The sequence below is a fragment of the Leifsonia shinshuensis genome, from assembly GCF_013410375.1.
Taxonomy (GTDB): domain Bacteria; phylum Actinomycetota; class Actinomycetes; order Actinomycetales; family Microbacteriaceae; genus Leifsonia; species Leifsonia shinshuensis.
This window is the reverse complement of sequence record NZ_JACCFL010000001.1, coordinates 1176529-1231064: the sequence shown is the minus strand read 5'-3', so window position 1 is coordinate 1231064 and position 54536 is coordinate 1176529. Positions and strand designations below refer to the sequence as shown.

Below are 54536 nucleotides of genomic sequence, written 5' to 3'. Positions count from 1 at the left end.
GTCGCCGACGGCGTCCACGCCCGCATCGACGGCTTCACTTCGCTCGCCGTCGTCATCGGCGCGGTCGGCGTCATGCTCGGCTTCCCGCTCGCCGATCCCATCGTCGGACTGCTGATCTCCGCCGCGATCATCGTGCTGCTGTGGGGCACGGTCCGCAGCATCGGCCGCCGCCTGCTCGACGGCATCGAGCCGGAGCTGGTCGGCCGGCTGGAGCACGCGCTCGAAGACACCCCCGGCGTGACCGCCGTGCCGCGCGTGCAACTCCGGTGGGTCGGCCACCGGCTGCACGGCAGCGCACGCCTGGCCGTCGACGCCGCGACCCTGGCCGACGCGCAGCGGATCACGGCGGCGGCGCGGGCGCACGCGGCGTCGCACCTCCGCAACCTGGACGAGCTGAGCCTCGAGCTCGTCCCCGCGGCCGACGCGGCGCGATGACCGAAGCGCAGCTCGACAGCGTCACCCGCCGCCGGCTGATCCGCTTCGGCATCGGGCTGGAGGCCGTCACGCTCGGCTGGAACGTGGTCGGCGTTGTGGTTCTGGCCGTCCTCGCCTACACGAGCGCGTCGGTCGCCCTGCTCGGCTTCGGCCTGGACAGCCTGATCGAGATCTTCGCGAGCGTCGTCGTCATCTGGGAGCTGACCGGCGCCGGCGAGCGCCGCCAGCGACTGGCGCTGCGCCTCATCGGCGTCGCGTTCGTCCTGCTGGCCGCCTACCTCCTCGTCCAGGCGGTCGTCGCGCTGATCGCCGGCCACCGCGCCGCGCCGACCCCGGGCGGCGCCGGGTGGACGGCCGTGACCGCGCTCGTGATGTTCGCACTCGCCTTCGGCAAGGCCCGCACCGGCCGCCGGCTCGGCAACCCCGTCCTGATCACGGAGGGCCGCGTGACCCTGGTGGACGGCATCCTCGCGACCGCCGTCCTGGTCGGCATCCTGCTCGACGGTCTGTTCGGCTGGTGGTGGGCGGACCCGGCCGCGGGGCTGGTGATCGTGGCGTACGCGGTGCGCGAGGCCGTGGAGATCTTCCGGGGCGGAGAGGACCACCCGGCCGAATAGGACCGCCGCTGGAGCGGCCCCCTCAGCCGGGCGGCCGGTTCAGCGGACGATCTTGAAGTTGAACGCCGCCGTGCCGAGGGTGCCCATCAGGCGCAGCCAGATCGGGAGGAGCATCTCCGTCCCGCGGGCGGCCGTGAGGTCGCCGAGGTCGATGACGTCGGCGTGCCCGAGCTCGCGGAGCAGACCGGTGGTGACGGCCTTGGCGTCGGCGTCGTCCCCGGCGACGAACAGGGTCCCGGGGTCGCTCAGCGCCGACGGGTCGGCCATCAGCCCGGCGTTGAGGGTGTTGAGCGCCTTGACGACGCGGGCGTCCGGGTAGGCGCGCTGGAGCTGCTCGGCCAGCGAGTCGGTGTCCTTGACGAAGAGCGTCGGGGGCATCCCCTTGCTGAAGTCCAGCGGGTTGGCGATGTCGACGATCACCTTCCCGGCCAGGTTCGCGGCGCCGGCGAGGGCGAGGACGTCGAGGGAGGCCCCGCCGTTGGTGGCGTTGAGGATCACGTCGGCCCCGGCGGCCGCGTCGGCGAACGTCGCGACGCCGACGCCCGGGTGGCGCTGCGCCCACGCGGCGAAGGTCTCCCCGCTCATCCGGTCGGGCTCGGTGCGGGCGAGCGTCGCCTCGGGGTCGCGGGTCCCGACCGTGACGGTGTGGCCGAGCTCGCTGAGCCGGGCGGCGAGGGTGCGGCCGACGACTCCGGTTCCGAATGCGGCGATGTTCAAGAGGTCTCCTCGAGTGGTGTGGTGGCGGGCTCGTGGCCGGCGCCAGAATGTGACGGATCGTTCACATACAGCTTGTGACGGATCGTTCCGTCTGTCAAACTGGATGCGGACACTCTCAGACACCGCAGGAAGGGGCCGCCCGTGACGCGCCGCACCGCAGAGGAGAACCGGCAGGCCGTGCTCGGCGTCGCGACGCGCCTCTTCTACGAGCGCGGCATCCGCGCCGTCGGGATGGACACGGTCATCCGCGAGGCCGACATGGGCAACGCCACCGTCTACCGGGCGTTCCCGAGCAAGGACGCCCTGGCCACCGCCTATGTGCAAGGCTGCGCCGACGGGTGGTTCGACCGGATGAACCACGCGATGGAGTCGGCCGCCGACCCGCGGGAGAAGCTCGCCGCGGTCTTCGAGGCGCTCGCACAGGAGACCAGCGGCGCCGGCTACCGGGGCTGCCCGATGCTGAACACGAACACGGAGTTCCCGGAGGGCGACCACCCGGCCCACCTCGTCTCGGTCCGGCACAAGCAGAGCGTCAGGGACTTGTTCCGCGCGCTGGCCGTGGACGCCGGGATCGCCGACCCCGACCAGCTCGCCGACGAGTTGCTGATCGTCCTCAACGGCGCCTACGCGACCGCCGCCGTCCTCGACGGAGCGCGGTTCGGCGCGCGCTCGGCCGCGCTCGCGCGCAGGCTCATCGACGCGGCCTGACTCCGGCCTTCTCCGCCGACCCGCCTCCCGCGGGCCTTTCGGCCCTGCACTGCATCCGCGCCGGCCGCGAGGCTGGGACGCGCGGAGGAGCCCGAGCATCGGAGGAGTCATGCAGCGCTGGATCCGGGTCGCCCTGAGCGTGCTGTGCGCAGCGGTCGGGGTCACCGCCATCGCCGGCGGAGCCGCGCTCGTCGTCGGCGCCACGACTTCGTCGACACTCGGCGGGGCCGTTCCCGACCGTGCCTTCCTCGGCGGCAGCCCCTTCCCGTCCTACCTGGTGCCCGGGCTGCTGCTCGCACTCGTCGTGGGCGGGACGCAACTGGCCGCCGCGTTCCTCGTCTGGCGAGCGTCCCACACCGGGACGGTCGCGGCGGCGGTGGCGGGCTTCGGGCTCCTGATCTGGATCTTCGTGCAGATGGTGTTCATCCCGTTCAGCGCACTGCAGGCGGCGTACTTCGCCGCAGGACTGACGGAGCTGGGACTCGTCCTGCTCGGGCTCGGGCTGGTCGGGCGGCGCGAGCAGGACCGCGGCGGCAGGGCGGCGGCGCTGTGACCGCGACCCTCCGCTTCCTCGGCGCCACCGACACCGTGACCGGGTCGCGCTACCTGGTCGAGTCGCAGGGCCGGCGCGTCCTCGTCGACTGCGGCCTGTTCCAGGGCTACAAGGTGCTGCGCGAGCGCAACTGGCGTCCGTTCCCGGTGGAGCCGTCCAGCATCGACGCCGTCGTCGTGACGCACGCCCACCTCGACCACACCGGCTACCTGCCCGCGCTGGTCCGCGACGGCTTCCGCGGCCGCATCCACGCCACGCACGGGACCGCCGAGCTCAGCCACCTGATCCTGCCGGACAGCGGCCGGCTCCTCGAGGAGCAAGCGGAGTTCGCCGCGCGGCACCACAGCTCCAAGCACGCGACGCCACTCCCGCTCTACACCGAGAAGGACGCCCTGGCCGCGCTGGACCGGTTCGAGCCGCACCCCTTCGACGAGGAGCGCGAGGTCGCCGGCCTCACCGCGCGCTTCGTCCCGGCCGGCCACATCCTCGGCGCCGCGCAGGTGCTGCTGCAGGCCGAGGGCGCCCGGCTGCACTTCACCGGGGACCTGGGCCGCCCGGACGACGCGCTCATGCTGCCGCCGCGGCCCCTGGAGGCGACCGATCTGCTCGTGTGCGAGTCGACCTACGGCGACCGCCTCCACCCGGACACGGACCCGGCGTGGCCGCTCGGCGAGATCGTCCGGAACGTCTGCAGCCGTGGCGGCGTGGTGATCCTGCCCGCGTTCGCGGTCGGCCGCGCCGAGACGCTGCTCCTGCACCTCAGCCGACTGCGCGCGCGGCACGCCATCCCGGACGTCCCGGTCTTCCTCAACAGCCCGATGGCCGTCGACGCCGCCGAGATCTACGCGCGCCACCCGGAGGAGCACCGGATCCGGCCGGCCGAGTTCGAGGCGATGTACCGGCTGGCCACCCTCGTGCGCACGGTCGACGACTCGAAGCTGCTCAACCTGCGCGGCGGCCCGGCGATCATCATCTCCGCGAGCGGGATGCTGGAGGGCGGCCGGGTGCTGCACCACATCGCCGCCTACGGCTCCGACCCGCACAACGCGATCGTCCTGACCGGCTTCCAGGCGGGCGGCACCCGCGGGGACGCGCTGCGCCGCGGCGAGCGCAGCCTGCGGATCTACGGTCGCGACATCCCGATCCGGGCGCAGGTGCACGTGCTGGACATGCTCTCCGCGCACGCGGACGCCGGGCAGATCGTCGACTGGCTGCGCACGGCCCCCGCGCCACCGCGAGCGATGTACCTGACGCACGGGGAGCCGCACGCGGCGGACGCGCTGCGCGTGCGGGTGCGGCGCGAGCTCGGCTGGGAGGCGCGGGTGCCGGAGTTCGGGGAGACGGTCAGCTCGGCCGCGGCGAGCGGGTCGTGAACCGCGCCGCTCGCCGCGCCACGCGGAACGGGTACGCGCGCCGCCGCTCCTCCGGCGCCCGCGGCGCGCTGAGGCGCGCGTAGTACCAGACCTTCGCGAGCTCCACGAGGACCAGGTACACCAGCACCAGACCGACCAGGGCGAGGAAGAAGAGCGCGGGCAGCGGGGTGAAGCCCAGGACGCCGGCCAGCGGCGAGTACGGCAGCCAGGCGCCGATCGCGACGACCGCCAGCACGGAGACCGCCAGCGGCAGGGAGGCCCGGCTGCGGAGGAACGGCACCCGTCTGGTGCGGATGACGAACACGATGAGCGTCTGCGTCGCGATCGACTCGATGAACCAGCCGGAGCGGAATTCGGGCGGGGCCGCGTGGAAGGCGAAGATCATCAGGCCGAAGGTCGCGAAGTCGAACAGGGAGCTGATCGGGCCGAAGAGCAGCATGAAGCGGCGGATCGCGCCGATGTCCCAGTGCGACGGCGCCGCCAGCTGCTCCGCGTCGACGTTGTCGCTCGGGATGGCGAGCTGGCTGGAGTCGTAGAGCAGGTTGTTGAGCAGGATCTGCCCGGGCAGCATCGGCAGGAACGGCAGGATCACCGACGCGATCGACGCGCTGAACATGTTCCCGAAGTTGCTGGAGGTGCCCATCAGGACGTACTTGATGGTGTTCGCGAAGATCCGCCTGCCCTCGGTGACACCGTCCGCCAGCACGTCGAGGTCCTTGTCGAGCAGGAGCACGTCCGCCGCGTCCTTGGCCACGTCGACCGCCGAGTCGACCGAGATGCCGATGTCGGCGCTGTGCAGCGCCAGTGCGTCGTTGACGCCGTCGCCGAGGAAGCCGACCGCGCGGCCCTTCTGCCGCAGCGCGCGGATGATGCGCGCCTTCTGCTCGGGCGAGACCCGGGCGAAGATCGTGGCGGCGCGGGCGGCCTCCGCCAGTTGCGCGTCGTCGAGGGCGTCCACCGCCTCGCCGGTCAGCGTGCCCGCGGCGGGCATGCCGAGCTCGGTGCAGACGCGCTCGGCGACGACCGCGCTGTCGCCCGTCGCGATCTTGACGCCGACGCCGAGGCCGGCGAGCCGTTCCAGCGAGGCGCGCGCGTCGGGCTTCACGCCGTCCACGAACGCCAGGTAGCCGCGCAGCGTGAGACCGGTCTCGTCGTCGGCCGTCAGCGCGGTCAGACCGCCGGCCGGGCGGGTGGCGATCGCGATGACGCGGGAGCCGGCCGCGTAGAGCTGCTGCAGCGCCGCGGTCGCCGACGCGTCCACCTCCGCGCACAGCGGCAGGACGGACTCGGGCGCGCCTTTGACGACGACGATCGGCGCGGAGCCCGTCGCGGCGACCAGGGCGCCGGCCATGCGCCGCTCGTGGTCGAACGGCACGGCGTCCAGTCGGCGGTAGGCGGAGACGGGGGCTGCGGCAGCCTCCTCGCTCTGCCAGAGCGCGGCGTCGAGCGCGTTGAGACCGACGGTCTGCGGCGCGGCCGGGTCGACGTCGGTGGCGAGGAGGCCGAGCAGCAGCACCTCGTCGGCCTCCACGTCGTCCAGCGGCACCGAGCGGTCGAACACGATCCGCCCGGTCGTGAGCGTGCCGGTCTTGTCCGTGACCAGGAGGTCGAGGTCGCCGAGGTCCTCGATGCACACCATCCGCTTCACCAGCACGCGGCGCCGCGCGAGCGCGCGCGAGCCCGCCGCCAGGCTGGTGCTCACCACGGCCGGCAGCAGCTGCGGTGTGATCCCCACGGCGATGGCGAGGGAGAACAGCAGCGACTCGATGAGCGGCCGGCCGAGCAGCAGCGCCGCCACGAAGATCAGCGTCGTCAGGATGATCGCCACCAGCAGCAGGAAGGTGGAGAACTGGCCGAGCCCGCGCTGGAACTCGGTCTGCGGCTGCTGCGCGGTCAGCCCGACGGCGATCCGGCCGAACTCGGTCGAGCCGCCGGTCGCGACCACGACGCCCGTGCCGCCGCCGGCGTGGACGACGGTGCCCATCAGCGCGCAGCAGGAGAGGTCGCCGACGCCGGCGCCCGCCGCGACCGGCGCGACGGACTTCGCCGCGGCGTGCGCCTCGCCCGTGACGATGCTCTCGTCGCACTCCAGGCCATTGGCCTCCACGAGGCGCAGGTCCGCCGGGACGACCGCGCCGACGGACAGGACGACGAGGTCGCCGGGGACGAGCTCGGTGACATCCACGCTGCGGCGCACGCCGCCGCGCAGCACGATCGAGGTGTGCCGCAGCCGGTCGTGGAGCGCGTCGGCGGCCTGCTCCGCCCGGAACTCGTTGACGAACCCCAGCCCGACGCTGACCACCAGGATGACCGCGATGATGAGCGCCTCCGTCCCCTGTCCGACGAACGCGGAGACGATCGCCGTCGCGAACAGCAGGATGAGGATCGGGCTGCGGACCTGCCGCCCCAGCACCCGCCACGGGCGCGCGCGGTGACCGCGGACGGCGTTCGGCCCGAACCGGGCGAGCCGGGCGGCCGCCTCGGCGTCGGACAGGCCGGAGGCCGACGAGGCCTCCTCGGACAGCACGGCCGCTGCGTCGCGCGCGGCCGCGGCCCGGACCGGACTGATCGGCGCGGCGGCGACGACCGCCGTGCCCGGCGCCCCGGTCACTCGGCCTCGTGGTGCGCTCGTGCGATCACGACGGGGACGCGGACGTTCAGCAGCACGTCGTGGCCGACCGAGCCGAGCATGATGCGCTTGGCGCCGTGGCGATCGCGGGTTCCCACGACCAGCATTCTGCTGCCTTCCGCCGCCTCCACCAAGCCCCGGGCGGGCGGCGCCTCGACCGCGTCGGCGCGGACCTCGACCCGCGGCTGAAGCTCCCGCGCGCGAGCCGCGGCCTCGTCGAGGACGCGGCTCCGCCGTTCGTCGAGGGTGACGTCGGGCACGAACCCCGCCAGCAGCGGGTTGGCGGTGTAGCCGACGCAGACGATCCGCAGCGGTTCGCCGAGCGCCGCGGCCTCGTCCGCCGCGAACGCGACCGCGAGCTCGGCGGGCCGCTTGCCGTCCACGCCGGCCACGACCCCGGCTCCGGAGCCGTCCCAGCCGTGCGGGACGACGGCGACCGAACAGGCCGCGGTCGACGCGACGCGCAGATGCAGCGAGCCGGCGAAGCCGCTGTCGCGCTCCGAGCGCGAACGGGCGCCCAGCACCAGGAGGTCGGCGTCGCGGGAGGCCGACGTCAGCTCGGCGCCGACGTGGCCGTACCGGTAGCGCGTGCCCACCTCCAGACCCGGGGGCTGCAGCGGCGCGGGTTCGGGGCCGGTCAGGGCCGGCACCCGGGTCGACGCCGCCTCCGCGATGCGGAGGGCGGCCTCGCGCTCCCTCTCCAGCAGGGACTTCGCCGCGAGGACGAGCAGGTCGCTCGGGCCGTCCGCGTCGTCGCCCCAGGAATGCTCCAGCACGAAGACGAGCTCCAACCGGGAGCCGTCGCGGACCGCGCGTCGCGCCGCCCACTCCAGCGCGGCCCGGTGCTCGGCCCGGCCGTCGACGCCGACCATGATCGTCTCGGCCATCGCATCCTCCAGCCCTCGGTGAACGCGACGAGTCTCGCAAGCCGGGGGGCCGTCCCGCAGTGCCGAAAGTCCCGCTGTGCCGAAAGTCCCACGTGACCTTCGGCCCTGCGCGCCGCGCGCGAGTCGCGCCAGGGTGGCGGCATGAACGACACCGCACCGGCCGCCCGCGCGGCCATCGTCTACGAGTCCATGTTCGGCAGCACCCGCCAGGTGGCGGAAGCCATCGCGGAGGGGCTGCGGCCGTTCGCGGCAGTGACCATCGTGAAAGTCAAGGACGCGCCGGAGGCCTTCCCGGACGCCGACCTCCTGCTCGTCGGGGCGCCCACCCACGTGCACTCGCTGAGCCGCCCCTCCACCCGGGTGGAGGCGGCGAAGTGGGGAGACGACCCACCGGCTGCTCCCCAAGCGGAGCTTCCTGGTCGACAAGGAGAGCGCGCTGGAGGCCGGTCAGCTCGAGGTGGCCAGGGAGTGGGGCCGCACGATCGGCGCGGCCCTGCGCTCCTCGGTCGCCGTCTGACGCGGGCTCAGGACCGACTCGGCACAGGACCGACTCGGCTCAGGACCCGTGGATGACGAGCACCGGGCAGTCCGCGTGCTCCACCACCGACCGCGACACCGACCCCAGCAGCAGGCCGGTGAATCCGCCGAGCCCGCGGCTGCCCACGATCAGCATCTCCGCGTCCTCCGCCTCGGCGATCAGCTGCCGTGCGGCGGAGCCCGAGCGGATGACGGTCGAGTACCAGGGCGGCAGCGTGTCGCCGAAGACCTCGCGGGAGGCGTCCTCCGCGATCGTGTGCGCGTCCCGCTCGGGATCCCAGCCGCCCATGACGTACCCGGGCCACGACGGCGGGAACTCCCACACCGTCACGCCGACCAGGCTGCAGCCCAGCCGCTCGGCCATCCGGGCGCCGCGGCGCAGGGCGGCCAGCGACTCCGCGGACCCGTCGAGTCCGACGACGATGCGGCCGCCGGGGTGGATGCGGTCCTCGGACTCCTCGGTGCGGGGTGCGTCGCTCATCATGCTTCCTTCCGTGCGCGGATCACCAGCGCTCCGGCTCCGGCTCGCGTCGGAAGCGCCGGCCGGACATCGATTCGATGTCGATGCGAACGTAGCGGTACTTGAGGGTCGGGATCCAGGGCCGCAATGGCGCTTTGTCGGCTTCGTCGATCTCCGCCTGGTGGTCGAGCTGCTTGGCTGTGCCGTGGACGATGACGCTCCAGGCCTCGTCGTCGGTCCAGCCGTCGCACTCGAACGCCACGGTGTCGTGCACGGTCAGCTCCAGCAGCTTGGTCCCCGGCGCGGTCCGGATCAGGATGCTCGACCCGTCGGAGTAGAAGTTGACCGGGTAGATGTCCGGCTCGCCACCCACGGCCGTCGCCAGCCTGCCGACGCTCGCGCCCTTCAGGACCTCCCGGCACTCGTCGCGGTCCAGCACCCGGACCGGGTCATCCGATGACATGGCTCTCTCCTTCCGCCTTCTGCTGCCCCGCCCGCGCCCCGGCGGTCGGGGCGTGCACCACGATCGTCGGCGAGGACAGGTTGAGCAGCACGTCGTACGCGACGGCGCCGAGGCTGCCCAGCTGCGCGTGCGCCCGGCGCGAGTCCCCGATCACGAGGAGCTCCGCGCTGCGCGCCAGCTCGTTGAGCGCGGCGCCCGCCGGCCTCCTGACCACGCGGCTGCGGATCACGATGCCGGGCTGCCTCGCCCGCGCCCGCGCGACGGCCGTCGCGAGGAATCCGCGCGCCTCGTCGTCGCGCCGAAGCTGCCAGTCGCGCCGCTCGTCGGGGTCGTCGGAGTCGAACGGGATGTGCGCCTCGGACGAGCGGACGGTCATCAGCTCGCAGTGGTGGTCGCAGGCCAGGTCGGCCGCCAGGTCGACCGCTGCCTCCCCCGCAGGCGTGTCGTCGACGCCGACGATCACTCCGCGCCGCATCCGGGACGCCGCCTCCGGAATGATCGCGACGGGGCCGGTCGCGAGGTTCGCGAGCTGGAGGCTGCGCGAGCCGAACGCGCGACCGTAGTGGAAGCCGGTCTTGTGCGTGCCGACGGCGATCATCGTCCCCTCGTCGCTGTAGGCGGCGAGCTCCGCCATCGGGCTGCCGGTCCGGGCCTCGCCGCTGATCGGCACGTTCACCCCCAGGGAGCGCGCGTAGGCGAGCTCCTCCGCCAGCCGCTTCTCCGCGTCCTGGTCGACCTCGTCGATGAGCAGCGCCCCCACGGCTCCCCACTCGTCGTCGGCGACATGGACCAGCGTCACGCCGACCCCGCGCTCCCGCGCCCCGGCGACCGCCCAGCGGATGGCGGCACGAGCCGGCACCGATCCGTCCACCCCGACGACGTATCCGCGGATCTCCATGGGACACCTCCGCCTGCAGTCTGGTCGGCGGCGCGACCCTCCGAAGGGCCATTGGTCCCGTGGGACCTTCGGCCTGCCCCGGGACCTGACCGCGGCGCTTGACTCGGTCACGGAACGGAAGGCGGGGAGATGGCGGTCATGCGAGCGTGGCGCACCACGGGGACGAGCGGAGGCCTCGAAGCAGTCGACGCCACGGTGCCGGAGCCCGGGCCCGACGAGGTCCTGGTCGAGGTGGAGGTGTGCGGGATCTGCCGCACCGACCTCCACGTGATCGACCACGAGATCCCCGTGCACCGCCCGCGGGTGACGCCGGGCCACCAGGCGATCGGCACGGTGGTCGACACCGGCGAGGCCGTGACGTCGCTGGAGCCCGGAGCCCGTGTCGGGGTCGCCTGGCTGCGGCGCACCTGCGGCGAGTGCGTCTTCTGCCGCCGCGGAGCGGAGAACCTGTGCCCGCGTTCGGAGTACACCGGTTGGGACGCGGACGGCGGCTTCGCCCAGTACCTGGTGGCGCCCGCCGCGTACGTCTACCCGATCGCGGCGGACGCCGACGCGCTGGAGACCGCACCGCTGCTCTGCGCCGGGATCATCGGCTTCCGGGCACTGCGCCGGGCTCAGCTCCCGCCGGGCGGCAACCTGGGCATCTACGGCTTCGGGTCGAGCGCGCACGTCACGGCGCAGCTCGCGATGGCGGAGGGCGCACGCGTTTTCGCGATGACCCGCGGCGTGCAGAACCGCGACCTGGCCCGCGACCTCGGAGTCGACTTCGTCGGCGAGGAGGACGAGGAGCCCCCGGAGCCGCTGGACTCCGCGATCGTGTTCGCGCCGGCGGGCGGGCTGGTCCCGGTGGCGCTGCGGGCGACCGCGAGCGGAGGCACCGTCGTGCTCGCGGGGATCGAGATGTCCGACCTCCCGCCGCTCTCTTACACGGAGTCCCTGTTCCGGGAGCGCGACCTGCGCACGGTCACCGCGAACACCCGCGAGGACGGCGCGCGGTTCCTCGCGCTCGCCCGCAACCTCCGGCTCCGTCCGACGGTGACGGCCGTGCCGTTCGACGGGCTGGCCGGCGCGATCGACGACCTGCGACGCGGCAGGGTCAGCGGCTCGCTGGTCCTCCGGGTCGCCTGAGGGAAGGGGCAGGACGATGACGGAAAGGACAGGACGATGACGGACCGGACGATCGTCTGCTGGAACGGCTCACCGGCGGCGGAGGCGGCGCTCGGCTGGGCGCTCCGCCGTGCGCGCGGGACCGGCTCGACGCTGGAGGTGTACGACGTGGTCGACGACGCCCTCTTCCTGGGCGACCCCGCCGCCCTCGACCGGGCGAAGGAGCAGGAGGAGGACCGGCTCGACTCCCGGGTGGAGGAGCTCGGGGAGTCCGACCCCGGCGTCGTATCCGGGGCCAGGGTGTTGGTCGGGGACCCCCTCGACCTGCTGGCCGCCCAGGCCAGGCCCGACACCCTCGTCGTCGTGGGCACCCGGCACCGGGTCGGGCCGCGGGTCCGCTACGGCTGGTCGCTCGGATCGCGGCTCGCGACGGCCGCGGCCGGTCCCGTCGCGGTCGTCCCGGTGGAGGAGACGGAGGCGGCGGCCGCGCGCAGGGGCGTCGTGGTTGGCGTGGACGGCTCGGAGGTCGGGCGGCTCGCCCTGGAGTTCGCCGCCGGCGAGGCCGAGGCCCTGCGGGAGCCGCTGACGATCGTGCACTGCTGGGTGGCGCCGCTGTCCGAGCAGCCGCTCGTGGTCCCCGACGACGACTTCGTGACCACCCAGGAGACGGAGCGGCAGGCCCTCCTCGACGACCACGTCCGCGCGGTGCGCGGCCGGCACCCCGGCGTCGCCGTGCGGCACGTACTGTTGCGCCAGAACCCGATCTCCGGCCTCCGCGTCGAGTCGGAGCACGCGTCGATGCTGGTGGTGGGGAGCCGGCGTCTGACGGGCTGGAGGCGCACCTGGCTCGGTTCGGTGTCGCACGGGCTCGTGCTCGACCTCGCCGCGCCGACCGTGGTGGTCGGGCAGGAGACGGAGGTGCAGGGCACGGAGTCGCTGGACGCGGAGGGGCACGACACGGAGATGCGCGACACGGCGGTGCAGGACACGGAGGTGCCTGCGACCTCCCCGGGAGCTACACTCGGCGCGTAAGGGCGCGTGCAGCTCACGGCGCCCGCCTCCGTGCCGCCGCCACCGAGAGGAGGCCCGCCATTCCGGGCGATGAGCCGATCACCTTCCCCGACGCGCCTCGCGCCGAACTCGACCACGCTCTCAGCGAGCTCGTCGAGCAGGCCAGGAAGGTGCTGGACACCCAGGGCCGCCTGCGCGCGCTCGTGCGCGCGAACCGGGCGGTGGTGTCGCACCTCGACCTCCCCGTCGTGCTGCGGACGATCATCGAGGCGGCCGTCGAGCTCGTCGGCGCCCGCTACGGCGCGCTCGGGGTGATCGCCGAGGGCGGCGGACTCGAGCAGTTCATCCACGTCGGCATGACCGACGACGTCGTGGACCGGATCGGCCACCTCCCGGAGGGGCACGGCCTGCTCGGCGCCCTCATCGACGATCCCCGGCCGATCCGCCTCGACTCGATCGCCGACGACCCGCGCTCCTCTGGCTTCCCGGAGGGCCACCCGCCGATGACGGCGTTCCTCGGCGTCCCCATCACCGTGCGGGACGCGGTGTACGGGAACCTCTACCTGACCGACCCGGTCGGCGGCGGGTTCACCGAGGACGACGAGCAGCTCGTGAAGGCGCTGGCCGCCAACGCCGGCTTCGCCATCGACAACGCGCGGCTGTTCGCCGAGACGGTCGCGCGGCAGGCCTGGAGCGCGTCCGCCGCGGAGATGACGGCCAGTATCCTCGGCAGCGACACGGCGGAGGCGCAGGAGGAGTTCGCGACCCGTGCCGCCGGGCTGCTGGAGGCGCGCTCTGCGGTCGTGCTCGGCACCGGCGTGCCCGATGATCCCGCAGCGCTGCTCGGGCGGAGCGACCGGCAGGCCGGCGGCGCCGAGGAGTGCGCCCTGGTGCTCGACAACGACCGCGTGCGCAGCGCGATCGAGGGCGCGCAACCGACCCGGCTGGACGAGCTGAGCGGCTACGCGTTCGCGGACGGCTGGGAGCCGGGGCCCGCGGTGGTCGTCCCGTTCGACGGCAAGACGGGTTCGCCGGAGGTGCTGATCGCCGTCCGGGAGAGCGGGGCGCCGCCGTTCACGGCTTTCGAGCTCGAGCGTGCCGTCACGTTCTCCCGCCAGGCCGCCCTGGCGATGGAGCTCGCGGAGGCGCGCGCCGACCGCGAGCGCGTGGTGCTGCTGGAGGACCGCGCCCGCATCGCCCGCGACCTGCACGACCACGTCATCCAGCAGCTGTTCGGCGCCGGGCTCGAACTCCAGAGCGTGCAGTCCGCCCTCGGCCCGGGAGCGCTGGCCGACCGGATCGACGGCACCGTGAAGTCGCTCGACGACGCGATCGCCCAGATCCGCACGGCCATCTTCTCGCTCTCGCGCCAGCAGGGGCCGGCCGACAGCCTCCGCCACCGGCTGCTCGACATCGTGCAGGAGGTCGGCGTGGCGCTCCCCCGGCCGGCGACGGTCTCCTTCGCCGGTCCGGTCGACCTGGTGGCCGACCCCGCGCTCGCGGACGATGTCGCGGCGTTCGTGCGGGAGGGGCTCACCAACGTGGTCCGGCACGCGGGCGCCGAGACGGCCACGGTCGACGTCGTTGCGTCCGCGGACGAGATCACGGTCGACGTCGCGGACGACGGCGCCGGGATCGGCGAGACGAGCAGGCGCAGCGGTCTGGCCAACCTGTCCGAGCGCGCCGAGCGGCGCGCCGGCGTGCTCGACGTCGAGTCCACCCCGAACGGGACGCGCCTGCGGCTGCGGCTGCCGGTCCCCGTCGAGCGGGTCCGATGAGCGCGCCGCCGATCCGCGTCTTCCTCGCGGACGACCACGAAGTCGTCCGCCGTGGTGTGGCCGCGCTGATCGACGGACAGGACGACCTGGAGGTCGTCGGCGAGGCGGCCACCGCGGCGCAGGCGCGGGCCAGGATCCTCGCCGTCCGGCCGGACGTCGCCGTCCTCGACGTGCGGCTGCCCGACGGCAGCGGCATCGACGTCTGCCGGGCCGTGAAGCAGGCGGAGCCGGGCATCCGGTGCCTGATGCTCACCGCGTACGACGACGAGGACGCCCTGCGCAGCGCGATCATCGCCGGCGCCGACGGCTACGTGGTCAAGGACATCCGCGCGAGCACGCTGCTCGACGACATCCGCGCCGCGCACCGGGGCAAGCGCCTCATCGACCCGCGTGTCGCCGAGCGCGTCTCGGCGACCCTGCGCGCGCCCGCCGACGACCCGCGCTTCGCCTCGCTCGGCCTCCGCGAGCGGCAGGTGCTCGCGCTCATCGCAGACGGACGGACCAACCGGCAGATCGCGGAACGGCTGGGCCTGGCCGAGAAGACGGTGAAGAACTACGTGAGCTCGCTGCTGGCCAAGCTGGGCCTGGAGCGGCGCACGCAGGCCGCAGTGCTCCAGCTCGAGCACCGCGGCCGCGCCTGACCGGACTCAAGCTCCGGTCAGCCCCCTCGTCCCCCGCTTCTTCCCCCGGTCTCAGATCACCGACCAGCCCGCATCGGACGGGAGGACGGCGCCGTTCACGTTCGACGAGTCGTCGCTGAGCAGCCAGGTGATCGCCGCCGCCAACTCCTCCGCCGTCGCCGGTTGCGGCACGTTGGTCTGCATGTACGCTGCCATCCGCTCGCCCGCGAACGCCGACCGGAACTCCGCCTGGATGTTCGTCATGGTCGCGCCGGGAGCGACGGCGTTGCAGCGGATGCCCTTGGCCCCGTAGAAGAACGCCGTGCTGCGGGTCAGGCCGTTCACGGCGTGCTTGGACGCGGTGTAGGCGGCCCCCGCGGCCGAACCGCGGAGGGCCGCCTCGGAGGACACGTTCACGATGGTCCCCGTTCCGCGCTCCAGCATCCCGGGCAGCACGGCCCGCGTGAGCCGCATCACCGCGGTCAGATTGACCCGCAGCACCCGGTCCCAGACGGCGTCCTCCACCTCGGCGGGCGGGAGGAAGTCGTCCATGATCCCCGCGACGTTCGCCAGGGAGGTGACCCGGCCGTCCGCGACCTGCATCACGTCGGCCACCACGTCCTCGTCGCTCACATCGCCGGCGAAGGTCAGGAGGCGGTCCGAGCCGAACTCCTCGGCGAGCGCCGCCAGGCGCGGCTCGCTGATGTCCGTCGCGACGACGGTGGCCCCTTCGGCCAGCAGGCGGACGGCGGTGGCCCGGCCGATCCCGGAGCCCGCCCCGGTCACGATCACGCGCGCGTCGGAGAACCGGCCCTCGACGATGTGCGTCGACATCCGGGGCGCCCCGTCAGGCCTTGGATCCGGCCGTGATCGGGACCTTGGTCGGGGCCGGCAGCGGCGCGAACGGGACGTCGATCTTCAGAACGCCCTTCTCGAACGTCGCGGCGATCTTCGACTGATCGGTCTGCTGCGGGAGCATGATGCGCCGGTAGAAGCTCTGGCTGGACTCGCGGATGACGTACTTCTTGTCCTTGTCCTCCTCCTTCTCGTGCTTCTCGGCCTGGATCACGAGCGCGCCCTCGTCGATGTCGACGGAGACATCGCCGTCGTCGAAGTCGGGGAGGTGGACCTCGACCACCATCTCCTTGTCGTCCTTCGTGTAGATGTCGGTCGTCGGCAGCATCGTGCGCCGGCTCCCGAGCATGCCGTCCTCGAAGAAGTCCCGCTCCATCCGGCTCAGCTCGGCGAACGGGTCGAAGCGGACCAGATTGCGTGCCATGACGGTGTCCTCTCTCCTCGGTGTCCGTTGTGACGCCGGTACCGTACGGCCGCCGGGCGCTCCCGCGGTGGGCCGAAGGTCCCGCGCGTCCGGCGGGACCTTCGACTCATCCGAGCCGGGTCCGGCGCACGGATGCTGGGAGCCATAAGGGGGATCTCCGACATGAACACTCGAGCAACGCACTTCCTGCGGATCGCCGGCTCGGCCGTCCTGGCCGGCTTCCTCGCGGTGACCCTGGGCGCCGCGGCCGCCGCGCCGGCGCAGACCGGAGGAGGCACGGGACCGCACTTCTACAGCGGGGTCGCCGTGGACGTGTCCGGACCGGTGAACGGCGATGTCTACGCTGCCGGGCAGAGCGTCACCGTCAGCGGCGACGTCACCGGCGACGTGATCGCCGCCGCCCAGACCATCACGATCAGCGGCCGCGTCAACGGCAACGTCCGGCTCGCCGGGGCGAATGTGACGATCACCGGCCAGGTCGCGCGGAGCGGCACGATCTTCGCCTCCGACCTCCTCATCGACGCCGGGGGGTCCGTGCAGAACGACATCGTCGCCACCGCGTCGACGATCCGCGTCGCGGGCGACGTCGGCAGGGACCTGCTGGTCAGCGTCAGCGACCTCCGGATCGATGGGAACGTCGGCGGCGACGTGACCTACGCCAGCCCGACGACGGCGCACATCACCGCCGGGGCGGTCGCCGGGAGCATCAACCACGTCCAGACCCAGCAGCCCTCCGCGCCGCAGATCTCGCCGTGGGCCGCGGTGCTGGGCTGGTTCCTGGGGCTGGTCTACGCACTAGTGGCGCTCAGCCTGCTCACCGTCGCCGCCGGCCTGCTCGTCCCGCGCATGCTGACCGGCGTCACGGACCGCCTCCTGCCGTCGCCCTGGCGCGCGCTGCTGGTGGGGTTCGTCGCCGCGATCGTCGTGCCCATCGGGCTGCTGGTCCTGCTCGTGACCATCGTGGGCGCCCCCCTCGCGCTCGCCGGCCTGCTGATCTGGACCGTGCTGACGCTCGCGACCTTCCTGGTCGGCGCGCACTACCTCGGGCGGGTCGTGCTGCGCAGCTCGCCGCATCCCGTCCTGCAGTCCTTCGTGGGCGGGCTGATCCTGATCGTCGGGCTGCAGATCCCGGTCCTCAACATCCTGGTCTGGCTGGCGATGGTGTTCTTCGGGCTCGGAGCAGAGCTGCTCGAGCTGTACCGGGTGCGTCCCTGGCGCGTCGGCGGAGCGGCTGCCCCTGCGGCGCCGTCCGCGACGGCGCCGCAGCCGGACGCCGGCCAGGTCCTGACGGGCGAGCCGCCCCGGCAGTAGCGAGAACGAGAAGAGGGAACCCATGCCGACCACCGGCGCGGCCGTCGACGTCCGCGGCCTCCGCAAGTCCTTCGGGCGCACCGTCGCGCTCGACGGGCTGGACCTCACCGTCGAGGCCGGGCAGATCGCCGGCTTCCTCGGCCCGAACGGCGCGGGCAAGACCACCACGCTGCGGGTGCTGCTCGGGCTGCTGCGGGCCGAGGCGACGACGCTGCGCGTCCTCGGCGCGGACCCCTGGACCGACGCGGTCGAGCTGCATCGCCGGATCGCCTACGTCCCCGGTGACGTCAACCTGTGGCCCAACCTCACCGGCGGCCAGATCATCGACATCCTGAGCCGGCTGCGCGGCGGCGTCCGCCCGGCGCGCAGGGACGAGCTCGTGCAACGCTTCGACCTCGACCCGTCGAAGAAGGCCCGCACCTACTCGAAGGGCAACCGGCAGAAGGTCGCGCTGATCGCGGCGCTCGCGTCGGACGCCGAGCTGCTGCTCCTCGACGAGCCGACGGCGGGGCTCGATCCGATCATGGACGCCGAGTTCCGCACCTGCGTCCGGCAGGTGCAGGCCGACGGCGGCTCCGTGCTGCTGTCGAGCCACATCTTCGCGGAGGTCGAGCGGCTCTGCGACACCGTGACGATCATCAGGAAGGGGCACACCGTCGAAGCGGGAACGCTCGCGGAACTGCGGCACCTGAACCGCACGAGCGTGTCGGTGGTGCTCGGAGACTCCGGCGGCGGGCTCTCCCGCATCGCCGGCGTCCACGACCTCGCCCTGGACGGCCCCCACGCGTCCTTCACCGTCGCCGACGAGGACCTCGGCACGGTGCTCGCCGCGCTCGCCCCGCTGAAGCCGCAGTCGCTCGTCTGCACCCCGCCGTCGCTGGAGGAGATCTTCCTCCGGCACTACGGCACCGAACTGTCCGCCCTCGCTTCCCCCGCATCATGAACGCCTCCGCCACCGCCGCGTCGCTCGGACGACCGGCATCCCCCGCCACCGGCTCGGCGCCCCGGGCCGACCTGCACGGCCTGCCGCACATGCTGCGCTTCGTCGTCGCGCGCAACTGGCTCCGGCTGCTGGTCTGGGCGGTCGTGCTCGTGGGGATGATCCCGCTGGTCTACGAGTCGCAGCGCGCGGCGTTCCCCACCCAGGCCTCGCGTGAGGCGTACGCGCGCATCGCGGACACGCCGTCGGTCGCCGCGCTCACGGGCACGCCTTACGCGGCGAACACGCTCGGCGGCATCCTGGTACTCAAGATCTGGATGACCCTCGCCCTCAGCCTCGCGCTGGCCACGATCTTCCTGGTGACCCGCAACGGCCGGGCCGACGAGGAGGGCGGCCGGGCGGAGCTGCTGCGGGCGAACTCCCTCGGCCTGCACGCCTACACGGTCGCGAACTACCTGGTGGTCGGCGCCTTCGACCTCGTCGTCGGAGCCGCGATCGCGCTGACCGCCGCGGCGCTGACCCTCCCGGTCGGCGGCAGCCTGGTGCTCGGGGGATCGCTGGCCGCGGTCGGGCTGTTCTTCCTCGGCGTCTCCGCGCTCTTCGGCCAGCTGGCCTCGACCGGACGCGGCGCGAACGGCTGGAGCACGGCCGTCCTCGGCGCGGTGTTCGTGCTCCGGGCCGTCGGCGACCTCAACGGCACGGGGACCGCGCCGTCCTGGGTCTCCTGGCTCTCCCCGATCGGCTGGGGACAGGCGATGCGCCCGTACGGAGAGAACCGCTGGTGGCCTGCGCTGCTCCTGGTCGGCGGAGCGGCGCTGCTCTGCGCGATCGCCCTCCGGCTGGAGGGCCGCCGCGACCTCGGCGCCGGCGTTCTGGCGGACCGGGCCGGGGCGCCGCGCGCCGGAGGCTTCCTCACGTCCCCATTCGGGCTCGCCGTGCGGGAGCAGCGCGGGCTGCTCGTCGGATGGTTCGCCGGCAGCATCACCCTGGCGATCCTGTACGGCTCGGTGGCGACCGCCATCGCGAACCTGCTGGGCTCCAACCCGGTGTTCGCGGCCTACATCGGCGGCCACACGTCCACGTTCGTGAACGCGATCCTCGGCTGGCTGGTCTTGCTGAACGGGATCATCGCCAGCGCGTTCGGCGTGCAGACGGCGTTGCAGGCGCGGAGCGAGGAGGCGGCGGGATACGCCGAGCCGCAGCTCGCCGGGAGCATCTCCCGGCTGCGCTGGTCCGGCTCCCGGCTGCTCGTCGCAGCCCTCGGCTCCGCGCTCCTGCTCGCCGTGAGCGGATTCGTCATGGGCGCGGCGTACGGGGCCTCCACGTCGGACTTCTCCCCGGCGTGGACGCTGACCGGCGCCTCCCTGGCCTACTGGCCAGCGGTCCTGGTGAGCGCCGGGGTCCCCGTGCTCCTCTTCGGGCTCGTGCCGCGGCTCGCCGGAGTGCTGTCCTGGAGCTACCTGAGCGCGATGGCGATCCTCAGCTTCGCCGGAACGCTGTTCGGCCTGCCGTCCTGGCTGGTCGACCACACACCGCTGACGGCGACGCCCCGGCTGCCGGGGGTGGCCTTCGACGGGGTTCCGCTCGCGATCCTGGCGGGTGTCGCGGTCGTGCTGTGGACGGTCGGCCTCGTCGCGTTCCGCCGCCGGGATCTGGCGGTGGACGCCTAGATCGCAGGACGGTCCCGCGTCACCACTCGTCCCGATCGTCGGGCCCGCTCGGCACCACGAACGCGTACTCCTTCGGCGTGACGAGTACCGGGCACGGCAGGTTCAGCAGGACGTCGTGGCTGACGGAGCCGAGCATCGAGGCCGCGAACCGGCCGCGGCCGCGGGTGCCGACGACGATGGCGACCGCGCCAGAGCCCTGCTCGATGAGCGCCTCGGCCGGGTTCCTCCGCACCACGACCGGCAGGATCGGCGCCGTTCGAGCGATCGGGACGTCGGCGACCGCCTCCGGGATCACGGCCTCCTCGCGCTTCAGGAACGCGGGATCGGCGTGTTCCCCGGACTCGAGGGCGGAGTGCAGGGCCTCCGGCACGTCCCAGGCGTGCACGGCCTCGACCTGCGCGCCCGACCAGCTCGCCTCGGTCACGGCGAGCGCCAGCGCGGAGCGCGCGAACGCCGAACGGTCGACGCCGACCACCACGACGTTGCGCTCGGGACGGGGCGACGCGGGGATCACCGCGACGATGCAGTCCGCCTTCGCCGCGAGCTTCAGCGGGAGGGTCCCGGTCCGCGCCCCGCTCTGCAGCGGGCCCTTGTCCGTCCCCACCACCAGGAGGGCGGCGCCCGCGGCCTCGCCGAGGAGCGCGCTCGCGGGCGGCCCCTCCACCCAGCGGACCTCCACGGCGATGCCCGGGGCGAGCGCGCGCACGTGATTCCTCGCCTGCGCGAGTCCAGCCTCCACGGTGGTCTCGAGGTCGAACCGCGGCCCGAAGACCGCCCCGCCCAGGCGGGTGTCGATCGCGTGCACCACCTCCAGTGCGCCGCCGCGGCCGGCGACGCGCTCGGCCGCCCAGTCCAGAGCCCGCCACGCCGACGGCGACCCGTCGAATCCGACCACCGTGCGCCCGTCGATCGCCATCGTGAACCCCCTCGCCGATCCGTCCCGCTGACGAGCCTGCCCCGCGGAGGAGCCCCGGGCCAGGGACCTTCGGCCCTTGCCGCGCCGAACGCGTGCGCGGTCTGATGGGCCCATGAGAAACCACTACGAAGCGTCCCGGATGGGGATGCACGACGTGCCGCCCGCGGGCCGCGCCCTCGTCGTCGCGGTCGTCGCCTGGAGCCTCGCCTGGAAGGGCGCATCCCTGTGGCACGCCGCCAGGAACGGCAGCAAGCCGTGGTTCGTCACGCTGCTGCTGACCAACACGCTCGGCGTCCTCGACGCGGTCTACCTGTTCGGGGTGGCCCGCAGGCGCGGCAGGGAGGAGCTCGACGAGCTCGCGATCCTGGAGGTCACCGGCGAGCCGGAGCAGGAGGGCCACCCGCAGGAGACCTGAGCGACGGCGCCGCCGTACGGCGCCACCGCTCCGCGGGACCTTCGGCCCGCCCGGCGATCCGCTCGGGGATCACGCTGGTGGCGACCGAAGGGGGCACCGTGGACATCGTCGCAAGCGCGCCGGGCATCTACCTCGGCTGGGGCTCGTTCACCATCCAGCTCGGCAATCTCATCGTCATCGTGATCATGGTCGTGCTGTTCGCGCTGGCGCTGCTGCTGCCGTTCCCGAAGGCGAGGCGCCGGCGATGAGCGGGCCGCACGCCCCGACCGGCGCGGACCAGGAAGAGGTCTACACCTGGACAGGCCGCGCCCGCCGCTGGCTGCTCAAGGTCCTCCCGCCGGAGAAGCTGCTGCCGCAGGACCAGCCGAGCTACGTCTCCTCGTGGATCTACGTGTTCGGGATGGCGTCGCTGGCCGCCCTCGCGGTCGTCATCGCGTCCGGCCTGGTGCTCAGCCTGAACGGCCCCGCCTGGTACCACGTCTCCGGCCTCGGGCACTTCACGAACAGCGTGCACCTCTGGAGCGTCGAGCTGTTCTTTCTGCTGATGGTCGTGCACCTCTGGGGGAAGTACTGGATGGCGGCCTGGCGCGGCGGCCGGGTGCTCACCTGGATCACGGGCGTGATCGCCTTCGCCGTGTCGATCGCGGCGGCGTTCACCGGCTACCTGCTGCAGACGAACTTCGACTCGCAGTGGATCGCCTTCCAGGGCAAGGACGCCCTCAACGCCGTCGGGATCGGCGCCTGGTTCAACGTCGCCGACCTCGGGCAGATGCTCACCTGGCACATCGTGCTGCTGCCGATCGGCGTCGGCGCGATCGTCGTGCTGCACGTGCTGCTGGTCCGCGTGCACGGCGTCGTGCCGCCGATCGACGCGACCGAGAACGACGACCAGGTCGTGCACCCGTACAACGAGTCGACCTACGACGAGTCGACATTTAACGAATCAGGGGCCCCGCGATGACGCGCACACCCAGCATGACCTGGCGTCGCCGGGACGACATCGCCGGCCGCCCCTGGCGCGGGCGCGTCCGCGACTACGACCTGTTCAAGGAGGTCACCATCGGCGTCATCGTCGTGGGAGCCGTGACGCTCGGGCTCGCCGCGGTGTTCGGGTCGCCGGACGAACCGGGCGTCACCTTCGCCTCCTGGTCGGCGGCCGACCCCGTCGACTTCGCGTCCACCGCGACGGCCGAGCTCGACGGGACGAGCAGCACCGCCCAGTACGGGCCGCCGTACAACGACACGCAGGGCGCCACGCAGACCCTCGGCCCACTCGACCTGCAGAGCCTGTCCGGCGTGCGCCTCCCGATCGACACCGCGCAGGCCTTCGTCATCGGCCCGCTGCGGACACTCCCGACCGTCCCGGCCGCGGTGGCCCGCTGGACGAGCGCCACTCCCGCCCAGCAGGCGAAGTGGGCGGCCGCGTACGAGAAGGCGCTGGCCGCCGACACGGGGACCGCGCTGCCGAAGTCGTCGGGCGCCTACGGCCCGGTGCCCGCGATGATCTCGTCGCTCAGCGGGATGGCGCGCAGCGGCGCGCTCGACGGAGCGCTCACGAGCCAGGGCGGCTTCTACGCACTGAACCACACGCCGGCGATCCTGTTCCTCGGCGACGGCCAGTACTTCCGGAACCTCGCGGCGGCACAGCACCTCACCGGGGACCAGTGGGGGATGATGAACGAGACCGGCAACACGCCGGGCCAGGCCTGGCTGTGGCTGTTCTCGCTCTTCTACCAGGTCCAGCCGTTCGCGTCGCTCTCGAACGCCGACCTGGTCATCGTGCTCATCATGGGCACGCTGACGCTGCTGCTCGCGCTGCTGCCGTTCATCCCGGGTCTGCGCACGATCCCGCGTTGGATCCCGCTGCACCGGATCATCTGGCGGGACTACTACCGGGCGACCCGCGTGAGCGCGAGCACCGGGCAGAGCGCCACAGCGTCGTCCGCCGCGTCGAGCTCGTCGGCGCGCAGCGGCACGTCGGAGCGCCGTGACATGCCGAAGCGAGTGGCTTCCTCGTCGCGGAGCGAGACCGGGTAGCGATCGCCTATCCGTTGCCCTAGGCCGCGACGCCCTCCCGCTCCCTCGTGGCCGCGCCCGCCGCCCAGGTGCGGTAGCCGCCGTCGAGGTTGACGACGTCGAACCCGTGCTGGGTGAGGATGCGCGCCGCGGTGTGCCCGCGCTGTCCGACCTGGCAGTGCACGACGACGGGGCCTGCGGGCAGCTCGGCGAGCCGGTCGCGGAGGTCGTCGACGGGGATGTTGACGGCGCCGGGGATCGCGCCGGCGGCGTGCTCGCCCGCGGTGCGGACATCCACCAGGGTCGCGCCGGCGGCGAGCGCCGCGTCCAGCTCGTGCCACTGGATCGCGCGGGTCGCGCCGGTGCGGAGGTTGTCGGCCACGTAGCCGAGCTGGTTCACCGGGTCCTTCGCCGAGCCGAACTGCGGCGCGTACGCGAGCTCGAGGCGGGCGAGCCCGGAGGCGGTGATGCCGCCCGCCATCGCCACCGCGATGACGTCGACGCGCTTGTCCACGCCCTCCCCGCCGACGAGCTGCGCGCCGAGGATCGCGTCGGTCGCCGGGTCGACCAGCAGCTTCATCGACATCGGCTGCGCCCCGGGGTAATAGGTCGCGTGCGACGTCGGGTGAGTGTGGATGACGCGGTGGTCGCGCCCGGCGGACACGAGCTGCCGCTCGCTCCAGCCGACCTTGGCGACGACCGTGTCGAACACCTTCACGATCGCGGTGCCGAGCGCGGGAGTGTTCCGCTCGTCGTGCCCGGCGATCACGTCGGCGACGGAGCGTCCGTGCCGGTTGGCCAGGCCGGCCATCGTCACCAGGGCCGCGTCCCCGGAGAGCGCGTCGATCTTCTCGACACCGTCGCCGACGGCATAGATGTGCGGGTCGCTGGTGCGGTTGCGCGCGTCGACGGCGATCCCGCCGGTCGGGCCGAGCGCCAGCCCGGCGGTGCGCGCCAGGTCCACGCTCGGGACCACGCCGGACGCGTCGACGATGAAGTCGGGACGCAGCGCGCTCCCGTCGCCGAGGACGACGACACCGTCCTCCACCGTGTCGATCGTGACGCCGGTGCGGACGTCCACGCCGTGGCTGCGCAGCTGGGCCTCCAGCGGCGCCACCATCTCGGGGTCGAGCGGGCTCAGCAGGTGCGGCCCGCGCTGGACGAGGGTGACGTGGATGCCGCGCCGCACCAGGTTCTCCACGGCCTCCAGGCCGATGAAGCCGCCGCCGACGACCAGCGCCGACGGGTGGTCGGCCGCAGCGTCCACCAGCGCGCCGATCGCGTCCACGTCCTCCACCGTGCGCAGCGTGTGCGTGGGGATGCCCGGATGTCCCGCGGCCTCGCGCGCGGAGGCGCCGGCGGCGAGGACCAGCTCGTCGTAGCCCTCGGTCGCCGTCTCGCCGCTCGCGAGGTCGAGCACGGTGACCGTGCGTTGCGCGGCGTCGACGGCGATCACCTCGTGGCCGGTGCGGACATCCAGCCGGAACCGGGACGCCAGCGACTGCGGGGTCTGCAGCAGCAGCGCCGACCGGTCGCGGATCACCCCGCCGACGTAGTACGGCAGGCCGCAGTTCGCGTAGGAGACGTACGGGCCGCGCTCGAAGACGACGATGTCGCGCGACTCGTCCAGCCGGCGCAGCCGCGTGGCCGCCGACATTCCTCCGGCGACGCCGCCGACGATGATCGTTCTCACTGGGATGGTCCTTCTTCCGCACAGGGGGTCCGCGGAGCGGATTTCGTATACCCCCGCCGGTATCGTACTATACCTCCAGGGGTATCCCGAATCCCCCCAGAGCGAATCCCCGGAGAGGACCAGCCCATGTGTTATCCCGTCACCTGCTCCACCTGCGGCAAGACGACCTGGAACGGCTGCGGCCAGCACGTCGCGGACGTGCGCCGGAACGTCCCGGCGGCGCAGTGGTGCGAGGGCCACGCCGAGCAGACCACAGCAGCGGCCGGCGCCGGCTTCCTCGGCCGCCTCTTCGGACGGAGCTGACCGTGGACCGCACCCCCGCCGACATCAAGCCCGTGCTGAACCGCCTGCGCCGCGCGCAGGGTCAGCTGAACGCCGTGATCGCCGCCGTCGAGAACGGCGGCAAGTGCCGCGATGTCGTCATCCAGCTCGCCGCGGTCTCCAGCGCGCTCGACAAGGCCGGCTTCCAGATCATCGCCACGGCGATGGAGAAGTGCCTGAACGACCCGGACGACACCTCCGACCCGATGACGGTCGCGGAGCTCGAGAAGCTCTTCATGACGCTGGCGTAGCCCGCACCGCGCCGCCCGCGCGCCGCGCCACCGCCGCGACCGACACCGCCGACGTCGCCAGGCTGATGAGCGCGCCGAGCAGAATGGCACCGCCCTCCCCCGGCGCGAGCGTGTGGGTCTGGAGGCCGAGCGTCACGGCCGCGACCGGCACGCCGAGCTGACCCGCCGAGGCGACGGCCTGCGCCCAGGGCAGCCCGGCGAGCCGGGAGGCGAGGTGGGCGAGCACCGCTCCCACGCCGAGCGCGACGCCGAGCAGGATCATGGCGGGGTGCGCAACCAGCGCGCGCAGGTCGAGCGACGCCCCGAGCCAGACGAAGAACAGCGGGCCGAAGAAGCCCTCCGTCATCCCGAACAGCTGCCGCGCCAGCCGGTGCGGCTCGCCGACGGCCGACAACACCAGCCCGAGCGCGAACCCGGCGATCAGGATCGAGAGCTGCGCGAACTGGGCGATCGCCGCGAACGAGAACAGCACCAGCAGGCTGAGCCGCAGCTCGAGCGCGAACCGGCGCCGCTCCGAGTAGGCGTGCAGCGCACGGCGGCGATCGGAGCGGACCCAGCGGGTCAGCGCGAACCACAGCCCGACGGCGAGCGCCGCGATGACCAGCACCCCGATCCCGGCGGTCAGCGCCCTCCCCGGCTGGACGACCAGCGGCAGGAGGACGACGCACACCACGTCCGCGACGGCGATCTGCGCGACGAGCTGCGCCGCGGAGCGCTTGTCCACGTTCACGGACTGCAGCATCGGCAGCACGAGCGCCGCGGACGACGAGGCCAGCAGCACGCCGTAGAGCAGGCCGTTCCCGGAGTGCCCCACGGCGGCGAGCAGGGCGGCCAGGATCGCGGCGGCCGCGCCCACCAGCGCGGCGCCGAGGGCGCCGCGGGCGAGCGCAGAGCGGACCTCCGGGTCGCGGACCGGCACGTGCGACCCGACGACGACCATCGTCAGCCCGAAGCCGATCGAGGCGAGCAGCTGGAAGTCGTCGTTCGCCGGGTCGACCAGCCGGAATCCGGAGACCCCGATGAGGAGCCCGCCGAGCAGCTCGCCCACCACGACGGGCACGCGCCAGATCGAGCGCGCGGCCGCCAGCGGGCCGAGCAGGCCGACGGCCACCACGAGCGCGAGGACGGCGAAGCTCATGCGGAAACCGTAGCCGCTTCCCGCCGCCGTACGGCGCGGGCCGTTCCGTCGCGGCGCGCCGCGGGATTGCATAGCCGATCCTTAGCCCGTTCTCAGCCGACGTAAGAATCCGCAAAGATTCGTCCAGCATCGTGGGAGCCATGGTTGAGACGTGGGCCGCGACGACGGCACCGGTGCGGCGCCCCCGGACGCGCCGCGGCGCCGCGACCCGGCACCGGCGCGGCTCCCGCGCCGTGCGCATCCTGCTGGTCGCCAGCGTCATCGCCGTCCTCGCGATGTGGTGGTTCAGCGTCCCCGCGAACTTCGCCGCCACCCCCGCGAACGCGATCACGTCACTCGGTGAGCTGAGCGGCCTCGTCGGCGCGCTGCTGGTCTGCTACCAGGTGCTGCTGATCGCCCGGGTGCCGTGGTTCGAGAACGCGGTCGGGCTCGACAAGCTGGTCTCCTGGCACCGGTCGCTCGGGGCCTCGGTGATCTTCCTCATCGTCGTGCACGTGGTGTTCATCGTGCTGGGCAGCGAGGTCATCGACAAGAGCACGCCGTGGGACGAGTTCTGGACCGTCTACTACTCGTACCCGGACATGCTCCCCGCCCTGGTCGGGACGATCGCGTTCCTGGCGGTCGGGCTCTCCAGCGCCCGGCTGATCCGCACGAGGCTGTCCTACGAGGTCTGGTACTGGCTGCACCTCACGACCTACGTCGCGATCTTCCTCACCTTCCTGCACCAGCTGAGCGCCGGTCTGCACTTCGTCGGATACCCGCTGAACCGCGTGCTCTGGATCCTGCTCTACCTCGGCACCGCGTCGGCCGTGCTGACCTGGCGCTTCATCCTGCCGACGATGGACGCGTGGAAGGGTCGCATGCGCGTCGTCGCCGTCGTCCCGGAGGGCCACGGCCTGAACAGCGTCTGGCTTGAGGGGCCGAACGTCGACAAGCTGGGCGTCCGCGCGGGGAACTTCCTGCTCTTCCGCTTCTTCGCCTGGGGCCACCTCGGCACGGCGCACCCCTATTCGGTGTCGGCGGTGCCGTCGAACGGCCGGCTGCGCATCACCGTCGGGACGCTCGGCGACCACTCCAGCCGGCTGACCGCGCTGAAGCCGGGGACGATGGTCTTCGTCGAGGGGCCGTTCGGGCACTTCACCGCCGACCGCGCGAGCCGCGGCAAGCTGCTCCTCATCGCCGGCGGCGCCGGCATCGGGCCGATCCGGGCGCTCGCGGAGGAGCTGGTGTACCGCGGCGGCCGTCCGGTGGTCCTGTACCGGGTCAGCGCGCCGGAGCAGCTGGCGCTGCTCGGCGAACTGCAGACGATGGAGGGCGTCACGGTCATCCCCCTGGTCGGCCGGCGCGCGGAGCTCGGCTACGACCCGCTCGGCCCGGGCCCCCTCAGCCGCATCGTCCCGGACCTCCACAACTGGGAGGCGTTCATCTGCGGCCCCGAGGGCATGGCCGAGCAGGTCGAGTCCTCGCTGCGCGAGCTGCGGATGCCGAAGCGCTTCATCCACCGAGAAGAACTGAGCATGTCATGAACGGACGGCGACCATGAACAACAAGTCCTGGCGCGGGACCGTCCTTTTCACCATCATCCTCGTGGTGATGGGCGCCACCGTCGGCCTCAAGCTGTACGGGGTGGGCGCGCAGACCAGCGCGGTGTCGTCGGCGCACGCCTCGACCTCGCCGTCCGCCGCGCCCACGCCGACGGCCGCGACGCCGACCACCACGCCGTCCGCCGCCGCGACGGCGGCCCCCGCGCCCGCGGCCGCCACCAAGACCGTCACCGGCACCGCCGTCGACACCCGTTACGGCCCTGTCCAGGTGAAGGTCACCTTCGAGGGCACGAAGATCACGGCGATCGACGCGATCCAGTATCCGACCGAGAGCGGCCGGGACCAGGAGATCAACTCGCAGGCCATCCCGATGCTGCAGCAGGAGGCGCTGGCCTCCCAGTCGGCGAAGATCGACACGATCTCCGGCGCGACCTACACCTCCGAGGGCTACATCCAGTCGCTGCAGTCGGCCATCGACCAGCGATGAGGTTCCTCGAGACCGTCATGGGCATCCCGATGTCGATCGACATCCGGGACGCCGCGGAGGACGTCGCTGCCGCGGCCGCCGAGCGCGCTTTCCGGGTGCTCCGGGACGCCGACGAGCGCTTCTCCGCGTACCGTCCCGACAGCGAGCTCAGCCGGGTGAACGCCCGCGGCGGCGACGCGTCGGGGGCGAGCGAGGACTTCGCGGAGGTCGTCGGGCTCGGCTCGGCGATGGCGGACGCCTCAGGCGGGGCGTTCCGCATCCGGCGCCCCGACGGCACCTGGGACCTCGACGGCGTCGTGAAGGGCTGGGCGGCCGACCGGGCCGCGCGCTCGCTCGCCGTGAGCGGGCTCCGGGACTTCTGCCTGAACGCCGGCGGTGATGTCGCGGTCTCCGGCAGCCCCGGCGAGGGCCGGCCGTGGAACGTGGGCGTCCGTTCCCCGGACAGCGCCGCGGAGGTGCTCGCCGTGCTGGAGGTCCGGGACGGCGGCGTCGCGACCTCCGGCGCTTACGAGCGCGGCGCCCACATCGTCGACGGCCGCACGGACGCCGCGGCGACCGGGCTGCGCAGCGCGACCGTCGTCGCCCGCGATCTCACGACCGCCGACCTCCTGGCGACGGCCGTGTTCGCGCTCGGCGAGGACGGGATCCGCTGGGCGATCGGCAACGGCGCGCGGGGCGTGCTCGCCGTCGACGCGAGCGGCCGGCTGCGCGGGCTCGGCGAGCTGGCGTTCGCCGGAGCGGGGCAGCCGCGATGAGCGGCGACGGGCCCGCGGGCGACCCCTCCTATACTGCGGGCATGGGTGAGCGCAGCCGGGTCCTGGTCGCCGAGGACGACAGCCGTCTCGCCGGGATGCTCGAGACGCTGCTCGTCTCGGACGGCTACGACGTGGAGCTGGCGCGCGACGGCCAGCGGGCGCTGCACCGCGGCCTGACCGAGTCGTTCGACGCCGTCGTGCTCGACCGCGGCCTCCCGGCCGTCGACGGCCTCGGCGTGCTGCGCGGCCTCCGCAGCAACGGCGTGACCACGCCCATCCTCATCCTGTCGGCCCTCGGCACCGCCCCCGACCGGGTGGATGGGCTCAACGCCGGAGCGGAGGACTACCTGGCCAAGCCGTTCGACATCGACGAGCTGCTCGCGCGCGTGCGCGCCCTCATCCGCCGGGCGTCGTCCAGCGTCCCGACCGTGCGCTTCCCCGGCGGGCAGCTGGATGTCGGCAGCCGCACGGTCACGCTCAGCGGCGGCGAGCGCGTCGTGCTCTCCGACCGGGAGGCCGGCCTGCTCGAACTCCTGGCGCGCCGGCCCGAGCAGGTCTTCTCGCGCGCCGTGCTGCTGGACGAGGTGTTCGCCGACGCGGACGACCCCGGGGTGGTCGACACCTACGTGCACCACCTCCGCAAGAAGTTCGGCCGCACGTTGATCGAGACGGTGCGCGGCGTCGGCTACCGGCTGGGCGGGGTCGGATGACGGACCAGCGCGAGCTGCGCACGGCGTCCGTCCGGCTCGCCCTGCAGTTCGCCGGGATCATCCTGGCGCTGTTCGTCGTGCTCGGCGGCGTCGTCTACGTCGTCGTCTCCACCGGCCAGACGGAGGCGGCCAAGCGGGCGCTGGCGGACGCGTCGCAGGTGGACTCCGTGCACGACGCGCCGCACGACCTCCTGATCACGGTCGTCCTCCCGCAGGGCAGGGATGTCTCCCCGAACATGCCGGACGGGCTGCCCGACGAGCGCGCGCTGCAGGAGGTCGCCCAGAACGGCGGATCGATCACCGAGACCGTCGTGGCCGGCGGGAAGAGCTACCTCACCCAGACCGACGTGCGGCGCGGCAAGGTCGTCCAGATCTCCTACGGCCTCGCGGAGCAGCAGGAGGAGATGGGGCGGCTGCTGACGGCGCTCATCATCTCCGGTGTGATCGCCACCGTCGCCGCCGCCCTGGTCGGCCTGCTCCTCGCCCGCCGCTCGATGCGCCCGATGGCGGACGCGCTGGCCCTGCAGCGGCGCTTCGTCGCGGACGCCGGCCACGAGCTCCGGACACCGCTGACCCTGCTGAGCACGCGCGCGCAGCTCCTGCGCCGGCGGCTCAGCCGCGGCGGCGCCGCCGTCGCGGACGAGGACGTGCGCTCCGGGCTGGACGAGATCGTGGACGACAGCCGCGCGCTGACCGAGATCGTGGAGGACCTGCTCACCGCCGCGGACCCGCGCCAGAACGCGGAGCCCGAGCGGGTGGACATCGGCGAGCTCGCCGCGGTCGTCGCCCGCTCCGCGGAGGGGCGCGCGCACGAGCGCGGCATCGCCCTGACCACGCAGGCCGTCCCCGGCGCGGTCGTCACCGGCGCGCCGGTCTCGCTCCGCCGGATGATCGTCGCCCTGGTCGACAACGCGCTCGACCACGCCGCCTCCCACGTGCAGGTGGACGTCTCCACGGAGCGCGAGGAGGTCGTGCTTACGGTCGCCGACGACGGCCTCGGCTTCGGCGACGCCCTCAAGGACCGCGCGTTCGACCGCTTCGCGTCCGCGCGAGCGGCGGACGGCGCCGGCGCCCGCGAGCGCCACTACGGGCTGGGGCTGGCGCTGGTCGCGGAGGTGGTCGACCGCCACCGCGGCCGCGTCACGGCGGCGGACCGCGAGGGCGGCGGCGCGGAGGTCGTGGTGCGGCTGCCGAAGGGCGCTCCTGCTCGGAGCTGACCCTCTGCGATTCGTGCCGAATGTCGACTTTCGCCGAGCGGGAGTCGACATTCGGCACGAATCCCGACGCGGTTCAGGCGTCGGTCAGTTCGGTGGGCTCGACGATGGCGTCGACGAGGGCGCCGTTGCGCCACACGGTCAGCTCCAGCCGGCGGCCGATCGTGCTCGCGATCATCAGGCGCTGGAGGTCGGCGACCGCGTGGATGCGCATGCGGTCGAGCGAGATCAGGACGTCGCCCGGGCGGATGCCGGCGAGATCGGCCGGGCTGTCCGGGACCACCGACATGACCTGGATGCCGGTGCGCGCGCCGGCCTTGCGCGCGATCTCCGGGTTGAGCGTGATCTCCGCGCCCGCGATGCCCAGCCAGCCGCGGCGGACGCGGCCCTCGCGCATCAGGGTGTCCATGATCTGCCGGCTGGTGGCGTTGATCGGCACGGCGAGGCCGAGGCCGGTCCCAGCGACGGCGGTGTTCACGCCGATCATGCGCGCTGAGCTGTCCGCGAGCGCTCCCCCGCTGTTGCCGGGGTTGAGCGCCGCGTCGGTCTGGATGACCTCGTCGACCACGCGGCCGGACCGGGTCGGCAGCGACCTCCCGAGCGCAGAGACGATGCCCGCGGTCACGCTCCCCGCGAGGCCCAGCGGGTTCCCGACCGCGACGACCAGCTGGCCCACCTGCAGCTTCGCCGCGTCGCCGAGCTCGACCGGCGCCGGGACGGGCGAGTCCGCCAGGAGCATCGCCAGGTCGGAGAGCGGGTCGCGGCCGATCACGCGGGCGCGGACCCGGGTGCCGTCCTCGAACGCGAGGTCGACGCTCCCCGCGCCCTCCACGACGTGCGCGCTGGTCAGCAGGTGGCCGTCGGCCGAGATCACGGTCGCGCTGCCGAGCCCGACGCCGCGCGCGGTCCGCGCGGTCACGGCGGCGACGGCCGGGCCGACGACGCGCGCGACCCGCACCACCGCCGTCGAGTAGGCGTCCAGCGCGTCCGAATCCGTCATGAGACGAGTGTGCGCCTCGCGCGCTGCGGCCGGGCCTGCCGTTCGCCGACGGCTGACGGGTCAGCGCCGCGCGATCGCCTCGAAGGCGGCGGCCATCGCGTCCGCCACGACCCGCGCCGGCGGGAGGTGGTCGGCGTCGGTCTGCACGCTGACCCGGAAGCGGCCGGCGTAGGAGGCTGCCACGGCGCCGACGCGGACGTTCGCCGACAGCAACGACAACGGCCAGGCGCTCACCAGCTCCGCGCCGTCGAGCCTCAGGGTGCGCGACGGACCGGGAAACTCGGAGGCGATGGCCGCGACGGCGCGCTGCGTCCGCGCGAACCGCATCAGCAGCGCGGCCGACCGCGGGCTCGCCATCCAGGTGAAGGTGCCCGCCGCCCGGGCGCGCGCCTTCTCCGAGCGCGTCTCCGCCGCCACCCGCGCCACCCCGGCGGACGCGTCGGCGTCGGCGACGGGGACGTGCACGAGCATGACGCCGGTCGCGTTCCCCTCGCCTCCCCGGCGCGCCAGACGCACCGGGGAGGACACCGGCAGCGTCTCGGGAAGCGATTCCCGCGCGGCCGTCAGCACCGCGCGGAGCCCCTGCCCGAACGCCGCGAGGAACGCGTCGCCGACCGTTCCGCCCGCGCGCTTCGCGCCGTCGTGCAGCTCGGCGAGACCGACGTCCAGGAACGCGACGTCCCGCGTGACGCCGAGCGATCCCAGCAGCACACGGGAGCGCACGGTGCGGCGGAACACCGCGACGGTCTGCGCGCCCGCTTCGCGAAGCCGCGCGAGGCGGGAGCTACGATCGGCCGGCCGGGCGGGAGCCTGCGGACGCGCGTCAACGTTCGAGCCACCCGAGCCGCCGCCCTCGGCGTCCGCGTCGCTGTCGCACAGTGCAGCCACCAGCGACTCCGCCTCCAGCCCGTCCGCGAGCGCGTGGTGCAGCCGGAACAGGACCCCGCACGACGTCCCCGCCGCGGCGGGCACCAGGAGCAGCTCCCACAACGGCCGGTCCAGCGGGAGCGGCGTCATCAACGTGCGCGCGCAGACCCGCTCGAACGAGGCAGCGGAGGCGCCCGCGTGCGGGGACTCCGCGTCCGGTTGCCAGAGGCGGACGTGACGGCTCACGTCCGGCAGCGACGGCTCCCAGCGCCACGCAGAGCCATCCGAGACCGGCCGCCGGCACAGCGCCGGGACCGCCCGCACCCGATTTGCGAGCACCCGCCGGAGCCGTTCGACGTCCGGTACGCCCCGGTCGTCGACGAATCCGCCGGGAGCCAGCAGCCCCGCCAGCGAGACGACGTTGGGCTGCCCGCGCTCGAGGGCGAAGTTCGCCGCGTCCACCGCTGCGATCGCCCCGGCCGGAGCGTCACGCCCCTCCATGCCGACAGGGTAGCCGCGGCGTGGAGGGGCGTGCACTGAAGATCCGAACCGAAAATACGTGCCGGACGTTCGGAATCGACATCCGTGACCAATTCTTGCTGCGGATCCCGTAGTCGGGCCAACATCTGATCGCATATGATTGTCGACGCCCCACCGTCGAAGGAGACTGGATGTGAGCGAGCAGCCCGCCATCAGGCTGACCGGACTGACCAAACGATTCGGGTCGGTCGCCGCCGTCGACCACCTCGACCTGGAGATCGCCGCAGGCGAGTTCTTCTCGATGCTCGGACCATCCGGCTCGGGCAAGACCACCGTGCTGCGCTGCATCGCCGGCTTCGAGCAGCCCACCTCCGGCACCATCGAGCTCTTCGGCCAGGATGTGACCGCGAAGCCCGCCGCCGCGCGCGAGGTCAACACGGTCTTCCAGGACTACGCGCTCTTCCCGCACATGTCGGTGCTGGACAACGTCGCCTACGGCCTCCGGGTCCGCGGCGTCGGCCGCACGGAACGGCGGAGGCGGGCGATGGACGCGCTCGCGTCCGTGCAGCTGCAGGGCTTCGCCGACCGCAAGCCCGCCCAGCTCTCCGGCGGGCAGCGCCAGCGCGTCGCGCTCGCCCGCGCGACGGTCGTGCAGCCGAAGGCGCTGCTGCTGGACGAGCCGCTCGGCGCGCTCGACCTCAAGCTGCGCCAGCAGATGCAGGTGGAGCTCAAGCAGCTCCAGCACGAGCTGGGGATCGCGTTCGTCTTCGTCACCCACGACCAGGACGAGGCGCTGACGCTGTCCGACCGGATCGCCGTCTTCAACAACGGCCGGATCGAGCAGCTCGGAACGCCGCGGGAGCTGTACGAGCACCCGAACTCCCGGTTCGTCGCGGACTTCGTCGGCACGTCGAACCTGTTCGACCTCGAGCACGCGCGCAGCATCCTCGGCCGCGACGGCGAGTACTCCATCCGGCCGGAGAAGCTGGAGCTGCACACCCTCCCCGGCGGCTCCGGCTCGCCGTCGGCCGCCGGCACGCTCGTCGAGTCGGTCTACGCGGGCAACAGCATCCGCCGGGTGGTCGACCTCGACGCGGGCCTGCGGATCTCGGTGCTGGAGAGCAACGACCGCACCCACCGCGCCGAGCTCGACCGCGGCTCGCGCGTGCACGTGACCTGGAACGACGACGACCTCCGCAGGCTCGGCGGCAGCACGCCGGCCGCGGCGCCGGACGACGATCTCCCGACGGCAGATGTACCTCGCAGCAGAGGTGTAGCAGAGAGGCAAGACTCATGATCCGTGCAACGAAGCGCGTGGCGCGCTCGGCGGCCGCAGCAGCGGCCGTCTCCGCCGCCCTCCTGGTGCTCGCGGCCTGTTCCGGCGGCGGCTCCACCGGCGGCTCGGCCGGCTCGGTGCCGAACGTCCCGATGGCGAAGAAGCTCGGGACCAACGAGGGCCAGCTCAACCTCATCGTCTGGGCGGGCTACGCCGAGGACGGCTCCAACGATCCGAAGGTCAACTGGGTGACCCCGTTCGCGCAGAACACCGGTTGCAAAGTCAACGCCAAGGTCGCCGGCACCTCCGACGAGATGGTGCAGCTCATGCGCACCGGCGACTACGACGGCGTCTCGGCTTCCGGCGACGCCACCCTCCGCCTGGTCTACGGCGGTCAGGTCGCGCCGGTCAACACGAAGCTGGTGCCGAACTACACGACCATCTCCTCGTTCCTCAAGAACAAGGCCTGGAACTCCGTCGACGGCCAGATGTATGGCATCCCGCACGGCTGGGGCGCCAACGTGCTGATGTACAACAAGTCCACCGTCACCCCGGCGCCGGACTCCTGGTCGGCCGTCTTCGACGACGCCTCCAAGTACGCCGGCAAGGTCACGGCCTACGACTCCCCGATCTACATCGCGGACGCCGCGCTGTACCTGAAGGCGCACGACCCGTCGCTCGGGATCAAGGACCCGTACTCGCTCACCGAGAAGCAGCTCGACGCGGCGGTCTCGCTGCTGAAGAAGCAGAAGACCTCCATCGGCGAGTACTGGTCGGACTACACCAAGTCCGTGCAGTCGTTCGAGTCCGGCAGCAGCGTCGTCGGCACGTCGTGGCAGGTCATCGCGAACCTCATCCAGAGCGACGGCAAGGTCCAGGTCGGCACCACCGTCCCGAAGGAGGGCTCGACCGGCTGGTCGGACACCTGGATGATCGCGGCCAAGGCGAAGCACCCGAACTGCATGTACCAGTGGATGAACTGGATCACCTCCCCGAAGGTGAACGCCGAGGTCGCCGAGTGGTTCGGCGAGGCCCCGGCTCAGACCAAGGCGTGCGAGCAGACCCAGGACCCGACCTTCTGCGACACGTACCACGCGCTCGACGCGGGCTACGCGTCCAAGATCCACTACTGGACCACCCCGCAGACCAAGTGCGTCGACGGCAGCGGCAACGACTGCACCGCCTATAGCGAGTGGGTGACCAAGTGGCAGCAGATCAAGGGCTGACCGGAGTCCGGGCATGAAGGCCCGGCTGGGCCTCCTGCTCGGGCCGCCCCTGCTCTGGCTCGTCGTCATCTACCTGGGCTCGATCGCCGTCCTCCTGGTCTCGTCGTTCTGGACGGTGAACGGGTTCACGGGCGCGGTCGAACCGACCTTCACGCTCGAGAACTACGCGACGCTGTTCACCGACCCGCTGTACGGGACGGTCGCGCTGCGGACGCTGCTCGTGGCGCTGGGGGTGACGCTGATCGACGCCGTGGTCGCCTTCCCGATGGCGCTGTTCATGGCGAAGGTGGCCCGGCCGAGCCGGCGCGCCCTCTACCTGGTGGCGGTGACGACGCCGCTCTGGGCCAGCTACCTGGTCAAGGCGTACGCATGGCGCATCCTCGTGGAGCCGGGCGGCCCGATCGCGGTCGCGACCGGCGGCTGGGCGCCCGGCTTCGGCCTCCCCGCCACGATCATGACGTTGGCGTACCTGTGGCTGCCGTACATGATCATCCCGGTCTACGCCGGCTTCGACCGCGTGCCCGACTCGCTGTTCGAGGCCAGCTACGACCTGGGCGCGTCGACCTGGCGCACGATCAGGACGGTCGCCTTCCCGCTGGTGTTCCCGGCGATCGTCGCCGGGTCGATCTTCACCTTCGCGCTGAGCTTCGGCGACTACATCGCCGTGGGGATCGTCGGAGGCAAGACGCAGCTGCTCGCGAACCTGATCTACGGGCAGCTGGTGACGGCGAACAACCAGCCGCTGGCGGCGGCACTGTCGGTGATCCCGCTCGTCGCGGTCGTGCTCTACCTGCTCGCGGTCCGCCGCACCGGCGCATTGGAGAACGTGTGAAGCTGCTCTCGACCCCCGCGCGCATCGTCGTCGGCCTCTGCATGCTGGTCGGCCTCGTCATCCTGTACGTTCCGCTGCTGCTGATCGTGCTCAACTCGTTCAACAGCTCGCGGACGTTCTCGTTCCCTCCGCCCGGCTTCACGCTGCAGTGGTGGGTGGACGCGTTCCAGTCGCGGGGCGCGGCGGACGCCCTCGCGACTTCGGTGATCGCCGGGCTCTGCGCGTCGGCGATCGCGCTGGTGCTCGGGACGATGGCGGCGTTCGCGGTGCAGCGGTTCCGTTTCTTCGGCCGGCAGAGCATCAACTTCCTGGTCGTGCTGCCGATCACCCTCCCGGGCATCGTCACCGGCATCGCGCTGGCGTCGACGTTCACCACGGTGCTCGGGCCGCTCGGCGTGACCCTCGGGATGGCGACCGTCATCATCGGCCACGCCACGTTCTGCATCGTCATCGTCTACAACAACGTGCAGGCCCGGCTGCGCCGGATGGGCACCTCGCTGGAGGAGGCCTCCGGCGACCTCGGCGCCCGCGGCTGGCAGACGTTCCTCTGGGTGACGCTGCCGCAGGTGCGCGGGGCGCTCGCGGCCGGCGTCCTGCTGGCGTTCGCGCTCAGCTTCGATGAGATCGTCGTGACGACATTCACGGCGGGGCCGGCGGTGCAGACCCTGCCGATCTGGATCTTCCAGAACCTGTTCCGCCCCAACCAGGCGCCGGTCGTGAACGTGGTCGCGGCCGTGCTGACGATCCTCGCCATCATCCCGGTGTGGATCTCGCAGCGCCTCGCGGGCGACTCGGTCACGAGTCGCGTCTGACCGCACACGATTCGTGCCGAATGTCGACTTTCGCCGCGCGAGAGTCGACATTCGGCACGAATGTGCGAGGGGTCAGGCCTCGCGGTGCTGCGGCGAGCGCGTCGCCGTGTGCGACGCGTCGCGCTCGACGGCGCCGCCGAGCACCTCGTCGATGCGGCCGAGCAGCTCCGCCGGGATTGTGACGCCGGACGCCTTCACGTTCTCGACCACCTGCTCGGGGCGGGAGGCGCCGATGATCGCGGTGGCCACGTTGTCGTTCTGCAGCACCCAGGCCACGGCGAGCTGCGCGGGCGTGAGCCCGAGCTCCTGCGCGATCGGGGTGAGCTGCTGGACGCGGGTGAGGACGTCGTCGGTCAGCCAGCGCTTGACCGCGCCGGCGCCGCCCTTCTCGTCCGTCGCGCGGCTGCCCTCGGGCAGCGGGGCGCCCGGCTTGTACTTGCCGCTGAGCACGCCCTGCGCCACCGGCGACCAGACGATCTGCGAGATGCCGAGCTCCTTGGAGGTCGGCACGACCTCCGCCTCGATGACCCGCCACAGCGCCGAGTACTCGGGCTGGTTGGAGATGAGCTGGAAGCCGAGGTCCTTCGCGAGCGCGTGCCCGGCGCGGAGCTGGTCGGCGGTCCACTCGCTGACGCCGATGTAGAGCGCCTTGCCTTGCCGCACGATGTCGGCGAAGGCCTGCATGGTCTCCTCCAGCGGCGTGAAGAAGTCGAAGCGGTGCGCCTGGTACAGGTCGACGTAGTCGGTCTGCAGCCGCGACAGCGACCCGTCGATGGACTCCAGGATGTGCTTGCGGGACAGCCCGACGTCGTTGTGCCCCTTGGGACCGGTCGGCCCGAACACGTTGGTGAAGATCTCCAGCGACTGGCGGCGCTCCCCCTTCAGGGTCTCGCCGAGCACGGTCTCCGCCGCGGTGTTGGCGTAGACGTCGGCGGTGTCGAAGGTGGTGATCCCGGCGTCGAGGGCGGCGCGGACGCACGCGGCCGCGGTGTCGTTCTCGATCTGCGAGCCGTGGGTCAGCCAGTTTCCGTACGTGATCTCGGAGATCTTGAAACCGGAGTTGCCGAGGTACCTGAACTGCACTGTCGTTCCTTTCGAGCGGAGGTCGGTTCGATCGTAGGCAGGAGGCATTCAGCGAAGCCAACAGTGGTTGGTTCTGGGATTCAGTGCCAGCGGCGATGAATGCTCCGCGCGCGACGGAACGGGCCCGGCCGTCGCCGGCCGGGCCCGTTCTGTCATGCCGTGGATCAGAGCGCGCCGATGAGGTGGTTCAGCAGGTTGGTCAGGCCGTTCAGGGCCTTGCCGTTGTCGAGCAGTCCCGCCACGCTGCAGAGCAGGTTGCCGAGGAGGTTGCCGTTGCCCGGCTGGGCCGTGATGTTGAGGTTCACCTGGTTGAGGTCGACCACCAGGCCGAGGACGTTCAGGTGCAGCGGGCCGAGCGTGAGGCTCAGCACGTTGCAGGCCGTGGGCGTGGCGGCCGCGGCGGCGCTGTTGGCCGCGTTGGTCACGACGCTGCTGCCCGCGACATTCGTGAGCGGGGTGACCGCACCGGTCGCGGAGGTCAGCGTTCCGTTGAACACGCCCTGGGCGACCAGCTGGCCGCCCTGGTCGACGAACCGGGTCAGCGTGAAGGTTCCCGCCAGGGTGCTGCCGTCGGGCAGGACCTGGTTGATCGCCACCGGGGCGGCGGTTGCGCGCGCCGCGTGCGAGGCCGCTGCGGCGTGGGTGGGCGCCGGGGCCGCCTGGGCCGCGCTCACCCCGCCGACGACGAACGCTCCCGAGAGCGCGGCGGTCAGTGCAATGGATGCCAGCTTGCTTCTGGTTCTCATGGTTCTGCGTTGCTTCCTGTGAGATGTCGGGCGCGAGCGCATCCCGAATACCGCTCCCGTGCGCGTCGTCCCCGTGCCCCCGAGTGGAGGACTTCGGAGCGTGACGGTACGCCACGGGGTGAGGGCGTTAAGGGGGTTGCGAGGGGGCGGAAGGGCGGGTAGCCGCCGGGCTCAGCGGGCCTGCAGCGCGTCCAGCCCCTCCTGCACCAGCGCCGCCACCACCTCCGGCTTCCCGCCGTCCTTCCGGTTCTGCGTCGCCGAATGCCCCGTACCCGGGATCGTGGCGACCCGCGCTCCCGGCAGCAACTCCCCCAGCCGCGTCACCGCGTGCCGCAGGTAGGCCGGCGACTTCTCCGCCGTGAGCAGCAGCACCGGGCCGCGGATCGCCGCGTAGTCCGCGATGCGGTCGGCGCGCTGGGCCACGATCCGCATGTCGTAAGGCACAGCAGCCGCGAGCTCACCCATCGTGGCGCCGCCGGCCGGGAGCGCCCCCGCGTCCTTCGCCAGCATCTTCCGCGTGCTCGACTCCAGCATCCGGCGCGGGAAGAAGCGCAGGAAGCCCGGTCCCATCTGCGTGCCGAGCAGGGCCGTGACCATGTAGGCGGGGACGTCGCCGCGGGCCGCTTCCGGCTCGAAGCGGCGGAGGAACGCGTCGAGGTCGAGGGAGCCGTCGGCGACGAGCGCGGGCTCGAAGAGGACCACCGCCAGCCCGGGGTGCGCGAGCGCGACCTCCGCGGCGATGATGCCGCCGGAGCTGATGCCCAGGACGGCCGTCGAGCCCGTCGCCGCAACGACGGCGGCGACGTCGGCGACGTCCACGGCCAGGTCGTAGCGGTCGAGTGCGGGGTACGCGCCGCTGCGGCCACGGCCGCGGCGGTTGACCAGGTGGACGGTGAACGTGCCGGCGAGGGCCGCGGCGAGCTCGCCCTGGCTGGCCGCCGACTGCATGGTTCCGTGGACGATCACGAGGCCGGGCCCCGTGCCGGTGCTGAAGTACTCGATCGGCGTGCCATCCTCGGAGGACACCAGGTGCGAGGTGAGCTGATCGGTGGACGGTGCGGTGCTGACGGTGCGGGACATCGGATGCCCTTCCTCTCTGATTTCGCCGGCCTCGCGGCCTGGCGGTAGGTTTGCCTTAGTGGCTAAGATAACTTAGTCACTAAGATAATGAGTGACTGAGAGGATTGCAAGGGTGGATTCGAGTGAGCCCCGACGCGCCGAGCTGATCGCGCGGCTGACCGACCTGGGCGCGCAGTCGGCGAGCCTGACCGCCCTGTTCCAGCAGCGGGCGGCCGCGAGCTACGGCCTCGGCGTGAGCGACATGAAGGCGCTCGACCTCCTGGTGCGGAACGGCCCCCAGACGGCCGGCCAGCTCGGCGCCGCGCTCAACCTGACCTCCGGTGCGGTGACCGGCATCGCCGACCGGCTCATCGCGCGCGGATTCGCGGGCCGGGAGAACGACCCGGCCGACCGCCGGCGGGTGCTGATCAGCGCCGACTACGCCGCCCTGCAGTCCGGGCCGAACGTGTACCAGTCGATCGGGGAGGCGTTCCAGCGGCTCCACGAGTCGCTGACCACCGAGCAGCTGGCCTTCCTGGCCCGCTACCAGGAGGAGTCGATCGCGCTCACCCAGCGGGCGGTCGACGACCTCGCCGCCGCGCAGGACCAGCGCGCCCAGCACCGGTAGACAGCACCCCCTACCATCCGGCGCAGCACGCGCCTACCGTTCATGCCGTGGCGGTGACGAGGATGTCGATGACCTCGCGGGAGCCCGACGTGGCGCTCGAGGTCATCCGCGGCCTGCAGCCCGGCTTCGACTTCACCCGGGCGGACGACGACGCCCCGTTCTCCTTCTCCCTGAACCATGTCGGCGACGAACGGCTGTCCGTCGACCGGCTGGACCTGGTCTGCACGGGCCGCGGCGTCGCCGACCCGATGACGGCCTACACCATCTGCGAGCTCTCCACGCCGACGGTCGTCCGGGCCGGCCGGGAGCAGCTCGACACGAGCGGGCCGTTCCTGTTCCCGCTCGGCCGGATCGAGTCCAGCTGGGAGCACGAGTCGCGCGGCGACGCCGTCCAGGTCGACGTGGCCGCTCTCGACGAGCTCGCCCGGCAGCACTTCGACCGGCCGGGCCTCCGGGTGCGCTTCACCGGCAGCGCGCCGCTCGACGCCGAGCACGCCCGCGACTGGACGATCGTCGCCGCGCACGTGCGCGGGCCGGGCGGCGAGCCGGGCGCCTTCGAGAACGATCTGATCCGCGACGGCCTGTTCCGCATGGTCGCGGCCGCGCTCCTCGCGGACTTCCCCAACGACACCCTCGACCTCCCCCCGGTCCACGAGGGCTCAGTCGCCGTGCCGGCCACGATCCGCCGGGCCGTCGCCTACATGGAGGAGCACCTGGCCGAGCCGATCGGGCTGAGCGACATCGCCGCGGCCGCCCGGCTCTCGCCGCGCGGGCTCCAGGACGCGTTCCACCGCATCGTCGGGATGTCGCCGACGCAGTACCTCCGCCGGCTGCGGCTCAGCGCGGCGCGCGCCGACCTCCTCGCCGCGGACGTCGTGCACCGCGAGACGGTCACGGCGATCGCCCACCGCTGGGGCTTCGCGCACGTGCCGCGCTTCGCCGCCGCCTACCGGGCGGAGTACGGCGAGTACCCGCGCGAGACCCTCGGGCGCTGAGAACCGGGGCCACTGAGAACCTGCGCCGCGGAGACGCCGGGCCGCTGGCGCTCCCTCCGCGCGCCGGTGCTGGACCGCCGTCGCGCCGACCATCGAGAATGGCACCATGACCCAGGTGAACCCGGCCGAGCCCACCGGCGGCGCCGAGCGCGAGCGGATCCTCCAGGCGGACGACGGGACGGGCTGGCGCGACTGGGGGCCGTACGTCGCCGAGCGCGCCTGGGGCACCGTCCGCGAGGACTACAGCGCGGACGGCGAGGCCTGGGACTTCTTCCCGCACGACCACGCCCGCAGCCGCGCCTACCGCTGGAACGAGGACGGCATGGCCGCGTTCTCCGACCTGAAGCAGAACTGGTGCCTCGGCCTGTCGCTGTGGAACGGGCAGGATGCGATCCTCAAGGAGCGGATGTTCGGCCTCAGCGGCCCGCAGGGCAACCACGGCGAGGACGTCAAGGAGTACTGGTGGTACCTCGACGGCACCCCGACCCACTCCTGGAACACCTGGCGCTATCACTACCCGCAGGCCGCGTACCCCTACGAGGACCTGATCGAGACCAACGCGCGCCGCAGCAAGCTGGAGCCGGAGTACGAGCTGGCCGACACCGGCGTCTTCGACGACGGCCGCTACTGGGTGGTCACCGTCGACTACGCCAAGGCCGGGCCGCACGACCTCCTGATGCGGGTCACGGTCGAGAACGCGGGCCCGGAGGAGGCCACGCTGCACGTGCTGCCGACGCTCTGGTACCGCAACACCTGGTCGTGGGGGTACGACGTCGAGAAGCCGGAGCTGCGCTTCGAGGACGGCCGCGTGCTCGGGTCGGGACCGTCCGGAGCGCTCGCGCTGGCCGCCGACGGCGACGCAGAGGCGCTGTTCTGCGACAACGAGACCAACACCGCCCGCCTGTTCGGCGCGGACGGCTCCCCCGCCTACCCCAAGGACGGGATCGACGACCACGTCGTGAACGGCGCCGCCACCGTCAACCCGGGCCGGGTGGGCACGAAGGCTGCACTGCACCACACGGTGACCCTCGGGCCGGGCGAGACCCGGGTGATCCGCGTGCGCCTCACGGGAGGCGCGGACGCCGCCCGGCCGCAGAACCTCGGCCGCGCCTTCGATCGCGTCCTCGAGCAGCGCAAGGCGGAGGCGGACGCCTTCTACGCCGGGCTGGAGAACGCCCCGGACGACCCGGACGAGGCGCGTGTGCTGCGCCAGGCCTTCGCCGGGCTGCTCTGGTCGAAGCAGTACTTCCACTTCAACGTGGACAAGTGGCTCGACGGCGACCCCGCCGGGCCGCCGCCTCCCGCCGGCCGCGCCGCCGTCCGCAACGGGCAGTGGCGGCACTTCGACGCGGACGACGTGATCCTCATGCCCGACCCGTGGGAGTACCCCTGGTTCGCGGCCTGGGACCTCGCCTTCCACTGCGTCACGATGGCGCACATCGATCCCGCGTTCGCGAAAGCGCAGCTCGTGCTGCTGCTGCGGGAGTGGTACATGCACCCGAACGGGCAGCTCCCCGCCTACGAGTGGAACTTCTCGGACGTGAACCCGCCCACGCACGCCTGGGCGGCGATCCAGGTCTTCCTCATCGACGGCGGCCGGGACCGCGCCTTCCTCGCCCGCATCCTGCACAAGCTCCTCATCAACTACACCTGGTGGACGAACAGCAAGGACTCCGACGAGGACAACCTGTTCGAGGGCGGCTTCATGGGGCTCGACAACATCGCGCCGCTGAACCGCTCGACCCTGCCCCCCGAGGTCGGGACCATCGAGCAGGCGGACTCGACCGGCTGGATGGCGAGCTACGCGCTCGACCTGCTCGAGATCGCGCTGCGGCTGGCGCGCGAGGACGACGTCTACGAGGACGTCGCCGTGAAGTTCGGCGAGCAGTTCCTGCGGATCGCCGCGTCGGCCAACAACTCCGGCATGTGGGACGACGAGGACGCCTACTTCTACGACGTGCTGCACCTGGCGGACGGCCGGGAGGTCCCGCTGAAGGTGCGCTCGCTCGTCGGGCTCGTGCCCGTGGTCGCCTCGCTCGCGTACGACGAGCCCGGCGTGAAGACGCTGCCGGAGTTCCGCCGCATCCTCAACCAGTACCTCCAGAAGCACCCGGAGCTCGGGTCGGCGTTCCACCGGCGCACGATCGGCACGGAGCAGGTCTACCTGCTCGCGCTCGTCTCGCCCGAACGGCTCGCGCGGATCCTGAAGCAGGTGTTCAACCCGGCCGGGCTGCTCAGCGACCACGGCATCCGCGGGGTCTCCGCCTACCACCGGGAACACCCCTTCACGGTCGAGGTCGACGGGGTGGAGGCGTCGGTCGACTACGAGCCGGCCGAGTCGACGACCGGCCTGTTCGGCGGCAACTCCAACTGGCGCGGCCCGGTCTGGTTCCCGCTCAACTCCCTGCTCGTCGCGGCGCTCCAGCACTACCAGTCGCACGGCGAGACCGGCGTGCGGATCGAGGACCCGCTCGGCTCGGGCAATTCCCTGACGCCGGGTGAAGCGGCGGACGATCTCGCCCGGCGGCTGATCTCGCTCTTCCTCCCCGGCCCGGACGGGCGGCGGCCGTCGGACGCGCGCTACCCGCTGCTCTCGGCCGACCCGCGCTGGAAGGACAACATCCTCTTCTACGAGTACTTCGACGGCGACACCGGGCAAGGCCTGGGGGCCTCGCACCAGACGGGGTGGACGGCGATGGTCGCGCACCTCATCCTGACGCGGGGACGCGCGCGCTGACGTTCGTCACGAATGTCGCGAAACCGCGTCCCATAGGCGACATTCGTCACGAATGCCGCGGCGCAACACGCCGTCACGTACGCACCCCGCAGGCCCAGCGCATGCGCTTGACTATGGCCGCTCCATCTCGACGCCTGTCACGACCTCGCTCGGAAGGATCCACCATGACCGCACCGCAGAGCCCCGCCTCCGCGCCCCTCGACCAGCCGCTGTACGGCGCCTCGTTCGGCGACGCCATCCGCCGGTTCTTCAAGAAGTACGCCGACTTCACCGGGCGGGCCAGCCGCAGCGAGTTCTGGTGGTGGTTCCTGTTCGCCGTGCTCATCGGCGCCGTCTACGGGATCCTGCTGGGGACGCTCGGGTCGATCGGCAACGGCGGCCGTGGGTACGGTCCGATCGCCTGGATCCTGATCGTCCTCTACACCCTGTGGGGGCTGGCGATCCTGGTGCCGAGCCTCGCGCTGATCTGGCGGCGCCTGCACGACGCCAACCTCGCCGGGCCGTTCTTCTTCCTCGGCTTCATCCCGCTCGTCGGCTGGATCATCCTGCTGGTCTTCTACCTGCTCCCGTCCAAGCCGGAGGGCGCGCGGTTCGACCGGCGGTAACGCCGCTCAGGCTCCCGGCCGGATTCCGACGGCCGGGAGCAGCACGCCGTCGATCAGCGACAGCAGGTAGGCGCGGTCGACGGGCTGCTGCAGGATGAGCACCCGGTAGGCCGTCATCGACGGCATGATCATCGCCAGCGTCTCGACGTCCGTCTCCGCCGGGATCTCGCCGCGCTCGATCGCCCGCTGCATGAACAGCCGGTTGAGGGAGGCGCGCGGCTCGACGATCGCGGCGGTCACGGCGTCCACCAGGTCGGGGTCGCGGGCGAGCATCGAGGTGAGCCCGGCCATGATCTGCAGCTTGCGCTCGCCGTCCTCGATCGTGTGCGGCTTGACCATCGCGACCAGGTCGCCGCGCAGCGTGCCGGTGTCGGGCAGGTGGTCGAAGTCGATCGCGTTCTTCTTCATGCACGCGATCGCCTCGACGACGAGCTCGCCCTTGGAGGCCCAGCGCCGGTAGACCGTCGCCTTCCCCGCCTTGGCGCGTGCAGCGACCATGTCCATCGTCATCCGGTCGTAGCCGGTCTCGGCGAGGACCTCCAGCGCGGCCTCGAGGATGTCGGCGTCGCGCGTGTGATCGCGCTTCCGGCCGAGCTTGGGCGAGCCGGTGGCGTCGAGCTGCGTCATTGCGGCCTTCCCCCTGGGTGTGTCTGCGACGGGTGACGTCGGGTCTGGTGATGTCTTGTGGACCATTCTAAGGTTAATTTTAGAACTCGATAGATCCGAAACTACTGAGTTTCGTATATGCTGTCCCGCATGACCCAGACTTCCCCCTCTCCCTCGGTCGCGCCGGCGGCGCCGGACGGCGGCGTTCCGCACTCGCGGCGCTGGTGGACGCTCGTCACCGTGGCGATGGCCCAGCTGATGGTCGTGCTCGACTCGACCGTCGTCAACATCGCCCTCCCGTCCGCCCAGGCGGACCTCGGCTTCTCCAACGCCGACCGGCAGTGGATCGTCACCGCCTACTCGCTCGCCTTCGGCAGCCTGCTGCTCCTCGGCGGCCGCATCTCCGACCTGATCGGCCGCAAACGCGCCTTCATCATCGGCCTGATCGGCTTCGCCGGCGCCTCGGCGCTGGGCGGCGCGGCCGGAACCTTCGGAATGCTGGTCGGCGCCCGCGCGCTGCAGGGCGCGTTCGGCGCGCTGCTCGCCCCGACCGCCCTCGCCGTCCTCACCACGACCTTCACCGTGCCGAAGGAGCGCGCCCGCGCGTTCGGCATCTTCGGCGCGATCGCCGGAGCCGGCGGCGCGGTCGGCCTGCTGCTCGGCGGCGTGCTGACCGAGCAGTTCAACTGGCGCTGGAACCTCTACATCAACGTCTTCATCGCGATCGCCGCGATCATCCTCGCCGCGTTCTTCGTCACGGCGGGTCACCGGTCCGGCCCGCGGCCGAAGCTCGACATCCCCGGCACGATCCTGGCCTCCGGCGCGCTGTTCTCGCTGGTCTACGGCTTCTCGAACGCCGAGAGCGACGGCTGGGACTCGCCGCTGACCTGGGGCTTCCTCGCCGCCTCCGGCGTGCTGCTGATCGCCTTCGTGCTCTGGCAGCGGAAGGCGACGCACCCGCTGCTGCCGCTGCACATCGTGCTCGACCGCAACCGCGGCGCCTCCTACAGCTCGATCCTCATCGCGGGCTCCGGGATGTTCGGCATCTTCCTGTTCGTCACCTACTACTTGGAGACGACGCTGAGGTTCACGCCGATCCAGACCGGCCTCGCCTTCCTGCCGATGATCGTCATGCTGGTCATCGCCGCGCAGTTCTCGACGAACCTGTTCGTGCCCAGATTCGGCCCGAAGGTCATGGTCCCGATCGGCATGGTGATCGCGGGCTCCGGGATGCTGCTGCTCACCCGCCTCGGCGTGAGCGCGAACTACGGCACGGAGATCCTCCCCGCGCTCATGGTGATGGGCGTCGGCATGGGCTCGATCATGCCCGCCGCCATCCAGACCGCGACCCTCGGCGTCGACCGGCACTTCGCCGGCGTCGCCTCCGCACTGGTGAACACGAGCCAGCAGGTCGGCGGCTCGATCGGCACGGCGCTGCTCAACACGCTCGCGGCGACGGCGCTGACCGACTACCTGGCGGCGCACCTGCCGCCGACGCCGCACGTCCTCCAGGAGGCCGCGGTGCACAGCTACTCCACCGCGTACTGGTGGAGCGCCGGGTTCTTCGCCTTCGGCGCGGTGCTGTCCGCGCTGCTGTACCGGCGGCGCCGGCCGGCCGCCGCGGCGGACGCCGAGGCGCCGGCGACGGATGCGGAGCCGGTGGTGGCGCACTAGCCGCCTGAACATGACAGGGGCCGACGCGCAGCTGCGCGTCGGCCCCTGTCATGTTCAGGCGTGCGCGTTCAAGCGCGCACAGCCGGCGCCGCGCTCCCGAGCCCGACGTACTCCGGCACCTCCGCCACCGACGCCAGCACCGCGTCGTGGTCGGCGGCCTCCAGCGCCTCCCGCGGCGTCTGCCCGGTCAGCACGCCGACGGCGATCGCGCCCGCGTTGCGCGCCGCCTCCAGGTCGACCACTGTGTCGCCGGCGGCGAGCACCCGGCGCACGTCGGCCACGCCGGTGCGCTGCATCGCGAGGTGGATCATGTAGGGCGACGGGCGCCCGGCGGGCACGTCCGAAGTCGTCACCACGGCGTCCAGCTGTCCCTCCGGCCCGATCTCCCAGCCGAGTGCTGCCAGCAGCGGCTCGACCACGTCGTCCGAGAACCCGGTGGTCAGGGCGACCTTGACGCCCGCGGCGCGGAGGCGGTCGATGGCCTCCGGGATGCCGGGGAGGGCGACCGGCGGCTCGACGCTGTAGGCCTCGGCGAGCAGCGCGCGGAACCGGTCGAACCGCTCGGCGACCACGGTCGGCTCCGGCTCGACGCCGCCGAGGCGGAGCAGGGCGGTGATCGCCTCGATCTTGTCGGTGCCCATCCAGCGCTGCAGGTCGTCGGCCGCGACCGTCGCGCCGGCCTCCTCGACCGAGCGGCGCAGGGCGACGTAGACCGCGCCGTGGTCGTCGACGGTGGTGCCGGCGATGTCGAAGGCGGCGAGCTGGATCATGCGATGGACTCCTCGGTGCTGGTGTCGGTGCTGGGGCGGATGCGCGCGATGGACGGGCGCTGGGAGATGATGTTCTCCACGACGAAGTTGGTCTGGTCGGGCAGGTAGCGGTCCTCGGCGTACTCGATGGCCCGGCCGGTGGCGGTGGAGGTCACGCGGCGCTCGCGCAGCAGCGGCGTCCCCGGGTCGACCTTGAGCAGGTCGACGTCCGTCGCGTCGGCGGCCACCGCGTCGATGGTGTGGCGGGCGCTGTAGAGGTCGACGCCCTGGTCGCGCAGGTAGCGGAACGTCGAGCCGGAGTCGGTGTCGAAGTCGAACAGCCGGGAGCCGACGTCGACCACGAAGTGGGTGCGCTCGATCATGGTCGGCACGCCGTCGATCAGCCGCAGCCGGAGCAGGGCGACGACGTGGTCCTCCGGGTCGATGCCGAGCTGCGCCGCCACCAGTGTGCCCGCCGGGCGGCGGGCGATCTCGAAGGTCTTCTGGCCCGGGGTCTTGCCGCGCTGCTCCACCCACTCGGTGAACGAGAGGAAGACCTCGACGGGTTGGGAGGGCGTCGAACGGCGCACGATCGGCTGCCGCCCCTGGCCGCCGGCGAGGATGCCCTCCTGCCGCAGCTGCGCGAGCGCCTGCCGCACCGGGCCGCGCGACACCTCGAACTCGGCGCAGAGCTCCGCCTCGCTCGGGACTTTAGAGCCCTCCGGCCACTCTCCGGTGAAGACGCGGCGGCGGAACTCGTCGCTCAGGCGCTGGTGCATCGGTTGGGTCACGCCCTGAATATACAAGTCGGTTTGGCGCAAATGCCAACGAATTCGGCGAATTCGCGACGAGCCAGCGCGTTCTGTCCCCCGGTTGGTGAACGCAGCGTGAACTTATCTATACAAGTGCCGCCCCAGCTTGAAGCAGCGGTCCGCCGTCGCTCAGAGTGACTGGCATGACACAACCGTTCCTCGCCGAGAGCGACGTGCTGGTGGTCGGCGCCGGCATCGTCGGGCTCGCCCACGCCGCCGCGGCGCTGCGTCGCGGGCGCACCGTCACGGTCATCGACCGCGACAGCCGCGCCGTCGGCGCCTCCATCCGCAACTTCGGCCACGCCTGCGTGACCGCCCAGTCCGGCGACCTGCTCGACCTCGCCCACGTCGCCCGCGGCCGCTGGCTCGACCTGGCCGGCGCGGCGGGCTTCTTCGCCGTGCAGCACGGCGCGGTCGCGGTCGCGCGCACCGCCACCGAGCTGGCCGTGCTGGACGAGCTGGCCGCCGGCCGCGAGCAGGGCGAGGTGCGGCTGCTCGACGCCGCCGCCGTCCGCGACGCGCTCTCCGCCCCGGGCGACGCCCGCATCGCCGGCGGCGCGCTGCTGCGCGACGACCTGCGCGTCGATCCGCGCCAGGCGGTCGGCTCGATCGCCGGCTGGCTGTCCGAGCAGGGCGTGCGCTTCCTCTGGAACACGTCCTACCTGGAGGCCGGCGACGGGGTCGTGCAGACTTCGCGCGGCATGATCCGCGCCGAGCGGACCTACGTGTGCGTCGGCCACGACCTCGACTATGTGCACCCGGCCGAGGCGGCCGAGCACGGCATCCGCCGCTGCGGCCTGCAGATGGCCCGCGTCGCCGCCCCGGACGGCGTGACCATCGCTCCGGCCGTGCTCACCGGCACCTCCATGCTCCGCTACCCGGCCTTCGCCGAGACGGCCGCGGCCGAGACGCTGCGCGCGGAGTTCCTCGCGACGGACCCGGCAGTGATCGACATCGACGCCAACGTGATGTTCACCCAGCGGCCCGACGGCACGATCATCGTCGGCGACAGCCACCGCTACGAGGCCACCATGGATCCGTTCCTCGACGAGGCGACCTCCGACCTGCTGCTGGCCCGGGTCGCCGAGGTGCTCGGCGCCGGCCCGCTGCGCGTGGTCGAGCGCTGGCAGGGCGTGTACGCCCACAGCCTCACCGGCCCCTACCTCGTCCGCGAGGTCGCCGACGGCGTGACCGCCGTCTCGGTGACCTCCGGTGTGGGCATGACCATCGCGCTCGGCCTCGCCGAGCGCGTGCTCGACAGGCCCTCGTTCTCCACCTCCGTCCCTTCCCCCGCCCTGCACTCCCTCACGAAAGCGAACTGACCCATGCGAAAGAACACGATCCGAATCGGCGTCGCCGGCGCCCTCGCCGCGGCCGCGATGCTCGCGCTGGCCGGCTGCTCCGGCACCGCCACCGCCGACTCCAGCGCCTCCGCGGGCTCCGGCTCGAAGACCGTCACCATCTACAGCGCCGACGGCCTCGGCGACTGGTACAAGAAGCAGTTCGCCGCCTTCACGGCGAAGACCGGGATCGCCGTCCAGTACGTCGAGGCAGGCTCGGGCGAGGTCGTCTCGCGCGCGCTCAAGGAGAAGTCGAACCCGCAGGCCGACGTGCTGGTCACCCTCCCGCCGTTCATCCAGCAGGCCCAGGCCAAGGGCCTCCTGCAGAAGACCTCGGCCGACCTGTCCGCCATCCCGGCGAAGGAGAAGGACGCGGGCGGCGAGTACGTCTCGCTGGTCGAGAACTACGCCAGCATGATCCGCGGCACCGCGGCGAGCCCGAAGCCGGACGCCTGGAGCGACCTGCTCGACCCCTCCTACCAGGGCAAGATCCAGTACTCCACGCCCGGCCAGGCCGGCGACGGCACCGCGATGCTGCTCCTGCTGGAGCACACCATGGGCCAGAAGGCCGCGCTCGATTACCTCGGCAAGCTGCAGAAGAACAACGTCGGCCCCAGCTCCTCCACCGGCGCGCTCGGCCCGAAGGTGTCGAAGGGCGAGCTCGTCGTCGCCAACAGCGACCTGCAGATGGCGGAGCAGTCCATCGCCGCGGACAAGTCGGCCTTCGAGGTCTTCTTCCCCAAGGGCGCCGACGGGAAGCGCGCGACCGTCGCCCTCCCCTATGCGATGGGCCTGGCGGCCGGCGCCCCGGACAAGGCGAACGGCGACAAGCTGATCGCCTTCCTCCTCTCCAAGGACGTGCAGCAGACCGTCTCCGGCGACGCGTTCGGCTTCCCGGTCCGCTCCGACGTCACGCCGACCGACGCCAACTACCAGACGCTGAAGACGGCCCTCGACGGCGTCGAGCTCTGGCAGCCGGACTGGTCCTCGGTCCTCGGCTCGCTCGACAGCACCGTGTCGGCGTACAAGTCCGCGACCGGTCAGTGACCCTGCGCTGACGATCCTCCCCCTGAAGCAAGGACTGAGATGACGACGATGACCGATGACCGCGCGGCGGCGGTCGAGCTGGAGCACCTGGAGGTCGCCTACGGCGGCGCCGTGGCCCTGCGCGACCTGAGCCTGCGGATCGCCGAGGGCGAGACCGTCGCCCTGCTGGGGCCGAGCGGCTCGGGGAAGTCGACGGCGCTCAAGGCGATCGCCGGGTTCGAACCGGTGTCCGCCGGCTCGATCCGGCTCGCCGGACGCGACGTGACCGCCCTGCCGCCCGCCAAGCGCGGCATCGGCATCGTCGTCCAGTCCTACGCGCTCTTCCCGCACATGCGGGTCGGCGACAACGTCGCCTTCGGGCTCGCGGCGCGGCGGGTGCCGCGCCGCGAGCGCACCGAGCGGGTGGCGGCGGCGCTCGCGATGGTTGGGATGTCCGACTTCGCCGACCGCTACCCCGGACAGCTCTCGGGCGGCCAGCAGCAGCGCGTCGCGATCGCCCGCGCCCTGGCGCCGCGGCCGCGCGTCCTGCTCCTGGACGAACCCCTCTCCGCGCTCGACGCCCGCCTCCGCGAGTCGATGCTGGAGGAGCTCCAGGCGCTGCGGAGCGAGCTGCCGGACATCGCCATGCTCTACGTGACCCACGACCAGTCGGAGGCCCTGGCGCTGGCCGACCGGATCGGGATCATGCGCGACGGCGCCCTGGTCGACCTCGGCGCCGCGGAGGAGCTGTACACGCGGCCGCCGTCGGCCTTCACCGCCACGTTCCTCGGCGGCGCGAACATCCTCGAGGCGACGGTCGCCGCCTCGGGGTCCTCCAGCGAGTGCGTCGAGTTGCTGCTCGGCGACGACCGGCTGGCCGGGCGCTCGGCCTCCCGGCGCGCGGTCGGCGAGCGCGTGCTCGTCAGCGTCCGCCCGCACGCGATCGCTCTCGCCGCCCCGGGCGCGGAGGGCGCGATCCCCGCCGTGATCGAGTCGGCGGTCTGGCGCGGCTCGGCCCACCACGTGCGCGCCCGGCTCTCCGGCGGCGCCGCCGTCACCGTCGTCGCGCCGCTGACCGCGGACCGCCCGCACGCGGGCGACGCGGTGTCGCTGCTGATCCGGCGGGAGGACGTGCACCTGCTCGAGGAGAAGCCCTCCGCCGCGCGGCCGGCCGCCGCGGCCGAGCCTGCGGAGGCGGCGGCATGATCGTGCAGCCGGCCCTCCCCGTCCGCCTCGGGCGCGCCCCGCGGAGCCGCCGTGCGGCAGGCCGTCCCGCGGCGTCCCGCGGCTGGCTCTGGACCGCGGCGCCCGCCGCGCTGCTGGCGCTGTTCGTCCTCCTCCCGCTCGCCGAGATCGTGGTGCAGTCGTTCCTGGACGACGACGGGCATCCGGTCGGGCTGTCCGGCTGGGCGGCCATGCTCGGCAGTCCGTCGCTCTGGAGGTCGCTCGGCACCACGCTCGGCGTGGCCGCCGCCTCGACCGCGGGCTGCCTGGTGGTCGGCGCCTTCCTGGCGTTCGTGCTGGTCTTCGTCCCGTTCCGCGGCTCGGCGGTCGTCCGCCGCGCCATCGAGACCGTCGTCTCGTTCCCGTCGTTCCTCATCCCGCTGGCGTTCGTGGTGCTCTACGGCAACGCGGGGGTGCTGCACGCGCTGCTCGGTCCCGCCGCCGGCCGGTTCTCGTTCACCAACAGCGTCGCGGGGGTGGTCGTGGCGGAGATCACCTTCTACACGCCGTTCATCGTCGCGCCGCTGATCGCCGCGTTCTCCGGCGTCTCCGCCGACCAGCTCAACGTCGCGGGCAGCCTCGGCGCGGGACCGCTGCGGATCATCCGCACGATCGTGCTCCCGGAGGCCGCTCCCGCTCTCGGGGCGGCCTCGATGCTCACCTTCCTGCTCACCATGAACGAGTTCGGCATCGTGCTGTTCACCGGGGCGAAGGATGTGCTGACCCTGCCGATGCAGATCTACACCAGCAGCATCGTCAGCTTCGACTTCAGCGGCGCGGCCATCATGGCCGTCGTCCAGGTCGTGCTCTCCGTGGGCCTCTATCTGCTGTACCGCTGGGCCGCGGCGCGGTGGACCGGCGGCGCTGCGCCGGCCGGACGGGGGCGCCGGGCATGATCGTCTTCTCGGCCCGCGCCAAGACCGTGCTCTGGACGGTCTTCGGCCTGGTCTTCGCCCTCCTGGTGGTGCTGCCGCTCGCCGTCATCGCCGTCGCGGCGTTCGCCGGATCGTGGAACGGTGTGCTGCCGTCCGCGCTCAGCCTCGACCACGTCCGCGACGCCCTCGCCGGCGACAACCTCAGCAGCCTCCGCGTCAGCGTGGAGACCGCCGTGATCGCCAGCGTCCTCGCCGTCGCCGTCGGCGCCTGGGCCGCGATCGCCGTCCGCTCCGCGCCTCGGCCGGTCGCCCGGACGGTCGACGTGCTCTTCCATCTTCCGGTCTCCGTGCCGTCGGTCGTGGTCGGCCTCGGACTTCTCATCGCGTTCAGCAAGCCGCCGCTCCTGCTGAACGGCACGGCCGCGCTGGTG

General features: G+C 72.5%; 57 protein-coding genes (2 of these 57 only partly in view). 38 read left to right on the top strand and 19 right to left on the bottom strand.

What is annotated here, in order from left to right; genetic code table 11:
- Positions 1-435 carry the 3' end of a cation diffusion facilitator family transporter gene (locus HNR13_RS06005; protein WP_179604914.1) on the top strand. 654 nt of this gene lie to the left of the window's left edge, so 435 of the gene's 1089 nt are visible here — the last part of the coding sequence; its start codon lies off the left edge, out of view; its stop codon occupies positions 433-435.
- Entirely contained in the window at positions 432-1052 is a 621-nt protein-coding gene (locus tag HNR13_RS06000; protein ID WP_179604913.1) for a cation efflux transmembrane domain-containing protein, read from the top strand. Before HNR13_RS06005 ends, HNR13_RS06000 begins: the two co-directional genes overlap by 4 nt.
- 39 nt (positions 1053-1091) lie before the next feature.
- Here HNR13_RS06000 and HNR13_RS05995 read toward each other — a convergent pair whose 3' ends face one another.
- Complete coding sequence (locus HNR13_RS05995) at positions 1092-1769, bottom strand: NADPH-dependent F420 reductase (protein WP_179604912.1); 678 nt, start codon at positions 1767-1769, stop codon at positions 1092-1094.
- 141 nt (positions 1770-1910) lie between these two features.
- On the opposite strand from HNR13_RS05995, the gene HNR13_RS05990 reads away from it, so the two are divergent.
- The 3 genes from HNR13_RS05990 (at position 1911) to HNR13_RS05980 (ending at position 4403) form a co-directional block, all read left to right on the top strand.
- Entirely contained in the window at positions 1911-2477 is a 567-nt protein-coding gene (locus HNR13_RS05990) for a TetR family transcriptional regulator (RefSeq protein ID WP_179604911.1), read from the top strand.
- A gap of 109 nt (positions 2478-2586) precedes the next feature.
- Positions 2587-3030 (top strand): hypothetical protein, encoded by a 444-nt coding sequence (locus HNR13_RS05985; RefSeq protein ID WP_179604910.1) that lies wholly within the window; start codon positions 2587-2589, stop codon positions 3028-3030.
- Positions 3027-4403, top strand: coding sequence for an MBL fold metallo-hydrolase RNA specificity domain-containing protein (locus tag HNR13_RS05980; RefSeq protein ID WP_179604909.1), 1377 nt, complete (start codon positions 3027-3029; stop codon positions 4401-4403). Before HNR13_RS05985 ends, HNR13_RS05980 begins: the two co-directional genes overlap by 4 nt.
- On the opposite strand, the gene mgtA is transcribed toward HNR13_RS05980, so the two are convergent.
- Complete coding sequence (mgtA, locus tag HNR13_RS05975; RefSeq protein WP_343063476.1) at positions 4375-7014, bottom strand: magnesium-translocating P-type ATPase; 2640 nt, start codon at positions 7012-7014, stop codon at positions 4375-4377. The two genes, HNR13_RS05980 and mgtA, sit on opposite strands and share 29 nt — an antisense overlap.
- The gene (locus HNR13_RS05970; protein ID WP_179604908.1) at positions 7011-7919 is read right to left on the bottom strand and encodes a universal stress protein; all 909 of its coding nucleotides are present in this window, start codon (positions 7917-7919) and stop codon (positions 7011-7013) included. The genes mgtA and HNR13_RS05970 overlap by 4 nt, the downstream gene beginning before the upstream one ends.
- A 141-nt stretch (positions 7920-8060) precedes the next feature.
- Between HNR13_RS05970 and HNR13_RS05965 the strand changes: the two genes are divergently transcribed.
- The gene (locus HNR13_RS05965) at positions 8061-8492 is read left to right on the top strand and encodes a flavodoxin family protein (protein ID WP_246312723.1); all 432 of its coding nucleotides are present in this window, start codon (positions 8061-8063) and stop codon (positions 8490-8492) included.
- On the opposite strand, the gene HNR13_RS05960 is transcribed toward HNR13_RS05965, so the two are convergent.
- The 3 genes from HNR13_RS05960 to HNR13_RS05950 are packed head-to-tail and all read right to left on the bottom strand — an operon-like array spanning position 8476 to position 10277.
- Positions 8476-8937, bottom strand: a complete 462-nt coding sequence (locus HNR13_RS05960) for a universal stress protein (protein WP_246312722.1) — start codon at positions 8935-8937, stop codon at positions 8476-8478. The two genes, HNR13_RS05965 and HNR13_RS05960, sit on opposite strands and share 17 nt — an antisense overlap.
- 22 nt (positions 8938-8959) lie before the next feature.
- Positions 8960-9379 (bottom strand): pyridoxamine 5'-phosphate oxidase family protein, encoded by a 420-nt coding sequence (locus HNR13_RS05955; RefSeq protein ID WP_179604906.1) that lies wholly within the window; start codon positions 9377-9379, stop codon positions 8960-8962.
- Positions 9366-10277: a universal stress protein gene (locus HNR13_RS05950; RefSeq protein ID WP_179604905.1), complete on the bottom strand. Its 912-nt coding sequence runs from the start codon at positions 10275-10277 to the stop codon at positions 9366-9368. Before HNR13_RS05950 ends, HNR13_RS05955 begins: the two co-directional genes overlap by 14 nt.
- 129 nt (positions 10278-10406) lie before the next feature.
- Between HNR13_RS05950 and HNR13_RS05945 the strand changes: the two genes are divergently transcribed.
- From HNR13_RS05945 to HNR13_RS05930, 4 genes are all read left to right on the top strand, one after another.
- Positions 10407-11405, top strand: a complete 999-nt coding sequence (locus HNR13_RS05945; protein ID WP_246312721.1) for a zinc-binding alcohol dehydrogenase family protein — start codon at positions 10407-10409, stop codon at positions 11403-11405.
- 36 nt (positions 11406-11441) lie between these two features.
- Positions 11442-12416, top strand: a complete 975-nt coding sequence (locus HNR13_RS21485; protein WP_179604904.1) for a universal stress protein — start codon at positions 11442-11444, stop codon at positions 12414-12416.
- A gap of 149 nt (positions 12417-12565) precedes the next feature.
- On the top strand, positions 12566-14173 hold the full coding sequence (locus HNR13_RS05935; protein WP_343063475.1) for a GAF domain-containing sensor histidine kinase: 1608 nt from the start codon (positions 12566-12568) through the stop codon (positions 14171-14173).
- A complete protein-coding gene (locus HNR13_RS05930; protein ID WP_179604903.1) occupies positions 14170-14814 on the top strand; it encodes a response regulator in 645 nt (214 codons plus the stop codon). Before HNR13_RS05935 ends, HNR13_RS05930 begins: the two co-directional genes overlap by 4 nt.
- Positions 14815-14865: 51 nt before the next feature.
- On the opposite strand, the gene HNR13_RS05925 is transcribed toward HNR13_RS05930, so the two are convergent.
- The gene (locus tag HNR13_RS05925) at positions 14866-15627 is read right to left on the bottom strand and encodes an SDR family NAD(P)-dependent oxidoreductase (RefSeq protein WP_179604902.1); all 762 of its coding nucleotides are present in this window, start codon (positions 15625-15627) and stop codon (positions 14866-14868) included.
- Positions 15628-15640: 13 nt separating this feature from the next.
- Positions 15641-16072, bottom strand: a complete 432-nt coding sequence (locus HNR13_RS05920) for an Hsp20/alpha crystallin family protein (RefSeq protein WP_179604901.1) — start codon at positions 16070-16072, stop codon at positions 15641-15643.
- A gap of 162 nt (positions 16073-16234) precedes the next feature.
- Between HNR13_RS05920 and HNR13_RS05915 the strand changes: the two genes are divergently transcribed.
- The 3 genes from HNR13_RS05915 to HNR13_RS05905 are packed head-to-tail and all read left to right on the top strand — an operon-like array spanning position 16235 to position 19993.
- Complete coding sequence (locus tag HNR13_RS05915) at positions 16235-17383, top strand: DUF8173 domain-containing protein (RefSeq protein WP_179604900.1); 1149 nt, start codon at positions 16235-16237, stop codon at positions 17381-17383.
- Positions 17384-17405: 22 nt separating this feature from the next.
- On the top strand, positions 17406-18326 hold the full coding sequence (locus HNR13_RS05910) for an ABC transporter ATP-binding protein (RefSeq protein ID WP_179604899.1): 921 nt from the start codon (positions 17406-17408) through the stop codon (positions 18324-18326).
- A complete protein-coding gene (locus tag HNR13_RS05905; RefSeq protein WP_179604898.1) occupies positions 18323-19993 on the top strand; it encodes an ABC transporter permease in 1671 nt (556 codons plus the stop codon). The genes HNR13_RS05910 and HNR13_RS05905 overlap by 4 nt, the downstream gene beginning before the upstream one ends.
- Positions 19994-20012: 19 nt before the next feature.
- On the opposite strand, the gene HNR13_RS05900 is transcribed toward HNR13_RS05905, so the two are convergent.
- Complete coding sequence (locus HNR13_RS05900; RefSeq protein WP_179604897.1) at positions 20013-20909, bottom strand: universal stress protein; 897 nt, start codon at positions 20907-20909, stop codon at positions 20013-20015.
- A gap of 112 nt (positions 20910-21021) precedes the next feature.
- Between HNR13_RS05900 and HNR13_RS05895 the strand changes: the two genes are divergently transcribed.
- The 4 genes from HNR13_RS05895 (at position 21022) to HNR13_RS05880 (ending at position 23361) form a co-directional block, all read left to right on the top strand.
- Positions 21022-21324 carry a DUF5652 family protein gene (locus HNR13_RS05895; protein WP_246312720.1) on the top strand — a complete coding sequence of 101 codons (303 nt, stop codon included), beginning with the start codon at positions 21022-21024 and terminating at the stop codon, positions 21322-21324.
- Positions 21325-21422: 98 nt separating this feature from the next.
- Complete coding sequence (locus HNR13_RS05890) at positions 21423-21572, top strand: hypothetical protein (protein WP_179604896.1); 150 nt, start codon at positions 21423-21425, stop codon at positions 21570-21572.
- Entirely contained in the window at positions 21569-22285 is a 717-nt protein-coding gene (locus HNR13_RS05885; RefSeq protein WP_179604895.1) for a cytochrome b N-terminal domain-containing protein, read from the top strand. The genes HNR13_RS05890 and HNR13_RS05885 overlap by 4 nt, the downstream gene beginning before the upstream one ends.
- Positions 22282-23361, top strand: a complete 1080-nt coding sequence (locus HNR13_RS05880) for a hypothetical protein (RefSeq protein WP_179604894.1) — start codon at positions 22282-22284, stop codon at positions 23359-23361. The genes HNR13_RS05885 and HNR13_RS05880 overlap by 4 nt, the downstream gene beginning before the upstream one ends.
- A 19-nt stretch (positions 23362-23380) precedes the next feature.
- Here HNR13_RS05880 and HNR13_RS05875 read toward each other — a convergent pair whose 3' ends face one another.
- Entirely contained in the window at positions 23381-25033 is a 1653-nt protein-coding gene (locus tag HNR13_RS05875) for an FAD-dependent oxidoreductase (RefSeq protein WP_179604893.1), read from the bottom strand.
- A 126-nt stretch (positions 25034-25159) separates the two neighbouring features.
- Between HNR13_RS05875 and HNR13_RS05870 the strand changes: the two genes are divergently transcribed.
- Both HNR13_RS05870 and HNR13_RS05865 read left to right on the top strand, forming a co-directional pair.
- Positions 25160-25336 carry a hypothetical protein gene (locus HNR13_RS05870; protein ID WP_179604892.1) on the top strand — a complete coding sequence of 59 codons (177 nt, stop codon included), beginning with the start codon at positions 25160-25162 and terminating at the stop codon, positions 25334-25336.
- 2 nt (positions 25337-25338) lie between these two features.
- Complete coding sequence (locus tag HNR13_RS05865) at positions 25339-25605, top strand: metal-sensing transcriptional repressor (protein ID WP_179604891.1); 267 nt, start codon at positions 25339-25341, stop codon at positions 25603-25605.
- On the opposite strand, the gene HNR13_RS05860 is transcribed toward HNR13_RS05865, so the two are convergent.
- A complete protein-coding gene (locus HNR13_RS05860) occupies positions 25589-26743 on the bottom strand; it encodes a cation:proton antiporter (RefSeq protein ID WP_179604890.1) in 1155 nt (384 codons plus the stop codon). The two genes, HNR13_RS05865 and HNR13_RS05860, sit on opposite strands and share 17 nt — an antisense overlap.
- Positions 26744-26883: 140 nt before the next feature.
- Here HNR13_RS05860 and HNR13_RS05855 point away from each other — a divergent pair, with 140 nt between their 5' ends.
- The 5 genes from HNR13_RS05855 to HNR13_RS05835 are packed head-to-tail and all read left to right on the top strand — an operon-like array spanning position 26884 to position 31456.
- On the top strand, positions 26884-28269 hold the full coding sequence (locus tag HNR13_RS05855) for a ferredoxin reductase family protein (RefSeq protein WP_179604889.1): 1386 nt from the start codon (positions 26884-26886) through the stop codon (positions 28267-28269).
- A 13-nt stretch (positions 28270-28282) separates the two neighbouring features.
- Positions 28283-28774 (top strand): FMN-binding protein, encoded by a 492-nt coding sequence (locus HNR13_RS05850; protein WP_179604888.1) that lies wholly within the window; start codon positions 28283-28285, stop codon positions 28772-28774.
- Positions 28771-29529 carry an FAD:protein FMN transferase gene (locus HNR13_RS05845; RefSeq protein ID WP_179604887.1) on the top strand — a complete coding sequence of 253 codons (759 nt, stop codon included), beginning with the start codon at positions 28771-28773 and terminating at the stop codon, positions 29527-29529. The genes HNR13_RS05850 and HNR13_RS05845 overlap by 4 nt, the downstream gene beginning before the upstream one ends.
- Positions 29530-29570: 41 nt before the next feature.
- Positions 29571-30239, top strand: coding sequence for a response regulator transcription factor (locus HNR13_RS05840; RefSeq protein ID WP_179604886.1), 669 nt, complete (start codon positions 29571-29573; stop codon positions 30237-30239).
- Entirely contained in the window at positions 30236-31456 is a 1221-nt protein-coding gene (locus tag HNR13_RS05835) for a sensor histidine kinase (protein WP_179604885.1), read from the top strand. Before HNR13_RS05840 ends, HNR13_RS05835 begins: the two co-directional genes overlap by 4 nt.
- A gap of 73 nt (positions 31457-31529) precedes the next feature.
- On the opposite strand, the gene HNR13_RS05830 is transcribed toward HNR13_RS05835, so the two are convergent.
- Positions 31530-32453, bottom strand: coding sequence for a S1C family serine protease (locus HNR13_RS05830; RefSeq protein WP_179604884.1), 924 nt, complete (start codon positions 32451-32453; stop codon positions 31530-31532).
- A 60-nt stretch (positions 32454-32513) separates the two neighbouring features.
- Complete coding sequence (locus HNR13_RS05825) at positions 32514-33821, bottom strand: wax ester/triacylglycerol synthase domain-containing protein (RefSeq protein WP_179604883.1); 1308 nt, start codon at positions 33819-33821, stop codon at positions 32514-32516.
- 172 nt (positions 33822-33993) lie between these two features.
- On the opposite strand from HNR13_RS05825, the gene HNR13_RS05820 reads away from it, so the two are divergent.
- From HNR13_RS05820 to HNR13_RS05805, 4 genes are read left to right on the top strand one after another with little or no spacing between them, the layout of a single operon-like run.
- Entirely contained in the window at positions 33994-35097 is a 1104-nt protein-coding gene (locus HNR13_RS05820) for an ABC transporter ATP-binding protein (RefSeq protein ID WP_343063474.1), read from the top strand.
- A complete protein-coding gene (locus tag HNR13_RS05815; RefSeq protein ID WP_179604882.1) occupies positions 35094-36302 on the top strand; it encodes an ABC transporter substrate-binding protein in 1209 nt (402 codons plus the stop codon). The genes HNR13_RS05820 and HNR13_RS05815 overlap by 4 nt, the downstream gene beginning before the upstream one ends.
- A 13-nt stretch (positions 36303-36315) precedes the next feature.
- A complete protein-coding gene (locus HNR13_RS05810; RefSeq protein WP_179604881.1) occupies positions 36316-37134 on the top strand; it encodes an ABC transporter permease in 819 nt (272 codons plus the stop codon).
- Positions 37131-37946: an ABC transporter permease gene (locus HNR13_RS05805; RefSeq protein WP_343063473.1), complete on the top strand. Its 816-nt coding sequence runs from the start codon at positions 37131-37133 to the stop codon at positions 37944-37946. Before HNR13_RS05810 ends, HNR13_RS05805 begins: the two co-directional genes overlap by 4 nt.
- Before the next feature lie 72 nt (positions 37947-38018).
- Here the strand turns inward: HNR13_RS05805 and HNR13_RS05800 are convergent, their stop codons facing one another.
- From HNR13_RS05800 to HNR13_RS05790, 3 genes are all read right to left on the bottom strand, one after another.
- Positions 38019-39029, bottom strand: a complete 1011-nt coding sequence (locus HNR13_RS05800) for an aldo/keto reductase (protein ID WP_179604880.1) — start codon at positions 39027-39029, stop codon at positions 38019-38021.
- Between the two features lie 164 nt (positions 39030-39193).
- Positions 39194-39775 (bottom strand): ABC transporter substrate-binding protein, encoded by a 582-nt coding sequence (locus HNR13_RS05795; protein ID WP_179604879.1) that lies wholly within the window; start codon positions 39773-39775, stop codon positions 39194-39196.
- 171 nt (positions 39776-39946) lie between these two features.
- Complete coding sequence (locus HNR13_RS05790; protein ID WP_179604878.1) at positions 39947-40855, bottom strand: alpha/beta fold hydrolase; 909 nt, start codon at positions 40853-40855, stop codon at positions 39947-39949.
- Positions 40856-40967: 112 nt separating this feature from the next.
- Between HNR13_RS05790 and HNR13_RS05785 the strand changes: the two genes are divergently transcribed.
- The 4 genes from HNR13_RS05785 (at position 40968) to HNR13_RS05770 (ending at position 45799) form a co-directional block, all read left to right on the top strand.
- Positions 40968-41462, top strand: coding sequence for a MarR family transcriptional regulator (locus HNR13_RS05785; RefSeq protein ID WP_218881178.1), 495 nt, complete (start codon positions 40968-40970; stop codon positions 41460-41462).
- Between the two features lie 68 nt (positions 41463-41530).
- Positions 41531-42457: a helix-turn-helix transcriptional regulator gene (locus HNR13_RS05780; protein ID WP_179604877.1), complete on the top strand. Its 927-nt coding sequence runs from the start codon at positions 41531-41533 to the stop codon at positions 42455-42457.
- A gap of 106 nt (positions 42458-42563) precedes the next feature.
- Positions 42564-45194, top strand: a complete 2631-nt coding sequence (locus HNR13_RS05775; RefSeq protein WP_179604876.1) for an MGH1-like glycoside hydrolase domain-containing protein — start codon at positions 42564-42566, stop codon at positions 45192-45194.
- A 164-nt stretch (positions 45195-45358) separates the two neighbouring features.
- Positions 45359-45799 carry a DUF805 domain-containing protein gene (locus HNR13_RS05770; RefSeq protein WP_179604875.1) on the top strand — a complete coding sequence of 147 codons (441 nt, stop codon included), beginning with the start codon at positions 45359-45361 and terminating at the stop codon, positions 45797-45799.
- Between the two features lie 6 nt (positions 45800-45805).
- On the opposite strand, the gene HNR13_RS05765 is transcribed toward HNR13_RS05770, so the two are convergent.
- Positions 45806-46426, bottom strand: coding sequence for a TetR/AcrR family transcriptional regulator (locus HNR13_RS05765; RefSeq protein WP_179604874.1), 621 nt, complete (start codon positions 46424-46426; stop codon positions 45806-45808).
- 129 nt (positions 46427-46555) lie between these two features.
- On the opposite strand from HNR13_RS05765, the gene HNR13_RS05760 reads away from it, so the two are divergent.
- A complete protein-coding gene (locus HNR13_RS05760; protein WP_179604873.1) occupies positions 46556-48079 on the top strand; it encodes an MFS transporter in 1524 nt (507 codons plus the stop codon).
- A 68-nt stretch (positions 48080-48147) separates the two neighbouring features.
- Here HNR13_RS05760 and HNR13_RS05755 read toward each other — a convergent pair whose 3' ends face one another.
- Together HNR13_RS05755 and HNR13_RS05750 are read right to left on the bottom strand one after the other, a co-directional pair.
- The gene (locus HNR13_RS05755; RefSeq protein WP_179604872.1) at positions 48148-48849 is read right to left on the bottom strand and encodes a phosphonatase-like hydrolase; all 702 of its coding nucleotides are present in this window, start codon (positions 48847-48849) and stop codon (positions 48148-48150) included.
- A complete protein-coding gene (locus HNR13_RS05750; protein ID WP_343063472.1) occupies positions 48846-49619 on the bottom strand; it encodes a GntR family transcriptional regulator in 774 nt (257 codons plus the stop codon). The genes HNR13_RS05755 and HNR13_RS05750 overlap by 4 nt, the downstream gene beginning before the upstream one ends.
- Positions 49620-49783: 164 nt before the next feature.
- On the opposite strand from HNR13_RS05750, the gene HNR13_RS05745 reads away from it, so the two are divergent.
- The 5 genes in view from HNR13_RS05745 to HNR13_RS05725 are tightly spaced (at most 48 nt apart) and all read left to right on the top strand, a layout consistent with a single transcriptional unit that may run on beyond the window.
- A complete protein-coding gene (locus HNR13_RS05745) occupies positions 49784-50962 on the top strand; it encodes a TIGR03364 family FAD-dependent oxidoreductase (protein WP_179604871.1) in 1179 nt (392 codons plus the stop codon).
- Between the two features lie 3 nt (positions 50963-50965).
- On the top strand, positions 50966-52027 hold the full coding sequence (locus HNR13_RS05740) for a 2-aminoethylphosphonate ABC transporter substrate-binding protein (RefSeq protein WP_179604870.1): 1062 nt from the start codon (positions 50966-50968) through the stop codon (positions 52025-52027).
- A 48-nt stretch (positions 52028-52075) separates the two neighbouring features.
- Positions 52076-53212 (top strand): ABC transporter ATP-binding protein, encoded by a 1137-nt coding sequence (locus HNR13_RS05735; RefSeq protein ID WP_218881176.1) that lies wholly within the window; start codon positions 52076-52078, stop codon positions 53210-53212.
- A complete protein-coding gene (locus tag HNR13_RS05730; RefSeq protein ID WP_179604868.1) occupies positions 53209-54126 on the top strand; it encodes a 2-aminoethylphosphonate ABC transporter permease subunit in 918 nt (305 codons plus the stop codon). The genes HNR13_RS05735 and HNR13_RS05730 overlap by 4 nt, the downstream gene beginning before the upstream one ends.
- A protein-coding gene (locus HNR13_RS05725) for an ABC transporter permease (protein WP_179604867.1) crosses the window boundary here: on the top strand, positions 54123-54536 show its 5' portion. It continues 384 nt past the right edge of the window; the window shows 414 of its 798 coding nt (coding positions 1-414); the start codon lies at positions 54123-54125; its stop codon lies off the right edge, out of view. Before HNR13_RS05730 ends, HNR13_RS05725 begins: the two co-directional genes overlap by 4 nt.

Excerpts from the sequence above, each read along its gene's own strand:
- HNR13_RS05810 (WP_179604881.1), top strand. The coding sequence starts at position 36,316 with ATGAAGGCCCGGCTGGGCCTCCTGCTCGGGCCGCCCCTGCTCTGGCTC.
- HNR13_RS05955 (WP_179604906.1), bottom strand. The coding sequence starts at position 9,379 with ATGTCATCGGATGACCCGGTCCGGGTGCTGGACCGCGACGAGTGCCGG.
- HNR13_RS05780 (WP_179604877.1), top strand. The coding sequence starts at position 41,531 with ATGACCTCGCGGGAGCCCGACGTGGCGCTCGAGGTCATCCGCGGCCTG.
- HNR13_RS05765 (WP_179604874.1), bottom strand. The coding sequence starts at position 46,426 with ATGACGCAGCTCGACGCCACCGGCTCGCCCAAGCTCGGCCGGAAGCGC.
- HNR13_RS05965 (WP_246312723.1), top strand. The coding sequence starts at position 8,061 with ATGAACGACACCGCACCGGCCGCCCGCGCGGCCATCGTCTACGAGTCC.
- HNR13_RS05840 (WP_179604886.1), top strand. The coding sequence starts at position 29,571 with ATGGGTGAGCGCAGCCGGGTCCTGGTCGCCGAGGACGACAGCCGTCTC.
- HNR13_RS05790 (WP_179604878.1), bottom strand. The coding sequence starts at position 40,855 with ATGTCCCGCACCGTCAGCACCGCACCGTCCACCGATCAGCTCACCTCG.
- HNR13_RS05855 (WP_179604889.1), top strand. The coding sequence starts at position 26,884 with ATGGTTGAGACGTGGGCCGCGACGACGGCACCGGTGCGGCGCCCCCGG.
- HNR13_RS05835 (WP_179604885.1), top strand. The coding sequence starts at position 30,236 with ATGACGGACCAGCGCGAGCTGCGCACGGCGTCCGTCCGGCTCGCCCTG.
- HNR13_RS05850 (WP_179604888.1), top strand. The coding sequence starts at position 28,283 with ATGAACAACAAGTCCTGGCGCGGGACCGTCCTTTTCACCATCATCCTC.
- HNR13_RS05900 (WP_179604897.1), bottom strand. The coding sequence starts at position 20,909 with ATGGCGATCGACGGGCGCACGGTGGTCGGATTCGACGGGTCGCCGTCG.
- HNR13_RS05735 (WP_218881176.1), top strand. The coding sequence starts at position 52,076 with ATGACCGATGACCGCGCGGCGGCGGTCGAGCTGGAGCACCTGGAGGTC.
- HNR13_RS05945 (WP_246312721.1), top strand. The coding sequence starts at position 10,407 with ATGGCGGTCATGCGAGCGTGGCGCACCACGGGGACGAGCGGAGGCCTC.
- HNR13_RS05925 (WP_179604902.1), bottom strand. The coding sequence starts at position 15,627 with ATGTCGACGCACATCGTCGAGGGCCGGTTCTCCGACGCGCGCGTGATC.
- HNR13_RS05815 (WP_179604882.1), top strand. The coding sequence starts at position 35,094 with ATGATCCGTGCAACGAAGCGCGTGGCGCGCTCGGCGGCCGCAGCAGCG.
- HNR13_RS05825 (WP_179604883.1), bottom strand. The coding sequence starts at position 33,821 with ATGGAGGGGCGTGACGCTCCGGCCGGGGCGATCGCAGCGGTGGACGCG.
- HNR13_RS05870 (WP_179604892.1), top strand. The coding sequence starts at position 25,160 with ATGTGTTATCCCGTCACCTGCTCCACCTGCGGCAAGACGACCTGGAAC.
- HNR13_RS05960 (WP_246312722.1), bottom strand. The coding sequence starts at position 8,937 with ATGAGCGACGCACCCCGCACCGAGGAGTCCGAGGACCGCATCCACCCC.
- HNR13_RS05880 (WP_179604894.1), top strand. The coding sequence starts at position 22,282 with ATGACGCGCACACCCAGCATGACCTGGCGTCGCCGGGACGACATCGCC.
- HNR13_RS05950 (WP_179604905.1), bottom strand. The coding sequence starts at position 10,277 with ATGGAGATCCGCGGATACGTCGTCGGGGTGGACGGATCGGTGCCGGCT.
- HNR13_RS06000 (WP_179604913.1), top strand. The coding sequence starts at position 432 with ATGACCGAAGCGCAGCTCGACAGCGTCACCCGCCGCCGGCTGATCCGC.
- HNR13_RS05860 (WP_179604890.1), bottom strand. The coding sequence starts at position 26,743 with ATGAGCTTCGCCGTCCTCGCGCTCGTGGTGGCCGTCGGCCTGCTCGGC.
- HNR13_RS05930 (WP_179604903.1), top strand. The coding sequence starts at position 14,170 with ATGAGCGCGCCGCCGATCCGCGTCTTCCTCGCGGACGACCACGAAGTC.
- HNR13_RS05985 (WP_179604910.1), top strand. The coding sequence starts at position 2,587 with ATGCAGCGCTGGATCCGGGTCGCCCTGAGCGTGCTGTGCGCAGCGGTC.
- HNR13_RS05770 (WP_179604875.1), top strand. The coding sequence starts at position 45,359 with ATGACCGCACCGCAGAGCCCCGCCTCCGCGCCCCTCGACCAGCCGCTG.
- HNR13_RS05845 (WP_179604887.1), top strand. The coding sequence starts at position 28,771 with ATGAGGTTCCTCGAGACCGTCATGGGCATCCCGATGTCGATCGACATC.
- HNR13_RS05885 (WP_179604895.1), top strand. The coding sequence starts at position 21,569 with ATGAGCGGGCCGCACGCCCCGACCGGCGCGGACCAGGAAGAGGTCTAC.
- HNR13_RS05760 (WP_179604873.1), top strand. The coding sequence starts at position 46,556 with ATGACCCAGACTTCCCCCTCTCCCTCGGTCGCGCCGGCGGCGCCGGAC.
- HNR13_RS05830 (WP_179604884.1), bottom strand. The coding sequence starts at position 32,453 with ATGACGGATTCGGACGCGCTGGACGCCTACTCGACGGCGGTGGTGCGG.
- HNR13_RS05915 (WP_179604900.1), top strand. The coding sequence starts at position 16,235 with ATGAACACTCGAGCAACGCACTTCCTGCGGATCGCCGGCTCGGCCGTC.
- HNR13_RS05905 (WP_179604898.1), top strand. The coding sequence starts at position 18,323 with ATGAACGCCTCCGCCACCGCCGCGTCGCTCGGACGACCGGCATCCCCC.
- HNR13_RS05970 (WP_179604908.1), bottom strand. The coding sequence starts at position 7,919 with ATGGCCGAGACGATCATGGTCGGCGTCGACGGCCGGGCCGAGCACCGG.
- HNR13_RS05795 (WP_179604879.1), bottom strand. The coding sequence starts at position 39,775 with ATGAGAACCAGAAGCAAGCTGGCATCCATTGCACTGACCGCCGCGCTC.
- HNR13_RS05745 (WP_179604871.1), top strand. The coding sequence starts at position 49,784 with ATGACACAACCGTTCCTCGCCGAGAGCGACGTGCTGGTGGTCGGCGCC.
- HNR13_RS05730 (WP_179604868.1), top strand. The coding sequence starts at position 53,209 with ATGATCGTGCAGCCGGCCCTCCCCGTCCGCCTCGGGCGCGCCCCGCGG.
- HNR13_RS05895 (WP_246312720.1), top strand. The coding sequence starts at position 21,022 with ATGAGAAACCACTACGAAGCGTCCCGGATGGGGATGCACGACGTGCCG.
- HNR13_RS05920 (WP_179604901.1), bottom strand. The coding sequence starts at position 16,072 with ATGGCACGCAATCTGGTCCGCTTCGACCCGTTCGCCGAGCTGAGCCGG.
- HNR13_RS05910 (WP_179604899.1), top strand. The coding sequence starts at position 17,406 with ATGCCGACCACCGGCGCGGCCGTCGACGTCCGCGGCCTCCGCAAGTCC.
- HNR13_RS21485 (WP_179604904.1), top strand. The coding sequence starts at position 11,442 with ATGACGGACCGGACGATCGTCTGCTGGAACGGCTCACCGGCGGCGGAG.
- HNR13_RS05775 (WP_179604876.1), top strand. The coding sequence starts at position 42,564 with ATGACCCAGGTGAACCCGGCCGAGCCCACCGGCGGCGCCGAGCGCGAG.
- HNR13_RS05740 (WP_179604870.1), top strand. The coding sequence starts at position 50,966 with ATGCGAAAGAACACGATCCGAATCGGCGTCGCCGGCGCCCTCGCCGCG.
- HNR13_RS05755 (WP_179604872.1), bottom strand. The coding sequence starts at position 48,849 with ATGATCCAGCTCGCCGCCTTCGACATCGCCGGCACCACCGTCGACGAC.